Consider the following 54,928-nt stretch of genomic DNA (forward strand, 5'->3'; position numbering starts at 1 on the left):
TATGCCAAAAGTCTGCTACGGGTCACTGGCGCTGCTTGGAAGGTCGGCCGGTTGCTTCCGGTCTACCCAACGAGCCGACAACGGAGGACGCCGCCCGAACCTCGCCTTCGGGCCAAAAGGCCAATTACTCCGGTGATAAGCGCAGGGATTCCGGCCAGGCATTATATGCGCCGGGCCGCTTTGTTCTACGAGTTCTCACTTGAGAAGCATATTCCCGCCGATCACCTGCTCAGGTCGATCGACAGGTTTGTCGACTTTTCAAGAGATCAAGCGGGACCTGGCACCTTTCTACAGCAACATCGGTCGGCCTTCGATCGATCCGGAGCTGATGATCCGGATGCTGCTGATTGGTTACTGCTTCGGCATCCGGTCAGAGCGGCGCCTGTGCGATGAGGTTCACCTCAACGGAATCGGTCAGAAGCAGTAATGCTCTGGCCGACTAGAAGATTTCCGGTTGGCCCTCATGAACAGACACTCTTTAATGAATATACGGCCTACTGCTCAGCCAAAAGAAAGCCTGCGGCATCCCGCGGGCTCGATCCGAACTCTTCCGATGATGCTATTCTGCCGGTGTTTTGCCCGACGTGTCAAACGAACGATCCGACGGCATACTCGCCGCTCCGCAACCTTTACTCTGGTCAAAGCAACGGCCGTATCCACCGCGAAAACCACTCCTCAGCGTCACTATGCGGATTGCCTGGACCGTCCACTCCGAAGATCGGGGGTGGAATGACGTAGCTCGGCTCGTCGGCAAATAGACCGATTGGCTTGCTGGGTTGCGGTTGCGCGCTGCCAGTGGTCGGCACGGTCCAGTTGCCGAACCGCTCGTTGAATTCCGTGGAAGGCAGCAGATGCGGGACCGGCGCACTGCCGGACGTGAACACGCTGCCCGCGTTGGACTCATTGACGCGGGCGAGGCGCCGAACGTTTTCGGGCGCGACCGATCCGCCTGCAGGAGCGTCTGGTAATCTATCCACGTTTGCCGGCTCGGCAGGTGCAGTGCCGTCTGGCGTGCCGGCCCAGCTGCCAAAGCGATCTGCAAAAGTGCTAGCGCGAGTCTCTGGATCGATCGAGGAAGCTCCGCCCACCTGCCGCCCAAATGTCGATGAAGCCGAAGAGCCGCGGCCACTGGCCGCGCTGTCGACGTTAAGTCCATTGCCGATGATGTTGAGCGGCGACGCTCCTGTCGAGAACACTCCTCCGCCAGGAGTAGCCGCGCCCATCGTGCCGCCGGAACTACTCTCCTGCGCGTTGGCAGTTCGCGTGACCGCCAAGATGCCTCCAATACCGAACAGCCATGGGAGGATAGAAGGCGCCGCTAAGCCGAGGGCGGCCCCTCCGGCCAACAAAGGAAGAACATCACGCTCCGGAGATGCGCCTCCAGCCAACGGATTCTCGTAGTACGGATACGTCACTCCGGAGTGCGGATCGGACTGGAGCACAAGCGGATCTGATGGAGCGGCCGTTGTCGGAGGCAATTGACCGATCCGTTCATTGGGATCTAGCGTGGGAAACGGTGGCAGCGCACGTGTGAAGCGGGGATCACTTCGCGCAAACCCTTCCTGTTCGTTCAGACCGGCACGCGGAGGTGAGCTGTAGCCCGGCAGCGGCGGAAAGTCGCTCGGGTTGGCCGATGTTGAGCCGGGTACGCGAAAAGGGTCCGAAGAGGGATCCAACGCTTCGAACTTGGACCAATTCGTTCCGCGCAGGTCGCGATTGCCAGCGGTGATGTTGACGTCAGGATTGCGAGCAATTGCCTCATCTATCAGTTTCTGCCGCTCCGGATCGTCCAGGTAGAGCAGCCATTTGATCAGGTGGTCCTGACCGGCGTCCGCTCCCCTTCGCTCGACATCTCTGATGGTCCTCAATTGATCCGGGTATTGATCGCGGTAAGCCTTGGGGTCCGTCAAAACTTTCTCGACCCCTTGGTAGACTTCCTCTTGTGTTTTACCGATAGGCACATTGGTGTAGAGATGGCCGTTAAGGAAGCCAACGCGCATAGCATCGATAAGAGTCTTGATCTCCACAAGTCGCTCGGCCGGACTCCCGATCGTTGCGATCTCTTTGAGCCTCTTACAAATGAGGTCGCCATACGGCCCCACGTGTCTGCTCGGATGGGGCGACACCTCCAACTTTGCAGCGAGTTCCCGATTTGCTGGCAAATAGATTCGGTTTGCGGGCGCGTCGATATCGAACGTCTTCTTGTCGATACCGCGAAACGCGGGGTAGTCTCTAAAGCGCTCTGGAATGATGTGGTGATCGAAAAAAATCGACATGCACCCTCACAAAGGGGTTTCATTGAGTATGGGAGCTGGCAAGGTGAGTGGATTAGGCGCGCAAGCGCTGCCGCGGCGGGAACGCCCGCGCGTTCGTCAAACAAGGTTGCAATTTTCCTGAAGTACTATGGCGTGCAGGCGATCGCTCGATCAGACCGCCCGCAGTCGACGCCCATGGAGCGCGAATTGATTACCGGCCCCAAAGCGTGGGCTTTATTTCGTTCTATTTTATCGGGAAGAAGTACTGGCGCGCCCCGCCGCCATCCGCTCGCAGGCGCCAGCCTTGTCCGCTAGCAGAAATCGCTAAGTCTGAACTGGTCATCGTTGAAGCCAAGGCGGCCGGCGTTTCTCACCTGTTCCGAGTATGCACTGCCGCCCACCAGCGAACAGACTTCATTTCTCAGGATGGCGCGAATCAATATCGGCTTTTTGAGGGATCGCGAAACCGAATTCTCCTCAGCCCCGCCGACTTGCAAGCGTCCTTGAACTCTTGATCGCATATGACAGTCGCCTCGTCGTAGGCCATGCGGAAGATGTGCGCGTTACCGATCGCGGCCTCTCTGAAGACCAGTTTGTAGCCGGGAATGAACCCGTAGTATTTCTGACCGTGGTCTATGTAGCGAACATCGTCCCGGACACCGATGCGCAAGCAGGACTCCGTTTCGTCCAGCGCGTCGAGGACGCGAACAACATCGCAGAGCCAATAGTCCGGTCCATGATAGCGACCTTGCGGCACTCGCACGTCGCACCGCACAAACACAAATGCCTCCGGATCAACCCGCTCGAAGACAGCCTTTGTCCGGTCCGAAACGAGCCACCAGCGAAAGCAGACCTCCAGGTCATAGGGCAAACTGCCATCGGATTTATCAAACATGTAAGGCACGGGCGGTGTAGAAGCGGGCAGACGATATACTCTGTGGGGGGGAAGGACGCTCTCGTCCGCAACCCAAAAGCCCGGTCGCCCTCCGTTAAAATCGGGACCCATTTCGTAGAAGCGGCGTTTTCGCGCTCTGGGCCGCTTTGCAGCAGAAATTGCTTTATCGTCACTCATGACTTGAACCCATTGAAAAGCGTGCCCGCAATGACGCGCGGCGGAGACCACGATCGACTGCTCAACAAAAAAGCCCGCGGCTTCCCGCGAGCTATCGGACTCTTCCGATGATGCCATTCTGCATGTGTTTTGCCCGACGTGTCAAACCTTCGGTCTCGGGCAACGAATCTGGCGGCAAGTACCGATGGTAAGTCGCTCATCTACATCAGTGCTTGAACTCATCCACACAGTAAAACACCGGCAGCCCGCCAAACGCGTCGGAATTCCTGTGACGCACCTGGATCCGTTCGCTCGCACTTGCGCCGATCGTGTCGCCGTCCTTCACCACGCTGCCATGCTCGATCAGATACACGGCAAGCCCAGCCACCTTGTCGAACAACGCCGAAAGCGTGAGCTTGCCGGTCACGAACTCGATCTCACGACCGACGAAGGCGGACAGTCCCATCGTGACCGCGGCGATCTTCGCGCCTGTCCGGAACGGAAGAATGTCGACCCATAGCCTAAAGGGGTAATTAGGATATGGTGCGAATGAATCGCGAGACGTTTCGCGCCAGAGATCGGCAGGCCGCGCGACCCGGCCCGCCCAGACCACGCCGCAACACTCAGGCATCGTCGCAATCAACGCACCGATGACAGCGGTCGTGATGCGCGCGGCGACCAGCGGCTGTTCGCTCTTACCGAGCATCGATACGATCACATGACCTCGATGCCGGAGGGCCACCGCCTTGCTCTCCGGCCATGTCGTGGCGGCGCGCGCCCAAAGTCCCTCGTCGTCCGGGATGGGCGCCGGCATCGACATGACGGCGACGAGCTCGTTGCCGCAGCGAATGAGCGGCGAGTCTGCTTGAGCCTGCTGAGCACGCCCGTCGTCCATCGTCTCCGTTGCCAACTCCGGATGTCGGGCGTGAAGGACCTTTGCAACCGCTGACATGTCCGGCGTCACCGGATTATTCAATAAGACCAAAGCGAGAAGGGAGCTACTCATCGACGACCCGCGGAAATTTTTGGACGAGATGCGATCCTCTGCCTAGCTCGCCCAACAGTTGAAGTATTTTGAAATCTAGAACAAAACGGGAACGTTGTCAACCAGCGCTTCTGTGCTTCATATTGTGCGGGCGCAATCCGAGTGCCGACATAGCTCCCAAACGGTCCCCCATGTTCTCAATCCACCCCGACGATCTCACCTCTGAACCGACCCGCCGCCTGCTCGCGCTGCATCTCGCCGGCATGCATGCGAACTCGCCGCCGGGCCATGTGTTCGCGCTCGACCTGTCGGGGCTGCAGGTACCTGATGTCACCGTGTGGTCGGTGCGCGAGGGCGACGACGTCGTCGGGATCGGCGCGCTGAAAGAGCTGGGCGACGGCGGCGCCGAGGTGAAGTCGATGCGGACCCACCCCCATCATCTGCGCCGCGGCGTCGCGGCGCTGCTGCTGGACCACATCGTGCGCGAGGCCGAAGCGCGCGGGTTGACCCGGCTGAGCCTGGAGACCGGAAGCGGCCCGGCGTTCGAGCCGGCGCTGGCGCTGTACCGCAAGCGCGGCTTCGTCAACGGCGAGGCGTTCGCCGATTACCAGGCGAGCGCCTTCAACCAATTCCTGCACCTTGCGCTTCGCGCCTGAGCCCGCGCGCGGACGCCACGCCGCAACGCATCAGCCGGCTCCTTCGGAGGCGCTTCTTGAGACAAAGCCTTGAAACAAGCCTTGGTGGTGTCTTGCAACGACCCGAGGGGCGGCTTTGGTCCGAAAGTGAACCTGGGTTTCGTGTCGCACTCAAATTGAGTAAGTGGCTCAAGCGTCTGAATTTTCTCCCGAAAATTTAATTTGCGAGCGTACCAAATGATACAGACTCGGCGCCGACGGCGGCGTAGGGTCACTCATCATCGCGAGGCCCTTGGCATTTATCGGTGATGAGAACGCCAAGTCGCGCTCCCGCCTCCTCGAACAGGGAGAAGCGCCATGCTGACGCGCCGTCGTTTCAAACAGACCAAGACTCTCACCGAAAGACTCGCCGACGAAGCCACGCGCTGTCGCGAGGAAGCGCGCGCGCTCTCGCCGGGGCGCCGCCGCGAAATGCTGCTGCGCCGGGCCCGGCAGGACGAAACGGCCATGCAGATCGAGGCCTGGCTGCGCTCCCCCGGCCTGAGGGCACCGACATGATGCAGCAATATCGCGCTTATCTGATCGGCGAGAACGGAATCTTCCGCTCCGCCGAAGCGTTCGAGGCGCCGTCGGATTCCTCCGCCCTCAGCTTCGCGCGGCAGTTCACACGCCACGGCAAGGTCGAGGTATGGCAGCTTGGCCGGAAGATCGCCGTGCTGGATCCCGAAGAGTCGCTGCCGAGGTCGTTGACGCGTCAATGATCGCCTGATTGCGATCGCGATGCCGGAGTCTCGATCTCGAACCAGAATGTCAGCTGCATGACGGGGCCGCTGGCGTCGCGAACGTCGATCGCCATCGTCTGCCTGCCGCCCGTGGGCGGCGCCGAGAGGACGGCATCGCGTGCCATATCGGCAAGCGACTTGGCGGCCTCGGCCCGAACGGCGCGCGGGCTTGCCAATTCCAGCCCCTCCTCGTCGAGGGCAATTCCGTTGTCGTCGCGAAGGTCGAAGTAGTAACGCGGCATTGTTGCATCCTTTGCCGTATTAGGCCCGAGAACGGCAAAGGTTTCCAATAAGACGAAAATTCGCTGGGGATCAACGGGTTCCGGGAACACCGTCCAAGGAACGCTGGCAAGGATCGATCCGGCAAGACACGGACCATGCCTGCTTGCGCAGCGCCCTACTCTTCCGCAAGCTTGTGCTCGATATAGGCATCCACCGTCTCGGCGAACGAGCGCTGCACGCCGACCGCCACATCGTGCTGGTCGAGTGCGTCGCGCTGGAGCACGCGCAGGCCGCGGCCGCGGGCGCTGAGCAGCGCCGTGTTCAGATACTGATCGATGGCGCCTTTGGCGAGCGGGATGGACTTGGGATCGCCCCTGGCGATCAGTAGCCTGAGCAGGCTCTGGCATTCGGCCAAACCTGGCATGGGTTCAGCCTCTCACCTTTGCTGCGATTTCGGCTTCGGCCGCTTCGGCTGGGTGTGGGTGCCGAACAGCGCCAGCAGGAACGCGACTTCTTCCTTCGAACCGATCTGGATCATGATTGTCTCTCCTCTTCGCTCCGTTGGTCGGCACGAGCGGGCGCGGAGTTCAGGACGATCTGGTTTCAGCAATGTTTCAGCCGTGTTTCGTCGGGTCGGGGGCTCTCGGAGAGCGGTTCATATACAATCAGCCCGCGCGGATCGCTCCACGCGGGCTTTGCTTGACGCTTGCGCAACTTCACTCGCAAGAGGGGCCGTGGGCGCGCCAGGCACCCTCGGCATCAAGGTTCAGTGCATGTGGCCAATCAGATAAACGCCGCCACCGATCACGATCACGGCCGGGACGGCCCAAAGCAGAAGTACAGGCATCTGTCCTTCTCCTCAGTTCGACGTGCAGACCTTGACGGTCTTCATGCCGGCCTCGGCTTCAGTCCTGGTCTTGTACACGGTGTCGCCGCTGACGACGGTGGTTTCCGTGCTCGTCGGCTTCGCTTCGGTGATCGTGCACTTCTTGGTCTTGACGTCCTGCACCACGTAGAACGACTGCGCGAACGCGGGAGCCGCAAATGACGTCAACAGGGCAGCGGCAATGATGGTCTTGATGTTCATCGTGTCCTCCTCCAGCAGTCCGGTCATCCGGATCTGTCTTCTTCAAACCTACAAAATTACCACTTGTTCCCGCATTCGTCTGAACCAAGTCCCGCAGGCTGCGTTGACGCGGAAACGGAGGCTTCGATGCTGGATGTGAGACTTGTGACGACCTCGCTGGCCATGCTGGTCGCACTGCTGCCCGTGGCTTCGGCCGAGCCTGCCAGGGAGCAAGCCCGGCCCGCTGGTCAAGGCACCACTGAAGCGCGTCCGATCCGCGTCATCCTTCCCGCGCCTTGGGAGCCCGCCAGGACGCAAGCCGACGCACCATCGTCGAAGTGACGCGGCCGCTTTCCCAATGACTTCCGCGTGCCGTTGTTCGGCACGCGCGACGAGCCTGCGACAACGCGATGCTCGACCGTCTCGGAAGCAACCCTCGACAACTTCCAGCCGTCGGCGGACGGTACGGTCATCTCCTATCTTGCGCAGGGCGGCGTCGTGAGTGGATCCTGAGCTTCGACGCATCCGGGTAGATCGCCTCGCTCACATGCGGGCCTTCGAACCAGCCGTTTTCAACGGCTTGCGCCTCTGAATGACAAGCCGCAAGGCGATGCCGTGCTGCCAGGCACGCACCCTCACCGCCGCTTCGCTTCGATCGAGCTCGCTCGCAATCTCGTCCGGCCGCCGGCCTGCTGCGGCCAATGCCTTCAATCGCTCGTGGTCTTGCGCCGTCCATTTCTTCAACAGCGGGTAGCGGGATTGCATGATGGGAGCTGTCTCGCCTGTTCAATGATACCGGCGACAATGGACCGGCGCAGTTGAAGTTCCGAAATCGAAAACCAGCCGAGCAGCACGGGAGCGACCCCAGGCACCTCCGGGGCTGGACGTGGGGAGCGAAAATGCCGGGGCCGCCAGCGCGCCAACTCAACGCGCGCGCTCCGGCCATCATCCGCCCCTCGCGCCTTCGTGCCGTATCAATTGATGCGTCGGCTGGAATAAATCTGCCAACGGCATCCGCAAGGCGCGCATAAACGGGACAAACCGGCAGACGTTCCTAAACTGGTTCGATGCACCCGCGCGTTTTGGCGCGAGACAGGCTGCGGCACTCGGCAGCTTCAAACGTAAGCAACCAATTCGAATCTCACTTGTTGTCGCCGGCACATTCACCTGCTGGAGGACAAAAAAATGCGACGTCTCACTCTACTTGCCACGACCATGTTGCTGCTCGGAGCGGTACCCGCTGGCGCGCAGCCACAGCCTGCCCAGAGCGGGCCGGGCAACAACGCCGTCAACAGCTCGGACCAGAACAACTCGAACAAGCCGGTCGCCGGCCGCAACAGCTTCACCGAGGGACAGGCAAAATCGAAGATCGAAGAAGCGGGATATTCCAACGTCTCCGGCCTGCAAAAGGACAACGAGGGCGTCTGGCGCGGCAAGGCCGACAAGGCCGGCACCAAAACCGACGTCAGCCTGGACTTCCAGGGCAACGTGAACCCCACCAAGTAACAAGCAATCGCCAGGAGACCTCACAATGACCGTCACCATCTCACGTCTTTACGACAATTACTCCGATGCCGAACGCGCAGTGACCCGGCTCGAAGGCGCCGGCGTGGCGCATTCCGATATCAGCATCGTCGCCAACAATTCGGACAATTGGTACGGCTCGCGGTCCGGTAAGGTCGACCGCGATCGCGACGGCGTCGACGATCGCGCTGAAGGCGCCGGGACCGGAGCCGGCATCGGCGCCGGCCTCGGCGGCGCGGCGGGCCTGCTCGCAGGCCTCGGCCTGCTGGCGATCCCCGGCCTCGGACCGGTCGTCGCGGCGGGCTGGCTCGCCTCGACCGCCGTCGGCGCCGCTGCCGGCGCGGCCACCGGCGGCATCGTCGGCGCCCTGACGCAGGCCGGCGTCTCCAAGGAAGATGCCTCGCGTTATGCCGAGGGCATTCGCCGCGGCGGCACGCTGGTGTCCGCGAGGGTGCCCGACCAGGACCGCGCGCGCCTCGATGCGCTTCTCCACGAGAAGTCAGTGAACCTGCAGGATCGCAGCGCGGCCTGGCAGAAAGCCGGCTGGAGCGACTTCGATGCCGCAAGCCCGCCATTGTCTCCCGAGGACATCGGCCGCGAGCGCGAGCTCTACGGCGTGGGCACGCGGCGATAGGCCATCCCACACCCGCCACGACAAAGGCCCCGCGACGCGGGGCCTTTTTTGATGGGAATGCGCCGTCAGCGCAGCGCTATCACGTCCCGATTCTATCATCCTGCGGATGCTTTGCCCGACAGATCAAACTTTAACTCAAATGCAGCAAAGCGGATTTGGCGAAATGAAATCTCTTCGCGCCATGCTGGGACATGTGCTTGCGCGAATGCAATCGGGAAAGCGTCGGAGAGATTGCCATGTACTACGTCGCCGCTGCATTGCTGGTACTGTCGGGATTGTTCTACTCCGCGAGCCATCACGAGATCGGCTCGTTCGGCGTCACCATGTGCAGCTATGGCAGCGCATTCTGCGATAATCCGCTGATCGTCTTTTCCGGCGCCGCACTGGCCGCTGCCTGGGGCATGTTCGTTAGCGTCAAGTAGCGCGACGGACGTCCTTCATCCCCAACGTTCAAAGGCCCGCCGCCGGCGGCAAGCAGCCTCGCGGACTGACTTGAGCTTGCGAGAATTTGGGCTGCGGGAATTTTTGCGATGATGGCAATCTATACCTGTTTTGCCCGACAGTCAAGTCGATTTAGCATTATCAGAAATAGATAGGACGCCTGCGCGGCGAGGAACTTTCGTTCCCTGATTAGCATTTGCTGTGAAAGCATCTGCCCCGACGAGGACCCCGTTCATGAGCGACCGCGCTCTCACGCCGACGAAATCCGCGCCGACGTTGCTGCAAAGGCTGGGGCCGGGCCTCATCACCGGAGCTGCCGACGACGATCCCTCGGGCATCGCCACCTATTCGCAAGCCGGCGCGCAATTCGGCTACGGGCTGCTATGGACGGTATTTCTGACCACACCGTTCATGATCGCGATCCAGCTCGTCAGCGCGCAGATCGGCCGGGTCACCGGCAAGGGACTTGCCGCCAACGTCATGAAGCTCGCGCCGCGCTGGGCGGTGCTGAGCCTGGTCGCCATGCTCGTTGCCGCCAACACGTTCAACATCGCCGCCGACATCGCCGCGATGGCCGAGGCGCTCTCGCTCGTCATCGGCGGCCTCAACCACGAGCACGCGCTGATCTTCGCGGCGGGCTCGACCCTGCTCCAGGTGTTCCTGCCCTATCGCCGCTATTCGCCGGTGCTGAAATTCCTCACCTTGGCGCTGTTCGCCTATGTCGCGACCGCCTTCACCGTCAAGATCCCGTGGAGCACGGCGCTGCTCGCCGCGGTGTGGCCCAAGGCCGATGTCAGCGCCGATTATCTGATGATGGTCGTGGCCGTGCTCGGCACCACCATCAGCCCCTATCTGTTCTTCTGGCAGGCCTCGCAGGAGGTCGAGGAGATGAATCAGGGCGAGCGCGACAAGCCGTTGCGCGAGCTCAAGCGCGGAGGCACCCACGAGCTCGACCGCATCAAGATCGACACCTTGTCGGGCATGCTGCTGTCCAACGGCATCGCCTTCTTCATCATCCTCACCACCGCGTCGGTCCTGCATGCCAACGGCGTCACCAAGATCAATTCGGCAACGGAGGCGGCCGAAGCGCTGCGGCCGCTGGCCGGCGATTTCACCTTCGCGCTGTTCGCGATCGGCATCATCGGCACGGGCCTGCTCGCGATCCCGGTGCTGGCGGGCTCGGCCGCCTACGGCGTCGCGGAGATCTTCGGCTGGCGTGCCACGCTGGAGGCCAAGCCCGACGAAGCCGCCGGCTTCTACACCATCATCGCCGCGGCAACCATCATCGGCTTCGGCCTCGGCTTCACGGGCATCGACTCCATCCACATGCTGGTGTGGAGCGCAGTGCTGAACGGCATCGTCGCTGTGCCCATCATGGCGATGATGATGCTGATCGTTTCGAGCCGCGCGATCATGGGCCGCTTCAGGGCCCGGTCATGGCTGATCGCGCTGGGCTGGCTCGGCACCGCGCTGATGGCGCTGGCCGTGCTCGCCTTGCTCGGCTCGTCGGTGATCGGCTGAGGTTAGAGCGGCGACAACGCCGCCGAGATCTGCGAGGCGGCTCCACTCATCGTGAGCAGCGAAGCTACGGCGTCACGGGGTTGACGGTCGGCGACGTCTTGGGTCCCGGCCGTGACGGCTCGATCGGTGATTTCGGGTTGGTCGGGAGCACCGCGGCACCGGCGGCCCGTGCCGCTTCTCCCGTGGTCGCATACATCGCAATATGGGCCGGCTGGGTCTTGGCGCGGCTCCAGGGGCCGTGATCGACAATCAGCATTGCCGCAATCGTCACGCCAGCCACGATCAGCGCGATCACACCGGGATGGCGGAGGGCGGCAGAGATGGAGCTCGCGAAACGAGTGTTTGTCATCGAAAGATCCGCTGTTGTCCTCATGCAGGGTTAATTCAATGGCGCCCCTCCCGGTTCCCCGCCTCCTTCGGGACGGGCGGTTCCAGCCTGCAGAGGCCACGATCCTGCGGTCGGGAAATCGACCCGGCCCGGCACCGCATTGCCGAACCGAGTGAATAGCTTCAATACACGTGGCTGAGTGTGAAGCACCGCTGCAAGCGGCTCCGGTGTGGGCCAAATGAAAAGGGCCTCCAAATGGAGGCCCTCGATCTCGATAACGTTCGTCCTGTCAGTTGTAGTCCGAATATTTGAACTGCGGGAGCGCCTTCAACTGCTCCTTGTTCCCGCTCATGACGGCGTGATCGGGGACCCAATCGTTGGTGTTGCGGCTCGTGGCGTTGGTCGAAGCCGCGCCGGTCGTCGTCTCGCGGGAGGTGGTCGAAGTGCCGGTCGAGCTGGTCCGGACCGGCTCTTCGACGAACTTCAGCTTGTCCATCGAAACGGCGATATCGTGCTCGCCCATTCCCAGGAAGCCGCCGACGCCGATCACCACTGCGCTGATCTTGCCGCTCTTGTCGACGAGCAGTTCGTTGATGTCGCCGAGCTTCTCGTTGGCTTCGTTATAGACGTTCAGGCCCATGAGCTTCGAAGCGCGCCAATTGTCCTTCAGCATCATCTTATCGGCCGGCTGTGCGGCGGCCGCCGGAGCCGCTCGATCAGCAGGCGGGGTGGATTGCGCCAACGCAGCGCCGCTGATCAGAGTGCTGGTGATCAGAGCTGCGGCAAAAATAGTCTTCATCGATCGTCTCCTCCAGTGAACCAGCATCCAGATGGATGCCGCCCGCCAACGCGTGAATGTTCCACTTGTTCCCGGTTGGGCACTCGGGCGGCGGCTCACAGCGCCTGTTTCCTGCGGCTATCGCTATCGCCGCATCGCGCGCCCCGCCTACGCCTATTACGGCGGATCTTATCCGGTCGTTCGGCGCCACTGGCATCGGCACCACCGCCATTATGGGCGCGGCCTTTTCCTTTACATCACTTGCGAAGTTTTCCGCTCACCACCATCCGCCGGACAACGGGTCGTGCCGCTCGAAGGCAAGCCGTCGCTCGGATGCCCTTTTCGATGATTTGGCCGAGCGCTTCGGATGCGGACGGGCCTCTGCGGAGATTCGCGCGGGCGGTTCTTTCTTAATCTGGTCGAACGGTGCTGCAGGCATGGCGGCCATGGCTTCACGCATTTGCTGCCGAGGTTCTTCAGGAGTTGGATCTGCCTGGGCGATCTTCGGCACATCGGCGCTCAGACGCGTATCGAACACATCGGCGCTCAGACGCGTATCGAATACGATCTTCTCCGGTAATCTTCTTGCCGACGTGATCCGGATGATGGTTCTGTCAGGATCTGCCATCGCTGCAGGCTCGCCGGGAGCCGGCAAGTACCGGTCGGCAGCGAACAGCAAGGTCAGCAGGAGCCCGCCGACGAAGACGAAATATCGAATGATCGGCATGACCGCTCGCAAACAAGAATAAGAAACAAGAATAAGGGTGAGGTATTGGGCGGGGCCGGGCTGGCGGGAGGCGGGCCGCCTGCTCAGCGACCCGCCTCCCGGGACTTAGTCGATCTCTTGGACGACCGTGCGCGTCGACGGATCGACCAGCATCACGCGTTCGCCCGAGTAGACGTAACGGTACCTGGTGAGCGAGGGGCCCCAATCGGCGGGCACGGCCTCGAGCTCGACCTCGCGCGGCACCGGCTGGCCGACCACGATTTTCTCTCGGGTCTGCACCGGGCGCACCTTGTGTTCGGTCACGTAGGTACGAATCTTTGTGCGGTATTCCGGCTCGATCTGCACGGCGGCGGCATGGCCGGTGCCGGTGGTGGTGACGACGGTCGACTGCGCCAGCGCGCCGGTCGAGATCAGCGCAGCAGCCGCGCACGTCAGCATCAGCTTCTTCATGGGTATCTCCTCACCGCAGGATGCGGCTTGCGAGAACCCAGGGACCGATGACAAGGTTCCAAAGATGTTGCCACTTTTTCCCGACGTCGCAGGACCCAATTTGGCCGAAGGGCCCGCGCGGCGTTCGCTAAGGTCGCGGTGTCGGCTGCGGCGGCGCAGCGGGTTGCTGCGAAGGTGCGGCGGGCGGCTTGGGCTGCTCCGCCGGCGCAACAGAATCTCCCCCGCCGTGTGGCACACAGGTGCCCACGTTGCTCAGCAGTTTTTTCGCCTCGAGATCGCGGGCCTTCCTGTAGTCGCTACGCCGGTCGATTCTTGCGGCGGCCACACGGTCCCAGGCATCGAACGCATCGGAGTAGTGCTGTCGCATTTGCGCTTCGGCGGACAGGCAGTCACTGAACTTGTCGAATACGAGATCGGTATTGACGGGGGCGACGCCACCCACGAGGACCACAAGCATCCATTTCATGGTGTCCGCCTACGTTCGCGCCCGCACATCGGGAACGGTGTTATGTCGGCAAAGTTCCGGCCGGGTCACCAGCCGATCTCTCTGACGAACATACTGAAGCGCCCCGAACGAGAGAGACCTGCGTGCACCATCGATATCCAATCTGCCGGAGCAGAAAAAAGGCCCCAGCTCGCGGGGATATCGGGGGCGTTCGAGCTGAGGCCATACGGGGTCGCCCTTGGGGAAGGGCATCGGGAAAACTTGGCAACCGTGGGAATGTTCCTGCCTAATTTTGAAGGCGACGGCATCACTCGCCCGGAGCGATCGCGTTGCTCGGCGTCGGTCGGTCGGTGATCTGCTGGCCGAACAGGCTGCCGATCAGTTCGACCGCCGTGCGCGCGGTCCGGCCGCGCTCGTCCAGGAACGGATTGAGTTCGACGATGTCGACCGATCCCACCACGCCGGAATCGTGCAACAGCTCCATGATCAGGTGTGCCTCGCGATAGGTCGCTCCACCCGGCACCGTGGTGCCGACGCCCGGCGCCACGCACGGGTCGAGGAAATCGACGTCGAAGCTGACATGCAGCACGCCGTTGCTCGCCTTGACCCGCTCGATGACGCGCCGGATCAAGACGGCGACGCCGAACTCGTCGATCTGACGCATGTCGACGACCCTGATCCGGCGCGCGCGCATCAATTCGTTCTCGAGCTTGTCGATCGAGCGCGCACCGAACAAATCGAGCCTGTCAGGGGTGATCGAAGCGCGCGGATCGTCGCCGAGCAGGCCCTCGAGGCCGGGCTCACCACACAGGAACGCGGCCGACATGCCGTGCATGTTCGCCGTGATCGTCGTCTGCGGCGTGTTGTAGTCGGCATGGGCATCGAGCCAGAGCACGAACAGCTCGCGTCCACGCTCCTGCCAATGACGCGCCATGGCATTGACCGAACCCATGGACAGTGTGTGATCGCCGCCGAGAAAGATCGGCAGCGCGCCGGTTCTCGCGATCTCATGGCCTCGTTGGCTCAGAACGCGCGTCCAGCGCTGGATCTCGCGGTAGTGATTGGCCCTTTCCGGCGGCCTGTCGGTGAGGTCCCCGACTTCGGCCACGGAAAGATCGCCGTAGTCGACGACCTCGAAATCCAGGCTTTCGAGCAGTGTCGCAAGGCCTGCGGTGCGCAGCGCCGCGGGGCCCATCAAGGTGCCGCGCTGCGAAGCCCCCATGTCGATGGGAGCGCCGAGCAAGGCGATGCGCCGGCCTCGATCCGTCACGGTCCGATCGGTCACGGCTGTCTCCTGACATCAACGAGCCACCGCCAGCCTAACAGAGATTCGCACCCGTCGTTTCCCGGGGTAGGTCCGCCGTGGACGTCCTATCGTTCGGAACAAAATCCCGCGCGCTGAATTGCCCATCCAAGGCCGGCACCCGCCGTAAACCACGGCGCCTGTCGCGGATAGCCAAAGGTCATCAAGACCCGCTGTTCAGAACGAGCGCTCGCGCGGATAGCCAAAGGTGCCGGCCCATCGTCAGGTCTGGAGGTCGCGCAGTTGAGCACGGAGATACCGGAATCCACCTCGCAACCCGGCATGGCCGAACGTGCCATCGATACCGCGGCGGACGTCTCCCGCACGGTGGGTGAAGTCGCCGGAGGCCTGCACGCAGCGGTCGATCGTCTGACCTCCGCAGTCGAGGAATCGCGCAAGCCCGGCGGGGCACTCGCGACGGTCGCAGCGATCACGCGCGAGGCGCCGCTTGCGAGCCTGTTCGTCGCTTTCCTCTTCGGGGTCGCGGTCGCGCGGCGGCGATAGAAGCCGCCTGCTCAGGCAGCGCTGGCCGCGTCGAGTTCGGTTGCCAGGAATTGCTTTTCGAACGCCTCGGCCGGCATCGGACGGCCGAAGAAATAACCCTGTCCCTCCGCGCATCCCATGCTGACCAGGAAGTCGGCAGTCGCGCGGTTCTCGATGCCTTCCGCCACGACCGTGAGGCCGAGCTGCTTGCTGAGGCCGATGGTCGAACCGACGATCGCGGCATCGTCGGAATCGGCGAGCAGATCGAGCACGAACGAGCGGTCGATCTTGAGCCCGTCGAGCGGAAACTTCTTCAGATAGCTGAGGCTCGCATAACCGGTGCCGAAATCGTCGAACAGGACGCGCACCCCGAGCTCCTGAATTCGCTTGAACATGTCGAGCACGCGGCGTTCGTCCTGGATCAGGATGTCTTCGGTCACCTCGATTTCGAGCAGTGACGGGGTAAGCCCCGTCGCTTCGAGCAACGCCGCAACCGAATGCGCGAGATCGCCGGAGTGAAGCTGCGAGGGCGACAGGTTGATCGCAACACGCACGCCGTTGCCGGATATTTCCCAGTCACGCGCCTGACGGCAGGCGGTCTCCATCACCCAGTTCGCGATCCGCTCTGACAGTGCCGAGGTGTTGACCACCGGCATGAATTCTCCGGGCGAGACGTAGCCACGCACCGGATGCCGCCAACGGATCAGCGCTTCGGCCCCGATAAGGCTGCCGTCGATCAGACGAACCTGGGGCTGGTAGAACAGTTCGAACTCGCCGCGATCCACCGCAAGCGCCAACTCGCTCTCCAGCGTCAGCCGGTTCTCCAGCTCCTGCCTGATCGCAGCCTCGAAGATCACATGGCTGCCGCGCCGCGTCATCTTGGCCTTGCTCAACGCCAGATGAGCATTGCTGAGGAGTTCGTCGGCGCTCTGTCCGCCTTCGCCGTAGACCGCGACGCCGATGCTGATCCTGACACGATGCTGGCGCGTGCCCGTCGCAAGCGGCGTTTCGAATGCACGCGCGATCCGCTCGGCGAACTTCACGATCGGCTCACCGCCATCTGCGGCTTCGCGCACAATGGCGAATTCATCTCCGCCGAGCCGGGCGACGATCGCCCGATCTCCGGCCTGACCCTCCAGGCGAATGGCGACCGCCTGCAGCACCAGATCTCCCGCCGAATGCCCCAACGTATCGTTGATGCCCTGGAAGCCGTCGAGCCCGATGACGAGCAACGCGACTTCGCGAGGCCGTCGCTCTGCATTCGCAATCATGCCGGCCAGTCCGGCATGCAGCGTGTTGCGATTGGCAAGACCGGTCAGCGCGTCGTGTTCGGCAAGATATTTGACGCGTTCGGCTTCCCGCTTGCGGACCGAGATGTCGCGCAGGATCGCGCCGTACTGAAAGCCGTCCGTTCCCTGCCAGCCCGAGAAGCTCGCCTCGACGGCGAAGGTTTCGCCATTCTTGCGCCGGCCCTCGAACTCGACGACGACCGCCCCGCCCGGAACCAGCAGCGCCTGGCGCGCGGCGTCGTGCATGGATGGCCTTGCATCGCCGTCCACCGGAACGGCGCATAGCGTTTCGAACGGACGGCCGATCATCTCCGCCGGCGCGTAGCCGAAGATCGTGCTCGCGCCGGGATTCCAGACCGTGATCCGGTGATCCTCGTCGGTGCAGACGAGACCATCGCCAAGCGACATCGCGATGCGGTGAAAGCGGCTCTCGGCGATGCGTCCCAGGAGACTACGGAAATCGATTTCGTCCAGCGCAATCGCGGCCAGATAGGCGACGATCGCGATGTGAAATAGCGATGTGTCGATGACGAGGGGCCATCTTGCCTGCACGAGGGCCGCGACCAGCTCGATAGCCACCCCGGAGGCGATCAGGACCGCGACGCGAATTCCTGGCGCGAGGCGACGCCACGCATACATCATCAGCAGGCAGATCACGCCCAGACCCAGGATCATGCCGATATCGGATGTCCAGTGCAGCATCCGGCCCTGGAGGATCGATTCTGCGGCCAGCGCCTGGAGGACCGGCCCCGAGACGATCCTGCCGTTGGGAACGCTGAACCGGTCACCGAGCTCGAGCGCAGTGGCGCCGACGATGATCTTCTTGCCTCTCACCTTGTCGAGAGCCGCGGCATCGCCGCGCAGCGCGTCGACATAGGAGACGCTCGGAATGGAGGTTGCACGAAGGCTGAAGTCGATCAGGAAGGGCGGCCGCCGGTTGGCATCCTGCCCGGCCAGCACGACGGCCATCGACGGCATCAAGGCATCGCCGAGCTTCTCGCCGAACGGATAACGACGAACGAGCCCGTCGGGTTCGACCGCGACGTTGACGACGGCCGGCCACGACTGGTTGCTGAAACCCTTCAGGGGGCGATTGATGTGCGCCGTGCCGCCATTCGGCGTCGGCTGCTTGAAGGACGGCAGGATCGTCGAGCCGCCGACATCGCGGAGCGCCTTGACGAAGGCCTCGTCGGACGCCGGATCGGACGGCGTACTGAAATCGACGTCGAACGCGATGTCCCCCGCGCCCGCCGCCTCGAGCCTGCGCAACAGCTCCGCGTGGAGCCGGCGCGGCCACGGCCACACCCCGATCTGATCGATGGACGGTGCGTCGATGGCCACCACGACGACATTGCCGCTGGCCGCACGCGATTGCCAGCTGAACCGCAGATCGGTGAGCGCGTTGCGAAGCGCACCATGCCATCCCGTGGACAGCACGATCGCAAGCGCGATCACGACGAGAATATGCGGCCGATAACGTTTCACCCGATCCTCCCGCGCACCCGCTTCAACGGATGCGCCCCCTCATCCCCTGGGAAACCGCCTCAGCGCCTGTTGTGGCCGTAGGCATTGCCATGGCCGTTGCCGCCGCCGTTCCCACTGCCGTTGCCGTTGTTGCCCCTGCCGTTGCCGGTGGCACCATGGTTGCCGTTGCCGTTGTTCCCGCTATTTCCGTTGCCGTTGTTGCCGGAATTGCCGTTGCCGCCGGAGTTTGCGTTGTTGGCGCCGGGGCTGTCGCTGGATGCACCGGCTGCCGCTGCCGCGATCGCCGCACTCGCAGCCGAGGCGCTGCTGCCAGCAGCTGCCGCACCGCTCGTCGTTGCCGCAGTCTGGACGGAGCTGTTGGATGCCGGCGTATTGGATTTGCCGTCGCTCCACACCGTGTCAGGACCGGCGCTGGCGTTCGCGTTGCGCACCTGTCCGGGAGCAACCGCGTCGTGGGCGAGCCCATTCGTGACCTTGTGGACATTCAGCCTGACCTCGCCGAGCGAGCTCGAGATGCGCACGACGCCGGCCTTGGAAACATGACCTCCAGCCGCCTGATGCGACGGCTTCGGCACGCCAGCCGCCTTGGCCCCCTTGTCGATCGGACCGAGCGCATGGATCGCATGGCCGCTCGCGGCATTGCGCGGCGCCGACAGGCCCGATTTCGGGACGGGGACACGCTCGATCGTCGAGGCGCGCGGCTTGCCATGCTCGATCGGATTGAACGTCCCTGCGCCGCTCAAGCTGAGACCAGGCTTGCCGTGCTCAAACACGGTGGCCGCTTGTCCCGGCATGACCTGGGCAATCTGTCCCGTCTTGAAGTCGGAGACTTCGACCTGGCCGCGGAGCACGCCGACCTTGGTGCTGCCAGCTCCCACCGTGACGCTGAACTGCGTTCCCTTGACCACGGCGGCGAGATAGGGCGTCTCGACCTCGAAATGCTTGACGTTGCGCTTCTCGACCTCGAGCAGGATCGATCCCGCCCGCTGGATGATGGTGGTCGAGAGCCCCTCCTTCTTCTCCGAGGGCAAGCCGACCACGGAGTTGGGAGAGATCAGAATGGTCTCCTCGCCGCGGACGAGCAGCACCCGGCCGTTGCGTCCGGTGCGGATGGTATTGCCAGGCTTGAGCGTCGCTTCCTGGTTCAGCGAGACCTGTTGCGCGCCGTCGGTCGCGACCCACACCTCGCCGGTGGCCTTGCTGACCGACCAGACGCCATCCTCCGCGGCGAACGCAGCGGAAGCCGTTCCAAGGGTCAGCGCCGCCACGAGGGCACACCGCATTCCAATTCTGCCAAGCATCACGATCCTCAGTCCGCGTTACAGCCGGAGCTGAGGGGTATCCGGAAATCACTCAAGAGAGGATTAGCGGGAAGCGGCCCGTGCAGTGGCAGCATTAACCAATCATTGACCATAAAAAACTATGAAAAATCATGCGGATAACGAACCCTTACCGCCCCATCGCAAAGTCTCCGTCAAACTACGGAGAGAGATTCGCGACGTGCGTTGAGCAGCGGCATCTCATTACCGCGCTGGTGATGGTGGTACCGATCTTTGCGGGAATTTCCCAGGCGTTCGCACAACAGGCGAACCAGCCGGGTTTCGATCCGCGCCAGCCCGAGAAATATTTCGATAACCAAACCGAGCGGGAATCGCTGAGCCAGCCTCCGGTCCGGCTTCCGAGTGTCGGACAGCCCAACACCGGCGGCGATACCAAACCGCAATTCGTGCTGCGCGGCGTCAACGTCAGCGGCGCACACACCGTATCCCAAGATCGGATCGCCGCGATCTATCAGCCCTATCTCGGCAAGCAGGTCTCGCAGGCGGATCTCGCCGCGATCGCCGGCGCGATCAGCGATCTCTACCGCGCCGAGGGGTTCCATCTGAGCCGGGCCATCGTGCCGCCGCAGGACATTGCCGACGGCCGGGTACGGATCCAGGTGATCGAAGGCGCCATCGTACAGGCCGAGCTGAAAGGCGACGGCGCCGAGCAGTTCGGCGTAAGGCCGATGCTCGGGCCGGTTCTGGCCGAGCAGCCGTCGCGCCTTGCAACACTCGAACGCCAGCTCTTCCTCATCAACGGCAGGCCGGGCGTCCGAATCACCGATACCGCGCTGGAGGAGATCGGTGGCACGACCGGCCGCTTCCGTCTCACAGTCGTTTTGAAGACCTGGCACGCCTTCTCCTCGTTCGGTCTGGACAATCTCGGATCATCTTCCGTTGGCCCGTGGCAGAGCTACGCCACCGGCGCGTTCAACTCCTACCTCACGCCCGGCGACACGCTGGCAGTCAACCTGTCGACGATTGCCAACGATCCTCGCCAGCTCGGCTTTGCGCGGCTGTCCTACGACACGCCCGTCGGCGTCGACGGCGTGCGCCTCGGCGCTTCCGCCCTGTACAGCGCGGTCCGGCCGGGCGATGCCCGCCGCCTCGACAGCGATATCACGACGACCGAGGCGTTCGAGCTGCGCGCCAGCGTCGTCCCGCTGCAATCGCAATCCTCCACGCTCACGCTGACTGCGGCGACGACCTTCAGCAATGTGTCCGAGCACGACCGTTATGGTCCCTGGTACAACGACCATATCAGGACCGCGAGCCTGACCGCCGACTACCGGCTGCAGGATCGCTTCGGTGGCACCAATCTTGCGACGCTGACCTACCGCCAGGGCCTCGACATCTTCGGCGCCTCGCATTTCGACGACGACCTGTTGTCGCGCGACGGCGCATCTTCGAACTTCTCGGTGCTGAACCTCTGGTTCACGCGCTACCAGACGCTCAACGATACCTGGTCGCTCAGGCTCTCCGCGGCGAGCCAGACCGCATCGCGGCCACTGTTCACCTCGCAGCAATTCTATCTCGGCGGCGTGGCCTTCGGCCGGGGCTATGGCGCAGCCGAGATCAGCGGCGACAACGGCCTTGCCGGCTCGCTCGAACTGCGCTTCGACCAGAAGCTCAATTTCCGCTACTGGACCGGCTATCAGCTCTACGCCTTTGGCGACGCCGGCGCCGTCTGGAACGACGGTTACCGCCTGAGTGACGGCCTGTCGCTCGCATCGGCCGGGGCCGGTGTGCGCTTCTTCCTGCCAGAGGATATCCAGGCCGATCTCGGCGTAGCGGTGCCCTTGAGCTACCGGGCACCGGACAACGAGCGCCGCAGCCCCCGCTTCCTGTTCACCCTGTCGAGCGCGTTCCGGCTCTGCCCCGAACGCGGCAAGTCCGGCTGTTCGTAGCCACCCCGCGGTCCTTTTTGCGGGCTTGCTCACAGACTTGCCTAAATTTAATCCCGTAAGCTGCTCACGATCGCTCGATCCGGGAGTTCCCAATGACCATGTTCAGTCAAATGTGATTTGAGATGAAACCATGAAGAGGGTGTTTGCAATCCTGGCGTTTCTCTGCGTCCTCGGCGTCGGGGAATATTTCGTCGTTAGTCGGTTCGCGATCCGCCATGAGACTTTGGCGCTGTTCGACGCCTCGCGGCAGCGGCCGATCTCGGTCGACGTGGCGGTGCGGCGCGATTACGAGACCAAGGCGAATCTCGGCCTCTGGAAACTCCCGCTCGCCATCATCAGCAACGGCAACACCGTCAAGGCCACCGAATACTCCTTCCTTGCCAACGTGCTTGCCGCGCGCGGCTATCTGGTTGCCAGCATCCAGCAGGACCTGCCGAGCGATCCGCCGCTGATGACCCATGTCGGTCAGCAATATGTCGGCCGGCGCGAGGTCTATATCCGCTGCGAAGCCAACATTCTGTTCGCGCTGGACAAGCTGAAGAAGCAGCACGAAAACGTCGATTACGACCACATCACCCTCGTCGGTCACTCCAACGGCGGCGATGTCTCCATGTATGTTGCCCATCAGCACCCGGAGCTGGTGTCGAAGGTGATCACGCTCGACAATCTGCGGGTGCCCTTCGTGGTCAGCGACGGCATGAAGATCCTGTCGTTCCGGTCAAAGGATCCGCATTTCCTGACCGATCCCGGCGTGCTGCCGACGCCGGAAGAAGCCAAGGCGCGCGGTATCGACATCGTCCACACTGGCGCGCAGCACACGGAAATGAGCGATCGCGGTCCCAACTCGGTCAAGGAGAAGATCCAGGAAACGCTCGACCGTTTCCTGCGCGACAGCGCCAGCAGCGCGCTTGCGCCGGCTGATACGAAAACCCCGATGATCATGAATCCGGGCGACTATTAGCCCGGAACGCTTTGCGGCAGATCAAGGCGGCTCCGAGGCGCCGGGATAAAAGGGCGATATAGCCTCGGAGAGACACGTGTCGCACTACATTGAAAGTCTGGATACGAGAAATCTCGATACGAGAAGTCTCACGAGAAGTCTTGGCCTGCCCGCGGCGAGGATGCCGGCTTTCCTACGGCATCTCTATCGTTCGGCCCGCAAGCTGCTGCGGTCGATCATCGCCCGGATTGATCTCTCGCAATTTCCGGGATCGTGCTGCGGATAAGCATGGCGGCCGCTAATCGATGTATGAAAGTTACCCTATGCACCAGCATTTGAGACGAATTTGCCTGCTGCTTGCCGTAACCTCGAGCTTCGGCACATCGTCGGGTCTCGCGGCCAATGCCGAACACGGTGCGGACCTCGCCAAACGCTGGTGCGCAAGCTGCCATGTCGTCGCGAACGGCCAAACCCAGGCGAGCGCTGACGTCCCCTCCTTTGCCTCCGTCGCGCGCAGGCCGGACTTCAGTCCGGAGAGGCTCGCCTTCTTCCTGCTTGATCCCCACCCGAAGATGCCGAATTTTCCCCTGAGCCGAACCGAAGCCGGCGACATCGCGGCCTACATCGCTTCGCTGCGCTAGTGGCACGCCGAGCACGACGCTCGCCACACATGCAAATCCCCGCCGGAGGACCGGCAGGGATCAGCAGAAGGACGACAGACGGCGAATGTGGTCATTCGGTGGCCCGTCATAGATCTGAGCCGGCATCGAGGTTCGGATCGCCGCGCCGCGCAAGTTCTATTGTGGGCATGCTGCGCGCGCAGAGAATCAGGACTTCCCTTTGCCCTGTTGCATGAGACTGCCGGTCATCTGGCGCATGTGATCTCCGGCGCTGGTGAATTGGCTGCGCAGGAAATCGGACTGGATTCGCATCGCTTCCTGAAGGTCGGTGGCATGAACCAGCTTGCGCGCATGCTCGAAGGCCGACTTCATGTTCTGCTCAGTGAAAACCAGCGCCTGCTTCGACACCTCCGTCCCCGGTCCTGGAACGGACGACATCGATTTGGTGGCGGCGTCGAAAAACATGCCGAATGCCTTCTCCGCCTGATCAATTGTCTTCTCGGCCAGGTCGCGCAGTTCGGCCGGAACTTCGAGCTTCGGTTCGATCATGGTCGCACTCCTCCCGTTTTCCCAATTGAATACCACACTTGCCGGATCGCCTTCCAGCGGCCAGCCCGCGTGGAAACGTCGCCGGCGGTCCGGCTCCGGCGGGAAAACGAACGGGAAAACGAGAGAGACGGCGTAAGGCCGGCGCTCGGCCGGGCTCAGGACAAGGGGTGCTCGGGCAGAATTTCTTCGGTGGCGAGGTCTTCGACCAGCTTGATGACCTCGAAACGCTGTCGAGGCGCGAGCTTCAGGAACGCGCGGAGCAGGCGCAGGCTTTCGACCGTGCCGCTCGCCGGCGCGCCGAGCTTGAGGTGCAGTTCAGCCGCGAAATTGAGGTTTTTCATCTCGCACCTATGACAAGCATCGGCTTGGTGACCCGCTCAAGAACCGAACGCCATAACAAGACGCCATACAGGACCCATGGCGACGAACTCTCGGCCGGGTGGCCCCGGCGGGTTGGCACGCCGAATGACATGTCCAAACGACCGGCTCAACCATTTGGTTGCAATTATGTCAAGGAACAACCCGTCCGGCAAGCCCAACAGTGCCTAAAGCGATGCTTCGTCTGCATCGCACCACGGCAATTCCGGATAACAGGTATATCGACCGCCGTCACCCACCTGCGTCAAGAAGCGTCATCAATCACGCACGCAGCTCCAATCGCCGTCGATCGGCACAACGTTTCTGCTTGTTTCCGATATGAACGGACATTCGGCTGCGAATGAGCCCTTCTCAGTGCCTACACGTAATTGTTGAGTGCGACCTCGGCGGTTGTATTAACGGCAGAATAACGATCGATCTCGCAAGCCGGATATGTTTCCGCCGGTGAACCGTTGTCCATGAACGAACGACCAAGCCGTTGCGACACGGCCACGCAGACAACGGGCGCCATGGCTGAAAACTCTTCGATTCGGGCGCGCCTCAGCACCAAAGGACGACGGCATGCTTTCTCGCTGCGATCTCATCAAGGGCGCCGCGGTCGCGCTTTTCACCCTCTCGATACAAGGCGCATGGGCGCAGGAGACCAAGATGAACCTGTTCAAGATCGTCACCATCAAGGACGAGATCGTCGTCGGGTTGTCGGCGGAGGAGCTTCAGGCGCTCGGCGGCAATGATGCGAGCGCGGTTGCGCACGCGCTGGCGCAGAAGGGCGATCTCACGGTCTGGCAATATAACGTGCATCGCGGCCCGAACGGTGAATTGCAGCAGGCGCCGACCGCCAGGATCGGGCTTTTGGCCAACGCCTCGCTCCGCGTCGAACCCTATTCGACGCCCTACCAGATCGTCCCGCATCCGTGAGCGGCAAACTGGCGCGCCCGCGGCCCAAGCCGCAGGCGTGCCGTTGTCATCTGCGCCGCCCTGCCTGCCGTGTCCCCGTTTCCGTCGCAAAACCGTAGATCAGCGCCAGCCGGTCGAGGCACTCGCGAAAGCGTCGCGCAAAATAGTCGTTCCAGCGCTGCGTACGGACAGCACGACGCTGCCCGATCTGATCCATGGTCAGGCCCAGCACCAGCACGTCGTGCACCAGCGCAGCGCCGTCGGTCCCGAGTTCGCGCTCGACCTGGTTCAGCCGCAGCACCGCCTGGCGCTGGCTCTCGGTGACCGGCTCGCGCGTGCGCGCGCCATCGACATATTCGCGGGTCGGGTCCATCGCCTGAGGGCCCCGCTCCGCTCTCTCCCAATCGTTCTGGAAGGCGCGCCCGCCGAGAAATTGCGCCTCATCGATCTGGTGGTGTGCATGCAGCCGTCCCAGCGGATCGCCACGGATCGACCGGATCGCCACGATCTTCTCACCAGCATCGAGCGCCAGCGGATTGTCGACCTCGACCTCCGCCACTTCGGCATTGAATGGCACGTCGCGGGACCGCCGGTCGTGGATCTGCGCCAATTTGTAGGACTTGTTGCGTCGGACACGAGCCACTTGGATACTCCTTGCGAAATCGACGATGAAACGGGTGAGAGTTCAGGCCGCGAAGACCAGCTTCAGCACGACGGGACCGGGGACACGGGCGGACGCAGCCCCGGAGCGACGCGTCAGGCCCGCATGCGGGGCGCAATAGCTGGAGCCCGGCTGGCGCGGATGGCCGCAGAAGGCGATCTCCTCCCCGTCCTTGTCGCCGCCATAGGGATAGCGGCAGTCGGCCGGATCGAGGTCCACCAGTTGGATCAGGCGCGGCTGAACGCCGACGCAGCGCAGCTTCACCCGCACCGCAGGCTTCATTGCGGACTTCGGCGGCACGTTCAGATTCGGTAGCACCGCGCGGCGCGGCGAAACCGGGGCCTCACCCGGCAAATATGGCGCGACCGATGGGCTCACGATCCATTCCGGCATGACGAGCCCGAGCCGCTTGGCGCGGCCGATCACCGCATTGCGCGTGTAAGCCGTTCCAAACCTTGCGTTAATCTGCCTTCCGATTTCCGCATAAGACATGCCTTTGAGAAAATAGTCGCGAAGCGCGTCGGAGTGCTCCGACGGCCAATGGCCCGGTTCCATGCTGCTGTCCTGTGATGCGTCTCCTCCGATCGCACGACCGGGGCGAAACAGACATTCCGGTATTCCGAAGCACAAGTCAAGCGATAATTCTGATATTCATAATTGCAATAATTCCGAATTTCGGATTACAAGAGCGAGACGATGGGTAATCGAGGGAATCACCATGTTGGACGTTGCAATGATCGAGCGGGGCCTGGAAAAGACAGGCAAGAGCAAGGGCGGCCTCGCGGCGGCCATGGGCGTGCGGCCCGGCGCGGTCTCGGAGATCCTCGGCGGCGAACGCCTGGTGAAGGCCTCGGAAATCATTCCGATCATGGAATATCTCGAGCTCAATCTCGCGCCGATCATGGGCCGCGTCGGTGCCGGCGCCGTGATCGAGCCCGATTACGAGCAGGTCCCCCCGGAGGGTCTCGGCGACATCGCGCTGCCCTTCCCGATCATGGAAGAGACTGTCGCCTTCGAGATCGTGGGTGATTCGATGCTGCCCAAATACGAGAGCGGCGACGTGATCGTGGTCTACAAGGATCAGCGCCATCCGCTGTCGAGCTTCTACGGCGAGGAGGCCGTGGTCCGGCTCAAGACCGGCGAGCGTTATTTGAAAACGATCGAGCGGGGGAAAAGCCCGTCCGTCGTCAATCTCACCAGCTTCAACGCCAAGCCGATCGTCGGCGTGAAGCTCGATTGGGTGGGTGAGATCTGCCTGTCCATGCCCAAGGGCCAACTCGAGCGGCTGCGCGCCAAGTCGGCGCGCCCCCGCAAGAAGGGCAAGTAGGGTATCGGCACGGCCGCCGATTTCGCTTTTTCGAAATCGGCCTTGACTTGATTCTGTTTTTCGGAAATAATCTGCCGCGCGCCCGCAATGGGGGGCGCGGCAGAGTCGTTTTGATGCAATATTTCGTCGTGATGATCGACTATGGACGGCGGGGCCGCGAGGCGGTCGTCGACCCCGAAATCACAAGGCGTGAGGTCATCTCCCGCATCGCCTCGGGCGAATACCGGAATGTCTCGTTCATACACGAGATCGCCGGGAGTTCGGTCGAGGACGTCACCGAGGCGATCCTGACCGAGGCCGCCCTGCCCCGGATCCCGCCCGAAGACGTCGACCTCCAAGCAATTCACCTCGATCACGCCCGCGATGTGCGCAAGCATGAACGGACGTGACGCAGGCCCGGACATCACACCAGAAGGACGGTCGATCCCGTGGTCTTGCGTGCGGCGAGATCGGCATGCGCCTTGGCGGCGTCCTTCAACGGATAGGTCTGGTGCACCTCGATCTTGACCGCACCGGACTTGACGACGTCGAACAGCTCGTTCGCCATCGCGACCAGATTTTCGCGCTTGGCGGCGTAGGTGAACAATGTCGGCCGCGTGACGTAGAGCGAGCCCTTCTGGGCCAGCAGGCCGAGATTGAGCGGCTCGACCGCGCCGGAGGACTGACCGAACAGCGCGGCGACGCCGAGCGGCGCGAGGCAATCCAGCGATTTCAGGAATGTGTCCTTGCCGACGGAGTCATAAACCACCGGGACCTTCTTGCCGCCCGTGATCTCGTCGACCCGCTTCACGAAATCCTCGCGGGTGTAGATGATGACGTGGTCGCAGCCATGCGCCTTCGCGAGCTTGGCCTTCTCGTCGTTGCTAACGGTGCCGATCACGGTCGCGCCGAGGTGCTTGGCCCACTGGCTCAGGATCAGACCGACGCCACCGGCCGCGGCATGCAGCAGGATTGTATCGCCCGCCTTCACCCGATAGGTCTGCCGGATCAGATATTGCGTGGTGAGACCCTTCAGCATCATCGCCGCCGCGGTCCTGTCGTCGACCCCCTCAGGCAGCTTCAGCAGGCGGTCCGCGGGGATCAGCCGCGCCTCGGAATAGGCGCCGAGCGGCGAGGCGCCATAAGCGACACGGTCGCCCGGCTTTAGATCGGTGACACCGGGCCCGACCTCCTCGACGACACCGGCGGCCTCGCTGCCGAGCCCGCTCGGCAGTTGCGCCGGATACAGGCCGGAGCGGTTGTAGATGTCGACGAAATTGAGGCCGACGGCGGTGTGGCGGATGCGCGCTTCGCCCGGTCCGGGCTTGCCGACGCTGACCTCCTCCCAGACCAGGACTTCCGGACCGCCGGTCTTGTGAAAACGAATGGCATGCGTCATGGGCGTTACTCCCTTATCGTTGGTTGAGGCTCCGAAAACCGGATCGGCCGCAGAAATAGGCATTCAGTCCGCCCGTTACAGTACAGACACGTAACAAGAATGTCACAGCGCGCGACAAACGTCCGCCGTTCCATCTCCGTTCGATAGAGTTGATGACGTGCCTGGGGCGACCGGCAGTAGCTTCTGCGCGGGGTTTGGTTGTCGCCTGCGAAGGAGAGCCGAGATGCCAGCTTATGTACAGCATCATCAGGACATCGAGATCGCGCCTGTGAATTGCCCGGCATGCATGGGGTTCCTGCCGATGTATGTGCGCGAGGTCGAGCCGCATTGGAGCCTTGCCAAGATCGACTTTGTCTATGAATGCGCCGATTGCGGCGCCGAGGTCAGACAGACGATCCGCAAGCCGGAGCTGCTGCGGCACTGATCGCGCGAACGGCGAGCCGCGCAAATATCCGCGCCGACACGTATTTGCGTCGAGCGGAAAAAGCGCCGTCCGTGCGGGTCTGATGCCTCCCAAACGAGGCTTGTTCTTTGCCGGGAACGCAGGCAGAACAAGCCTCAAGCAAGACCTTTGGGAGCGCCCTTTCGTGGCTGATCAGAAGGCCTCGACCTCGATCGAGGCAGTGGAGAGCGGCCTCGCCGCGCAGGGCTACATCGCGAGCCGGCAGATCGCGACCGCCGTCTATTTGTCGCAGCAGATCGAGAAGCCGATCCTCGTCGAGGGCCCCGCGGGCGTCGGCAAGACCGAGCTTGCCAAGGCGATCGCGGCCTGGCGCGGCATGAAGATGATCCGCCTGCAATGCTACGAGGGTCTTGACGAGGCCAAGGCGCTCTACGAGTGGAAATACGCCAAGCAGCTCCTCTATACGCAGATCCTCAAGGACAAGCTCGGCGAAGTCCTCGGCGGCGCGCAGACGCTGCACGCCGCGCTCGACCAGTTGCACGATTTCGGCGACGTGTTCTTCTCCAAGGAATTCGTCGAGCCGCGCCCCTTGCTCCAGGCGCTGGAGCAGCCGGGCGGCTGCGTGCTCCTGATCGACGAGATCGACAAGTCGGACGCCGAATTCGAATCGCTGCTGCTGGAGATCCTGTCCGATTTCCAGGTCACGATCCCCGAGCTCGGCACCGTCTCGGCGATCACGCCGCCGACGGTGATCCTCACCTCCAACAGCGAGCGTGACCTCGGCGACGCCCTGAAGCGGCGCTGCCTGCATCTGCATATCGGCTTCCCCGAGCAGCGGCTCGAGGAGCGCATCGTCGAAAGCCGGGTGCCCGGCATCTCGCAGGCACTGCGCCGGCAGATGGTCGGCTTCATTCACGAGATCCGCTCGCTGGATCTGAAGAAGCTGCCCTCGGTCAGCGAGACCATCGACTGGGCGCGCGTGCTGGTGCTGCTCCAGGCCACGGAGCTCGATACCGAGCTCGTCAAGGACACGCTCAACGTGCTCTTGAAGTACGAAGCCGACATCGAGGCAGCAGCGCCGCAGGTGACGACCTTCATTGCCAAGGCGGCACGGTCCAACGTCTTCGGTTGACGCCGATGCGCGAGAACCTCGATCGCTTCTTTCGGGCAGCACGCGGCGTCGGCGTTCATGTCTCGCCTGCCGAGAGCATCGATGCGATGCGCGCGGTCGCGCAGGTCGGCCTCTCCGATCGAACCATCCTGCGCGACGCGCTGCTTCTGACGCTCGCCAAATCGCAGGACGAGAAGCTCGCGCTCGGCGACTGCTTTGATCTGTTCTTCAGCCAGCCGGAGCCGCGACAGCATCAGACCGAAGCGGGCAGCGAGGAGAACGCCTCGCAGGATCCGGATCAGTCGCCCTCCTCCGGCTCGGCCAGCGAAGCGGGCGAGGGACAACCTCCCGAGGGCTTGGGCCCGCTCGCACAGATGCTGCTGTCGCAGGACCGCAACACGATCGCAGCGGCGATTGCCAGCGCTTCCGGCGCGGCCTCCCTGTCGGATATCCGCTATTCCACCCAGCGCGGGATCTTTTCCAGCCGCATCCTCGATGCCATGGGCCTCCAGCGCCTGCGCGACGATCTCGACGCGCTGACCGCGACCAACCCGGCACTGGCCGAGCGTCTGCGCGCCGCGCTCGACGCCTTGCGCGAAGCGGTGCGCGACACCGTCTCGCAGGGGCTTGCGCTCTACGCCCGCGAGGAGGCCGAAAATCTCCGCAACGAGATCCTTCGCAATGCGCCGCTCGCCCGCATCGAGCGGCGCCAGGTCGCGGAGATGCGCGCCCTCATCCGCCAGATCGCGCGCCGCCTGCGCGAGCGCTATTCGAAGCCGCGCAAGCGCCAGCGCCGCGGTCATCTCGACGTCCGCCGCACACTCCGCCGCAATGCGGCCTGGGGCGGCGTGCCCTTCCTCACCGCATGGAAGCGCAAGCATCGCGACCGGCCGAAGATCGTGGCGCTCTGCGACGTCTCCGGATCGGTCGCGCAAGTCTCCGATTTCTTCCTGCTCCTGATCCACTCGCTGCACGAGGTGGTCGACGACGTCCGCTCCTTTGCCTTCTCCTCGCACATGATCGAGGTCAGCGAGATCCTGGAAAAGAAATCGCCGGAAGAGGCGATGGCCGAGATCATGTCCAAGGTCGGCTTCGGCTCGTCCGATTACGGCTCTTCGCTGGTCGATTTCGAGAAGGACTTCATGAGCACGCTGACGCCGCAGACCACGGTGATCGTGCTCGGCGATGCCCGCAGCAACAACCTCGACCCGCGTGCCGACATCCTGCGCCGCATCTCCGAACGCTCGAAGCGGCTGGTCTGGCTCAATCCCGAAGGACGGCTCGCCTGGGGCTTTGGCGATTCCGAGATGCCGCGCTACGCGACCTTCTGTACGGTCGTGCGCCAATGCGCCACCGCGCAGCAGCTTGAGCGCGCGGTGTCAGATATCGTGGCGACTTATCAGTAGGTCTTGCTCGCGGCCAGCGTCAGTTCCGTGCAAGCTCCGCCTGGCCGATATTGCACTCCCGGAAGTGATAGGCAATTTCGTCGAGCGCGCGCTGCTCCCATTCCTCGGCTTGCGCGAGCCAGAAAACCCGGCGATCGAAATCGAGCGCGGCGCGCTCCCGGCACAGGGATTCCTGACTGCGAATTTTGACCAGCCTGTTCATGCACTCCACTCCTGCAGCGTGAAGTCATTCCCCGGGGATCACCGTAACAGAATCCTCAACCTTTCGCTTCACGATTTCTGTGCCTATTGCGACGCAGAATGGGACAGCAGCGCTTCCCGTGCACCGCGACAACTTGCAGTGCAGCATCAAACCGAATTCATCAATATGTGATCGAAGCTCGGGACAATATTCGCCAACGAGCGATCTTTACTCTTGTGGCGCAATGAAGTGCGGCAATTCGTGAAGAGACGTTCTAAACAGCGCACCGAATTCCCGACTCATTGTCGTCGCATGGTCTTCATGCAGCCCCGCTAACAGAGGCGCGCGAATGGTACTATCGCTTGAGGCAACATGAGCAACGACGTCGACTTCGATCTCTCGCCGGACCAGTGGGAAGCCCTGCGCACACTTCGCAACCCGGTGTCGGGCGGTCGCCTCTCGAAGGCCTATCTTATCGAAAGTCTCGTCAAGTTCGGTCTCGTTGTCGTCAATGACGGCATACCTGTGATGACGCCCACGGGACGCAAGGCGCTCGTGCGCGGATCGTGCCGGTTGCTGGATCTTGCGGCATGAGGTTGCCTTTCGTTTCGGCGTAGGCATAACGGCTGACGGGTCCCGCGGCTTCCTCCCCACGCGACTGTTCGGCGAGATAGCGAAGGCGGCGGAGTGATGGGTTCCGCGCCCCCGACACAGCGCTCCTGAAGCGTTGCGTCGCGCCGCCCGGGATAACAGGGCGACCTCCAGGCCGCTTTCCGGAAATACCGCGACAATCTGGCACGGTTGTTGCTCCTTTTTGACGTCCAAGTCGCGTCAAACCGGGGGAATCCACCATGTCGACCATCACCGCGGCGCCCGTCGCCGAGCCGAAGCCGCTCTACACCTCGCTGTTCGTCCAGGTCCTGGCCGCGCTGGTGCTTGGCGTCATCCTGGGCATGGCCGTCCCGGACTTCGCGATCGGGCTCAAGATCCTCAGCGACGCTTTCCTGAAGCTGATCTCGATGATCGTGGCGCCGATCGTGTTCTGCGTCGTCGTGCACGGGATTGCCGGCGCTGGCGACCTCAAGAAGGTCGGGCGCGTCGGCGTCAAGGCGCTGGTCTATTTCGAGATCATGACGACCGTCGCGCTCGTCGTCGGCCTGTTGCTTGCTTACCTCTTCGGGCCCGGCCACGGCATGAACATCGATCCCTCGACGCTGGATGCCAAAGCGCTCAACACCTACGCCGACAACGCCCACAAGCTGTCAGGCGGCGGCATCGGCGCCTTCCTGATGAACGTGATCCCGACCACCTCCTTCGATGCGCTGTCACGCAACGACGTGCTCCAGGTGCTGTTCTTCGCGGTCCTGTTCGGCGTCGGGCTCGCGCTCGTCGGCGGCGAAAAGGGCAAGCTCGTCACCAGCATGATCGATGCCGCCTCCACCGTGCTGTTCCGCGTCATGGGCCTGATTGTCCGCGTTGCCCCGCTCGGCGTGCTCGGCGCGGTCGCCTACACCGTCGGCAAATACGGGGTCGGCTCGCTCAAGCAGCTCGTGTCGCTGGTGATGCTGTTCTACATCTCGGTCGGCATCTTCGTGCTGGGCGTGCTCGGCGGCGTGATGGCGCTCGCCGGACTCAACATCCTCAAATTCCTCGCCTACCTGCGCGAAGAGCTGACCATCGTGCTCGCGACCGCCTCCTCCGATGCCGTGCTGCCGCAGATCATGAAGAAGCTGGAGCGGATGGGCGTGAAGGATTCCGTGGTCGGTCTCGTGATTCCGACCGGCTATTCCTTCAACCTCGACGCCTTCTCGATCTATCTGACGCTCGCCGTCGTCTTCATCGCGCAGGCGACCAACACGCCGCTGTCCTTCGGCGATCTCCTGCTGGTTCTCGGCGTCTCCCTGATCACCTCGAAGGGCGCGCATGGCGTGCCGGGTTCGGCCATCGTGATCCTGGCGGCGACGCTCAATGCGGTGCCGAGCATTCCCGCAATCGGGCTCGTGCTGGTATTGTCGGTCGACTGGTTCATCGGCATGGCCCGCGCGCTCGGCAACCTCGTCGGCAACTGCGTCGCGACGGTCGTGGTCGCGGCCTGGGAAGGCGATCTCGACCGCGCCAAGGCGGCCAAGGTGCTGGAGGGCGGTGAGCTGGTGGACGTGACGGCGGGATAGCGCCCCGCTGGATCAGTCATTCCATTGCAGGAGCGGCGTTCCATACGCCCTCCTCCAGACCGACAGGAAGCGCGGAAACCAGGAATGGGCCACGGCGCCCTTGTAGGCCCAGGTGCGATACTTCAGCCCCTGTTCCGAGATCAGCTCCTGATATCCGCCGTGCACTTCGGTCGCGGTGCGAATGTCCTTCAATATCCCTTGCGCGCAGGCCCGGTAGTGATCGCCGCCGGAGACCTCGTCGTAGTCGAGCATCCGGTCCGCGAACTCGACGTTGAACGTCGGCCAGGACGAGCGCCCTTGATAGGCGGGAGCCGCAATCTTGTGGATCATCTTGTTCCGCGGATTATCCGCGGACACCAGGAAGTGGAACGTAGAGGGTATGCGAAAGCGCGGCTCCGCGATGATCAGATCCGCCGTCGCCGCGAACAGCGCCCGCTCGCTCGCATCGTTCATATCCCAGAAGCCGCGATGCACGCTGACGAAATCCAGCGCGACCGAGGACACCGCCAATCCCTTCGGACCATCCAGCGAATGCCTGATGTAGCCGTCCCTGCCGAACAGACGGAGCAGGGCCTTCTTGTACTGCGCAAGGCCGCGTCCGAGCAGCCGCTTCAGCTCGTTCTCGTCCACGATGCCGAGCTGCACGCTCCACAGGAAGGTCGTGTAGACGCAGGCATTGGTGACAAAGCGCCTGCGTTCCGCACGGGTATCCGTTGCAGCGGAGCGAGGGCCACGGGCATCGCACAGCAAATACCTGGTGCCGTCATCGTCGAACGGCTCGAGCTCGCTTGCGAGCTGCAGGACCGCACGCTTCAGGTCACCGCCATATTCGGCCAGCAGCAGCCGGCCGGCATGCGCGCATTGTGCCATCGCCAGATAGGACGGCGCCCTCTGATCGGCCGAGATCATCTGCTGCAGGCCGGCCAGAATGCCGAGCAGCGTATCCGAGGGGCGCGAAAAATAGTTCACGCCGAGGTACCGACCGCGTCCCGCCGGGACGATGGTGGTCGTGACGACATCGGCGCGAACCGCCTCGAGCAACAGACGGATGCTCTTGTCGAGCAGCCGGGCCCGCCGCACCGCGTCCTGCGCATCCATGATGGTCTCGGGGTCGAGGACATCAGGATAGAACCAGGCGAAGTCACGGGGATAATAGGCGGATGCGTGCGGCGCGCCGGTGACGAGGAAGGCCTCGGTCACCGAAAAGGCGCTGTCCATCGAGTGCCGGTAAAGGTCCTCGATGGCCGACAACGAATGGTGCGACTTTCTCAGGAATCGATCACCGAGAAAATTGACCGCCTGGAGGGCGTTGGCGAAAAAGGTTGCGGCCACGCCTTGGTAAAATCGGTTTCCGCGATCTGAGGGCAACGAGATATCGCTATTCATATGTGGCTAGGGTAACTCCGACGGTGCGGCCACCACCCAAAGCATGGCTGATTCGTATTTCGTCCAGATGACGCACCGGCTTCCAGCGGGGCTCCTTCAGCCTACCCTTCCCGGGGCCTGAAATTCTCGATCACCCGCAGCAGCACCCGCGCACCGGCGTCGGCATCGGCGAGCTCCACATGCTCGTCCGGGTGGTGGCTGATGCCGCCGCGGCAGCGGACGAAGACCATGCCGACATCGGCGATGTCGATCATGGCCATGCCGTCATGCCCTGCTCCGCTCGGCAGCTCGAACACGGAGAACCCCTCCGCTCCGATCGCCTGCGCGATCTGCTCCTTGAGCCACGGCGCGCAAGGCGCGGTGCGGTTCTCGTGGGTGACGTCGAGCTGGAGGGCCAAGTGCCGGCGCTTGGCGATCGCCTCGATCTGGCGGACGACGTCAGCCACCGCGCGCTTGCGGTGCATATCGGTCGGCGCGCGCATGTCGATGGTGAAGGACACCTCGCCCGGAATGACATTGGTCGCGCCGGGCCTCGCCTGGATGTAGCCGACGGTGCCGACCAGCCCACTCTCGTCGGTGCGGCAAAATTGCTCGATCGCCCCGATGCATTCGGCCGCGCCGGCGAGCGCGTCGCGCCGAAACGCCATCGGCACGGTACCGGCGTGCCCTGCCATGCCGGTCAGCCGCGCGGCAAGGCGCGTCGCACCGGCGATCGCGGTGACGACACCGACAGGCAGGTCCTGCGCTTCCAGCACCGGCCCCTGCTCGATGTGCAATTCGAGATAGGCAAGCAGCTCGCGCCGCGCCCGCGCGGCCGCTCCGATATGATCGGGATTGAGGCCGAACTGCACGAGCGCATCGCGCATCGACACACCGTCGCGGTCGCGCACATTCAAGACACTCTCGTCAAAGGTGCCGGCCACCGCACGGCTGCCGAGCAAGGTCGAAGCGAAGCGCACGCCCTCCTCGTCGGCGAAGCCGACGATCTCGATCGCGAACGGCAGGCGCTTGCCACGGCGATTGAGATCGGCAACGCAGGCAATGGCCGTGATCACGCCCAACGGCCCGTCCCATTTGCCGGCATCGCGTACGGTGTCGTAGTGCGAGCCGAGCATCAGGCAGGGCGCACCCGGCCGCTCGCCTTCGTAGCGGCCGCAGACATTGCCGATCGCGTCAAGACGCGCGCTCATGCCGGCCTCGCGCATCCAGCTCAGCAGGAGGTCCGCCGCCTTGCGCAACTCCTTGGTGAGATAGATGCGGGTGAGGTTGTCGCCTGCTTCCGAGATCGCAGCCAGATCGTTGATCCCTCGCACGATCTCTTCGCCGAGCGATGCATTTTGAACGGCGTTGACGGCACTCATCTCGACGAGCTTTCTCTTCTCTGGACCGCGGCAGCGGCTGTCTGGCGACCATCGGTACACGTTCGGCGGCCAGTCACGCACCGGCGCCCGTCCCGACCTGCGCGTGGTTAGCATGAATGCGCGTACGCGGCAGGCTGCGTCACGCCGGTCATGCACAGGCGCACCAATAGTTTCACCTTTATCAGGACCCGAACGGCCCGCATAATCAATATTTTCAATCGGTTATCCGGAAGGTACCGTCAATGAACCCAGCCGGCTGGTGGAGATGTTCCACGGCGAATTCGTGTATGAAGGACGGGCCAGCGAAGCTGGTCATGCGACGATCGGCCGGCGCATGGCGGGGCACTGACGGCGGAGGATCGATGGCCAACGCATCCGAGCGTGACGAGCATTTTCTGCGTTTGTCCTTCGCGGTCGCCCGCCGCTCCCTCACCCATGGCAACCACCCGTTCGGCTGCATCGTCGTCGATGCGGACGGCAAGGTGCTGATCGAGACCGAGAACGGCTACATGCCGGATCATGACGGCACCGCGCATGCCGAACGTCTCGCGGCCACCCAGGCCTGCCGCACACTCGGCCGCGAGGTGCTGGCGACAGCGACGCTCTATTCCTCGGCAGAGCCCTGCGCGATGTGCGCCGGCGCGATCTACTGGGCCGGCATCGGCCGCGTCGTCTACGGCCTCAGCGAGCATCGCCTGCGCGGCGTCACCGGCAACCATCCGGAGAACCCGACCCTCGACCTGCCGTGCCGCGAGGTCTTTGCCAGCGGCCAGCGGCTGACCGAAGTCGTTGGTCCGCTGCTCGAGGACGAAGCCGCAGCGCTGCACGATGGCGTGTGGACGAAGTAGACACAAACTCCGATCAGTAGGGTGCCGATCAGAACTTCACGGTGATGCCGGAGTAGAGCGAGGATTCGGTGCACGATCCCGTGCTCACCGTCCGGCCACCGACCGCCGTGGTACAGCCGACGGCAAGGTTGTGATCGAGACCGAACTTGTTCTGCCAGTAGCGGTAAGCCACCCAGACGTCCACGAAGTGCGAATACTTGTCACCCCAGGCGGCCTTCGAGGCATCGAAGGTCAGGCGGATGGGCTCCGAATTCAACTCGACCGCCGTGTTGTAGACGCCGTTCGCCGGGCTGTAGGGAAGCGGCTGGGTGTCGGTGCCCTTCTTGCCGTACCAGCCGGCGCGGCCGCTGATCGAGAAATATTGCATGTTCGGCGGCAGGAAGCCGAGATCCATGTAGTAATTGACCTCGACGGCCCAGGTCGGCTTGAACGAGGTATTGCCGTCTGCAAGACAGGTCACGCCGGGAACGCCGGCACCGAACAGTCCGCACTGGCTGAACGAGTTGTGGTTGGCGAACTCCCAGTACACCAGCGGTGCGACGTTGATGTAACCCTTGTAGGGCAGATCGAACGCAAACTGCAGACCGCCGACGACGTCGCGCTTGGCGGCGCCGAAATACCGGTTCTCCGTGTTGGCATCCATGCCAACCTCGAACGAGATGTTGTGAAGCGGCCCCGCGGTGAAGGCCTTGGTGTCGAAGAGTTCATTCCAGCCGAACGTCGAGCGGAACAGCCCGTAGATCTCCGTTGCACCGGCGCAAATTGCCGGCGCGCCGAAGATCGTGCCCGCGTTGGTGCAGGGCCCAGCCGGGTCGTTGTGATCGGACTTGAACATCGAGATGGTGAAGAAGTTCGTGCCGTATGCCCAGAGATCGAAATGCGTGAACGAGTAGACCTGCTTGGTGGTCTTGCTGTCGATCGATCCATCCGGCCGGAACGACCATGCACCGGGCTGCGAGGCGTTGAAGATGTAGGAGAAGGTGACGCGGTTATCGATCACCAGGAAGAACGGGAGATCCGCCGCCTTCTTGGCAGCCTTGACCGGCAGATCCGCCGCGAAAGCCAAGCCACCGGTGGCGAGCGTAGCAAGTGACAGCGCCGCTGCTGCAATTGCCCTGAAACGAAACGACATCCTGAATACCCCCAAGTGTGGACACGTCAATGAACGCCCTTGGGTGCGAGACTTGCGCCGATCTCCCGGAGGGAGAAGCCTCAACTTTTTTCAAGGCATGCCGCTTGTTTCGGCAAGGGGCGGCGTCTCTTCGTAGGATTTAGCAGGCTTTCTGCAGCCGGCATGCGGCCGGCGACGCCGGCTGTTGCCGGACATTCCCGTTTGATTTCGCTCTTCTTTCATGCCGAGCGGATATTGCAGGCGCGATGGTCGGGAGCCAATGTTGCGTCGATCCGCATTGCATAAGCGCGATGGCGCAACTTTGCTCACTGCGACGTCAGGTCTGCATAGCGGGTTCCGATTTGGCTTGGACCGTCACAAATCTGCAACAGGCGCCGGCGACAGCCAAGCCGGCATGGCCGAGCGTGGGCGTTTGAGCAGGGGGGCTTCGTCTCGGCCGGCGCAGGCGCACCGACACAAGGTGCCTGCCACAGCGTTGAGCAAGGGATGACGCATTTTCACACCTTACGCCGGGGCTCAAACTGGCCCACTATCGCGGCATTTCACCATGCAAGCGCATCAGCGAATGTTGGATTCGACACCTGACGACCTGAATTCCGGCGAGCCCCCGCTGCTGCGGACGATCGGACTCACCAAACGCTATGGCGATTTCCTCGCCAACGATTCCATCGACATCGATATTTGGCCCGGCGAAATCCACGCGCTGCTCGGCGAGAACGGTGCCGGCAAGTCGACGCTGGTCAAGGCGATCTACGGGCTGATCCAGCCCAGCGCCGGCGAGATTCGCTGGCAGGGCCAACAGGTCGTGCTGTCCGGTCCCTCCGAAGCCCGCAGCCGCGGCATCGGCATGGTGTTCCAGCACTTCTCGCTGTTCGACAATCTCACCGTCGCCGAGAACGTCGCGCTCGGCCTCGACGGACGGGAGTCCTTCAGGGACATGTCGGCGCGACTGGAGCAGATGTCGAAGACTTACGGCCTTCCGCTCGATCCCAAACGCGAGGTCTGGCAATTGTCGGTCGGCGAGCGCCAGCGCATCGAGATCGTCCGCGCGCTGATGCAGGATCCGAAATTCCTGATCCTGGACGAGCCCACCGCCGTCCTGACGCCGCAGGAAGCCGATCAACTGTTCGTCGTGCTGGAGCGGCTCAAGGCCGAAGGCCGCGCCATCCTCTACATCAGCCACAAGCTCGAGGAGGTGAAGCGGCTCTGCGACACCGCCACGATCCTGCGCGGCGGCAGGAAGGTCGAGACCTGCGATCCCCGGCGCGAGACCGCGGCCTCGCTCGCCCGCATGATGGTCGGCGGCGAGATCAAGCAACTGAAGGCGGCATCCGGCCGGAAGACCACCGTTCCGCGGCTCGTCGTCAACGATCTTTCGCTCGCACCAGGCGAAGCGCACGGCGTACGGCTCGAGCACATCTCGTTCGAGCTGAAGGGCGGCGAGATCCTCGGCATCGCGGGCGTCGCCGGCAACGGCCAGGACGAACTGTTCGCCGCGCTGTCCGGCGAGCGCCTGTCGAAGGACCCGGGCACGGTGGTGATCGAAGGCATTGCCGCCGGCCATCTCTCCATCACGCAGCGGCGCAAGCTGGGTGCTGCGTTCGTTCCCGAGGAGCGGCTCGGTCATGGCACCGCACCGCGCATGAAGCTCTCGGAGAACGCGCTGCTCACCGGACACGCCGCCAGCGGCATGGTCCATCGCGGCTTCATCAATACGGCGGCCACGCTGAAGACCGTCGACCGTGCGACCGAGACGTTCGACGTCCGCAAGGCCAAGCGCGATCCGGAAGCCGCATCCCTCTCCGGCGGCAATTTGCAGAAGTTCATCGTGGGACGCGAAATCCTGCGCAACCCCGCGGTGCTGGTGGTGAGCCAGCCGACCTGGGGCGTCGATGCCGGCGCCGCCGCCGTCATTCGCCAGGCGCTGCTGGATCTGGCAACCGCGGGCGCCGCCGTTCTCGTGACCAGCCAGGATCTCGACGAGCTCGCTGAGATCGCCGACCGCATCGCCGTGATGTTCCACGGCAAGCTGTCAGCACCGCTCGCGACCCGCGAGGCGACGCGCGAAAAGCTCGGCCTTCTCATGGGCGGCAGCAGCCTCGAGCCAAGGGAGGCCGCGCATGCAATTGGTGCTTGAGAAGCGCGCCGAACGCTCGGGCACGATCGCGCTGGTCTCGCCGCTGATCGCGATCGGCCTGACGGTCGTCACCATGGTCATCCTGTTCGCGATCCTCGGCAAGAATCCGCTGCTCGCCTTGCACGCCTATTTCATTGCGCCCTTGACCGACGGCTATTCGCTCCAGGAGATCGCGGTGAAGGCGACGCCGCTGGTGATGATCGCGATCGGGCTGTCGCTCTGCTATCTCGCCAATGCCTGGAACATCGGCGCAGAGGGCCAATTCCTGATCGGCGCAGTTGCCGGAAGCTGGATCGCGGTGAAGACGCAGGGCACCGATGCCGGCGCCTGGGTGCTGCCGGCGATGCTCGTGCTCGCAGCCGCCGCGGGCGCGCTCTATGCGCTGATCCCGGCGATCTGCAAGGTGAAGTTCGGCGCCAGCGAGATCCTGACCAGCCTGATGCTGGTCTATGTCGCCGACCTCTTTCTCGACTATCTCGTGCGCGGGCCCTGGCGCGACCCCAACGGCTTCAACTTCCCGACCACGGCCGAGTTCGATCCGGTGGCGACTGTCCCGTTGCTGATCGAGGGCGGGCGGCTGCATCTCGGCTCGATCATTGCGCTTCTTGTCGTCGCGGCGGCCGCAATCCTGCTCGGGCGAACCATCAAGGGTTTCGAGATCCGCGTCGTGGGCGCAGCCCCCCGTGCCGCGCGGTTCGGCGGCTTCAACGCCAATCAGCTGATCATCCTGACCTTCGCGGTATCAGGCGCGCTCGCAGGTCTCGCCGGCATCATCGAGGTCGCAGGTCCAATCGGACATCTCCAGCCTGGCATCTCCCCGGGCTACGGTTTTACTGCGATCATCGTCGCCTTCCTCGGCCGGCTGAATCCGCTTGGAATATTAATTGCAGGCCTGTTCCTTGCACTGACCTTTATCGGCGGCGAGCAGGCGCAGATCGCGATGAAGATTCCATTGGATGTCACCAAGGTCTTTCAGGGCATTCTGCTGTTCTACGTGCTCGCCTGCGATTCCCTGATCCTCTACCGCTTCAAGTTGAGCTTCCCGAACCGTCAGGTGGCCCGTGGAACTCATTGAAGCCATCATCCTCTCGGTGCTCGCCGCGTCAACGCCGCTGCTGATCGCCGCGACCGGAGAGCTCGTGACCGAGCGCTCCGGCGTGCTCAATCTCGGCGTCGAGGGCATGATGATCGTTGGCGCGGCCTGCGGCTTTGCCGGCGCATGGCTCACCGGATCGATCTTCATTGGCGCGCTGTTCGGCATCATCGCGGGAACGATGATGTCGCTGATCTTCGCATTGATGGCCCTCGGGTTCGCCGTCAACCAGGTCGCGACGGGTCTTGCGCTCACCATCCTCGGCGTCGGGCTGTCCGGGCTGATCGGCGCCGGCTTCGTCGGCGAGCGCATCACGCCGGCAGTCCATCTCGCCATTCCGGGCCTCACTGACATCCCGCTGGTCGGGCGCGTGCTGTTCGGCGAGGACGGCTTCGTCTACTTCTCGATTGCACTCGTCGTCGGCGTCTGGTGGTTCCTGTACCGCACGCGGGCGGGATTGATCCTGCGCGCCTGCGGCGACAACCACGCCTCTGCGCACGCCCTCGGCTATCCCGTGCTGCGCATCCGCACCTTCGCCGTGATGTTTGGCGGTGCCTGCGCAGGCCTTGCCGGCTCTTATCTGCCGCTCGCCTATACGCCGTTCTTCATACCCGGCATGACCGCGGGCCGCGGCTGGATCGCGCTGGCGCTGGTGGTGTTCTCGTCCTGGCGGCCGGGCCGGCTCGTGGTCGGCGCCTATCTCTTCGGGGCAGTGACGATCCTGCAATTGCACGCGCAAGGCTGGGGCATCGGCATTCCCTCGCAATTCATGTCGGCGCTGCCTTATCTTGCGACCGTCATCGTGCTGGTCCTGCTCTCCCGCGCGCGCAGCGGCGGCTCGACCGCCCCGGCCGCGCTCGGCACCGTGTTCGTACCTGACCGCTGAATTTCATTTCCGCGGCGCGCGCGATGGGGCGCGCGCGTTGCGCATCGTGGCTTTCCCCTGATGTTTGGAGATCGATGATGAGGAAATCCCTTCTTGCGCTGGCTGCCGGGCTTTTGCTGGCCGGAAGCGTCAGTGCAACCTCCGCCGCCGACAAGCTCAAGGTCGGCTTCATCTATCTGGGTCCGATCGGAGATTTGGGCTGGACCTATCAGCACGATCTCGCCCGGCAGGCGCTGGTCAAGGAGCTGGGCGACCAGATCGAGACCACCTATCTGGAGAACGTGCCTGAAGGCCCCGACGCCGAGCGCTCCATCGAGCAGCTCGTCCGCGCCGGCAACAAGCTGATCTTCACGACGTCGTTCGGCTACATGGATCCGACGCTGAAGGTCGCGAAAAAATATCCGAACGTGCATTTCGAGCACGCCACCGGCTACAAGCGCAACCCGAACATGTCGACCTATTCGGCCAGATGGTGGCAGGGCCGCTACATCCAGGGCTTGATCGCGGCCAAGATGACGAAGTCCGGCGTGCTCGGCTATATCGGCTCGTTCCCGATTCCGGAGGTCGTCTCCGGCATCAACGCGACGATGCTGGCCGCGCAGACCATCAAGCCTGACATCAAGGTCAAGATCATCTGGGCCAACACCTGGTTCGACCCGGGCAAGGAGGCCGACGCCGCCAAGGCGCTGATCGACCAGGGCGCCGACGTGATCATGCAGCACACGGATTCGCCCGCCGCGATGCAGATCGCCAGCGAACGCGGCAAGCTCGCCTTCGGCCAGGATTCCGAGATGATCAAGTTCGGGCCCAAGACCCAGCTGACCTCGATCCTCGACACCTGGGGCCCCTACTACATCGAGCGGGTCAAGGCCGAGCTTGCCGGCACCTGGAAGTCCCAGGACAGCTGGGGCGGCCTCGACAGTCACATGTTCGCGATGGCGCCCTATACCAACATGCCTGACGACGTGAAAAAATTGGCTGAGGATGCCCAAGCCGCGATCACTGCAAGCAAGCTGCATCCGTTCAAATGCCCGATCGTTGGGCAGGACGGCAAGCCGGTCGAGTGCAAGGGCGGCGATCACCTCGACGACGGCCAGATCCTCGGCATGAATTTCTACGTCAAGGGCATCGACGACAAGCTGCCGGGCAAGTAGCACGCTTCTTGCTTAGGCTAGATCACCTGCTCCTCCCGGAGGAGGTTCGGAGGGGGTGGCCAGAAGCACCCGGCACTTGTGGTCGCCCCCTCTTTCTATCCTGCCTTGGCGTTATCCGGCCCGCATGGCCTGCGCCGCCGAACTGTGGCGGCTGATGAGGTCTGCCACGTCGAGGCCCGGGATCGCACCGTCGATCACGGCCCATTTTCCCGCCACCATCACCCGGTCGGCCCGATGCGCTCCGCACAGCACCAATGCGGCCAAGGGGTCGCCATGACCGGAGAAGCGCAATTCGTCGAGCCTGAACAGCCCGAGGTCCGCAGCCTTGCCGACGGCGATCTCGCCGAGTTCCGGCCGGCCGACGCAGGCTGCCGACCCCTTGGTCGCCCAGCGCAACGCATCCTTGTGGCTGACCTTGGACACCCCGTAACGCGCCCGTTGCAGCAGGAAGGCGGCGCGGACCTCCTGCATCAGGTTGGAGCCGTCGTTCGAGGCTGAGCCGTCGACACCTATCCCGATGCCGACGCCGGCCTCCTCCATCTCGCAGACAGGACAGCAGCCGGACGCCAGCAGCTGATTGCTGCACGCGCAATGGCTGATGGTCGTCTTCGCCTTGCCGAGCCGCTTCATCTCATCGGCGTTGAAAAATATGCCGTGGGCGAGCCAGGTCCGCGCATTGAGCCAGCCGCATTGCTCGAGATAATCGAGCGGACGGCAGCCATACATCTGCTGGCAGAATCTGTTTTCGTCCTCGGTTTCGGCGAGATGGGTGTGCAGGCGCACGTCGAGCTTATCAGCGAGATCGGAGGTGGCGCGCATCAGCGACGTCGTCACCGAGAACGGCGAGCACGGCGCCAGCGCGATCTGCACCATCGCGTCCAGGCCGCGCTGGTGGTGCTTGGCAACCACGCGCGCGCTGTCTGCGAGAATCGTGTCCTCGTCCTGCACCACGCTGTCAGGCGGCAGGCCGCCGTCGCGCTGCGACAGGTTCATCGAGCCGCGCGTCAGCAGCACCCGCACGCCGAGACGCTTCGCCACGGCGACCTCGATATCGACGGCATCTTCGAGGCCCGCGGGGAAGACGTAGTGATGATCGGTCGTGGTGGTGCAGCCCGACAGCAGCAGCTCGGACATCGCCACGGTGACGCCGAGCTCGAGCGCCTCGGGCGTCAGCCTCGCCCACACCGGGTAAAGCGCCTGGAGCCAGGGGAACAGCTCCCGATCCATCGCCGCCGGCAGCGCCCGGGTCAGCGTCTGGTAAAAATGATGATGGGTGTTGATCAGGCCCGGCAGCACGACATGTTCGCTCGCATCGAACACCACGACATCAGCGGTCGCTGGCGCGGCGCCAGCCGGCACGAGCTCGACGATGCGGCCGTCCTTTACCACGATCCCGCGCTCGGCACCGTCGGCGAGGATGGCCAGGGGATCCCTGATCCAGATCGGCTTTGCGTCGCTCATGATCCCGCTTCTCCTTTACATCCGCTGACAGGCCAGCCAGGTAAACGCTGGCCCAGCCACCTTCGCGCCAGGACTTGTTTTATTGCGACTTGTTTGTTGCCACTTGGCTCCGGTCTTGCAAGACTCATCGGCACGATTCACCGGCGGAAGCTTTGGCGCAGCCATGGATTTGAACACCATCACGACGGTCGCCCATCCGCAAACGCGCGCGCAGCTGCCCGCCTGGACGGCAGGCGACGCCTGGCTCGCGGGCGGCACGTGGTTGTTCTCGGAGCCGCAGGTGCATCTGAAGCGGCTGATCGATCTGACCGACCTGAAATGGCCGGCGCTGACGATCACGGACAGCCATCTCTCCATTGCCGCCACGTGCACGGTCGCGCAGCTCGACGGACTTGCCTGCCCGTCCGATTGGCTCGCCGCGCCGCTGATCAACCAGTGCTGCCGCGCCTTCCTTGCGTCGTTCAAGATCTGGAAGACCGCGACCGTCGGCGGCAATCTCTGCATGTCGCTGCCGGCGGGACCGATGATCTCCCTTACTGCAGCGCTGGGCGGCGTCTGCACCATCTGGAAGGCTGGCGGCGGCGAGCAGAGGATTCCTGTCGTCGACTTCGTCACCGGCAACCAGCGAAATCGCCTGACACCGGGCGACCTGCTTCGCCAGATCGATATTGGGATTGCCGCGCTGAAACGCCGCACGGCATATCGCCAGATCTCGCTGGCGCCGGTCGGCCGCTCGGCGGCGCTCCTGATCGGCAGCCTCGATGCCGACGGCACGCTGACGCTCACGGTCACCGCGTCGACGGTGCGGCCGATCCAGCTGTCCTTTCGCCGGGCCCCGGACGCGAGCGCGCTGGGCGACGCGATCGCCCAGCAGATCACGGACGATCTGTACCACACCGACATCCACGGCCGGCCGCTCTGGCGCAAGCACATGACATTGCGGCTCGCCGAAGAGGTTCGCCGCGAGCTGCTGGGGGCAATGCCTTCATGAGCTTCGAGGTCAACGGCAAACCGTTTGCGCAGGAGCCGCGCGCCGGCCAGTGCCTGCGCACGTTCCTGCGCGAGCTAGGCCATTTCGGCGTGAAGAAGGGCTGCGACGCCGGTGACTGCGGCGCCTGCACCGTGCTGCTCGACGGCGAGCCGGTGCACAGCTGCCTGATCCCGGCGTTCCGCGTCGAGGGACGCAGTGTGACCACGATCGAAGGTCTGGGCGGAGACCACGGCACGCATCCGATGCAGCAGGCTTTCCTTGACGCGCAGGGCTTTCAATGCGGCTTCTGCACCGCCGGCATGATCCTGACCTGCGCCTCGCTGAATCAGGCCCAGCGGACCGATCTCGGCGCGGCGCTGAAGGGCAATATCTGCCGCTGCACCGGCTATCGCGCGATCGAGGATGCATTGCTCGGCAAGACCAATGTCGAGGCGAGCGTCGAGCCCGGAGCCGCGTTTGGCCGCAGCCTGCCGGCGCCGGCAGGCCCCGACATCGTGCGCGGCGACGCGCGCTACACCTTCGACACCGCCATCGAGGGCCTGCTTCACGTCAAGCTGGTGCGTTCGCCTCATGCCCACGCCAGGATCGTCGCAATCGACAAGTCGGAAGCGCTGAAGGTTCCCGGCGTACGCGCGGTGCTGACACATGAAGACGCACCTTCGATGCTGATCTCGACCGCGCGGCACGAGATGGACTGGATGGACCCCGAGGACACCCGCGTTCTCGACGACGTCGTCCGCTTCATTGGCCAGAGGGTTGCCGCCATCGTTGCCGAAAGCGAAACCGCCGCCGAGGAGGCCTGCCGCCGGCTGAAGCTCGATTATGAGATTTTGCCTGCGCTGATCGATCCGGAGCAGGCGATGGCGCCCGGTGCGCCCGTCATTCATCCCGACCGCACCACCGCGAACCGCATCGCCGACGCTCAGCGCAACCTCGCTGCGGAGACGCATGGCGAGTTCGGCAACGTCGCGGCGGCGCTCGCGATAGCTGCCGTCACCTTCGAGGGCACCTTCCACAGTCATCGCGTGCAGCACGCGGCACTGGAGACCCATGGCGGCCTCGCCTGGCTCGATGCCTCGGGCGTGCTCAATGTCCGCACCTCGACCCAGGTGCCGTTCCTGACCCGGCGCGCGCTGTCCGACATCTTCAAGCTTCCTCCCGACAAGGTCCGCGTGTTCTGCGAGCGCGTTGGCGGCGGCTTTGGCGGCAAGCAGGAGATGTTCGTCGAGGACATTCTGGCGCTCGCTGCGCTCAAGACGGGACGTCCGGTGAAGCTGGAGCTCACCCGCGAGGAGCAGTTCATCGCGACCTCGACGCGGCACCCGATGCGGGTCCACATCAAGGCCGGAGCGGATGCCGGCGGCAAGCTCACCGCGCTCAAGCTCGACGTGCTCTCCAACACCGGCGCTTACGGCAATCACGCCGGCCCGGTGATGTTCCATTCGCTGTCGGAGTCCATCGCGGTCTACAATTGCCCGAACAAGCGGGTCGACGGTCATGCCGTCTACACCAACACGGTGCCGGCGGGCGCGTTTCGCGGCTATGGCCTGCCGCAGACGCTGATCGCGATCGAGGCCGCGATCGACGAGCTGGGCCGGCAGCTCGGCATCGACCCCTACGAGATGCGCCGGCGCAACATCGTGAGGGATGGCGATCCCATGCTGTCGCCGCCGCCGTCCGAATTTCACGACGTGCTCTACGGCTCCTACGGGCTCGACCAGTGCCTCGACCTCGTCGAGCGCGCGATGCAGGCCGACGGCCCGCAGCCGGACCTGTCGCCGGACTGGCTGAGCGGCGACGGCGTCGCGCTGACCATGATCGACACCGCGCCGCCGGCGGGCCACCTCGCCGACGCGACGATTACGCTCAACGATGACGGCGGTTTCGATCTCACCGTCGGCACCGCCGAATTCGGCAACGGCACCAGCACCGTGCACCGGCAGATCGCCGCGACCACGCTCGCGACCACTGTCGACAGAATCCGACTGCGCCAGTCCGACACCGCCCATGGAGGCCACGACACCGGCGCCTATGGCAGCGCCGGCATGTTCGTCGCCGGCAAGGCGACCCATGCGGCTTCTCTGCAGCTCGCGACCGAATTGAAGGCGGCCGCCGCCGGCGCCTGGCTGTGTGACGTCGGGAGCTGCGTGCTCGAGGACAACGCCATCGTCAGCGGCGTCCGGCGCATGCCTTTTGCGGAACTGGTGAAGCTCGCGCGCGAGCGCGGGCAGCCGTTCGCAGGCAGCGGCAATTCCGAGGGAACACCGCGTTCGGTCGGCTTCAACGTCCAGGGTTTTCGTATCGCCGTGAACAAGGCCACCGGCGAGCTCAGGATTCTCAGGAGCGTGCACGCCGCGGACGCCGGAGTGGTCGCCAATCCCATGCAGTGCCGCGGTCAGGTCGAAGGCGGCGTGGCGCAGGCGCTCGGCGCCGCGCTCTACGAGGAGATGGTGATCGACGCCGAGGGGCGCGTCACCAACCCGAAATTCCGCGACTACCACCTGCCCTCCTTCGCGGACGTGCCCCGCACCGAGGTGTTCTTCGCCGAGACGTCCGACACGATCGGACCGTTAGGGGCGAAGTCGATGAGCGAAAGTCCGTACAATCCGGTCGCGGCCGCACTCGGCAACGCGATCGCGAACGCCACCGGCATCCGCTTCACCGCGCCGCCGTTCAAGCCGGACCGGCTGTTTCCGGCGCTGCACGCGAAGTTCGGCAACTCCACTGGGACGCGATAGCTCGACCACGGCGACGCTGTTCTCCCTCGCCCCGCTTGCGGGGAGAGGGTTGGGGTGAGGGGGAGTCTCCGCAAGGACGGTGACAGTTGGACGCGTCGAGAGTCCCCCTCACCCGAATTCGATCTACGATCGAATTCGACCTCTCCCCGCACGCGGGGCGAGGTGAAGAGCGCGCCTTGCATTCAGCTGCCGCGATAGGTCGAATAGCTCCAGGGCGTGACCAACAGCGGCACGTGATAGTGCCCCTCTGGCTCGCTGACGGCGAAGCGCAGCGGGATCTCGTCGAGGAACGGCGGATCCGACAGCGGTACGTTGCGCTCGGCGTAGTATCTGGCAACGCTGAATTTGAGCTCATAGCGGCCGATCGGCAGCGGGCGACCGCCGATCAACGGCTGATCGGTGCGACCGTCCGCATTGGTCACCGCGCGCGCGATCACACGGCTCTCGCCGAGGCTTGCGAGCTCCACGAGCTCGACCGGGATGCCGGACGCGGGCTTGCCGGCGTGGTTGTCCAGCACATGGGTCGAGAGCCGGCCGTGCACCTTCAGCCTGTCGTCGGCCATGACGAGCTGATCCAGCCGCAGCGCGGAGATCCGGCCGATCTCCTCCATCGCGCGCCGCGTCTCGGTCTTGGCGATATTGCGTAACCGCGTCTCGAAGTCGCGCAGCACGGAATCCCGGGTGTGGCGGCGCACGCAGACGATATAGGGGAAGCCGAACTTGTCCCGATAGGCGCTGTTGACGCGCTCGAACGCCGCGTATTCGGCATCCGACAACCTATCGAGGCCGGCGCTGTTCTGCTCGTCGGTCGATTCCACTGTCAGCCCCGCCGCGCGCTGGGTCTTGCTGGCGAGATCCGGATGCGCCCGGATCAACGCCAATTGCACGTCGGGCTCGGCGCTCTGGATCGCCGCCATCAGCGCCGTGTGCAACTGATTGATGCCGGCAAACGGTCGCTTGTCGGCGAGCTGCTCGGCGATCCACGGCGAATATTCGACGACATTGGCGAGCGCCGCGACGAAGTCGGCCTTGCTTGCGGCATTGAGGTCGGACAGCGATATCTGCGACATCGTCCTCAACCGATCTCGAACGCAGTGGCCGCGAGATGCGCATGCTTGTCGTGCCAGTGCTGGGCGATCTGCAATCGCGTCGGCACCCAGACGCGTTCGTGCTTGCCGATATAATCGAGGAAGCGCATCAGCCCCGCAGCGCGTCCGGGCCGGCCTGCGAGGCGGCAATGAAGGCCAACCGACATCATCTTCGGCGCAGTTTCGCCTTCCGCATAGAGCACGTCGAAGGCGTCCTTCAGATAGGTGAAGAACTGCTCGCCCTCGGCAAAGCCTTGCGGGTTGATGAAGCGCATGTCGTTGGCGTCTAGCGTATAGGGAATGACGAGCTGCTTGCCGCCCGCGCTCTTGACCCAATAGGGCAGATCGTCGGCATAGGAGTCGCAGAGATAGAGGAAGCCGCCCTCCTCCATCAGCAGACGGTTGGTGTTGATCGAGGAGCGCCCGGTGTACCAGCCGAGCGGCCGCGATCCGGTGGCCTCAGTGTGGACGCGGATCGCTTCCGCGATCTCGGCGCGCTCCTGTGCCTCGGTCATGTCCTTGTGTTCGATCCATTTCAGGCTGTGGCTGGCGATATCCCAGCCCGCCTCCTTCATGGCGGCGACGATCTCGGGGTTGCGCTTCAGCGCGGTGGCGACGCCGAACACGGTGGTCGGCCAGTTGCGCGCGGTGAACATCCGCCACAGCCGCCAGAAGCCGGCCCGCGAGCCATATTCGAACATCGATTCGATATTGGCGTGGCGCTGGCCCGGCCAGGGCTGCGCGCCGAGCACGTCGGACAGGAACGCTTCCGAGGCGCGATCGCCGTGCAGGATGTTGTTTTCGCCGCCTTCTTCGAAATTGACGACGAACTGCACCGCGACCCGCGCGTTGCCGGGCCACTCGGGGTGCGGCGGGTTGCGGCCGTAACCGCGGAGATCGCGCGGGTAGCGTGTGTCAGCCACTCAGACTTCCTCGAAGCGGATCGGCAGCGCGCCCTTCCACAGCACGCTCTTGCCCAGCGTCGCCAGATTCTCCAGGCCCGAGGTCAGCGTGATGAAGTGGTTGCCGGCGAGCTGGCCCATCTTGCTGGCGAAGTGAACGCCGCCATAGGCCAGCAGGATCTCGGTCTCGCTGATGCCGCCGGGATAGAGGATGATCTGGCCCGGCGCGGGATAGCTGGTGTGGTTCTCGTAGCCGACGCCGAAATCGAGATCGCCGAGCGGCATCCACACGCCCTCGCCGCTCCAGCGCACATGGATGATGTGGCTTTCGAACGGCAATGCCTTGCGGAAGGCGGCGACGGTCTTGGGTGCCAGCTGCTCCTCGAAGCGGGCATCGAAGGTGAAGTCGCCGGCACGGATAACGAGTTTGCTCATCTCATCTCTCTGGATCGGGGCCGGTGGCCCCACGGATAATTTTCAAGCAAAGAGCACTCCCGACAGTTTCGCGCAAGGGGCGCGGACGCGTCACCTGCGGTCGTAGGACCAGCCGAAAATGCCGCTCCGCCGCGTCTCCGGTTCCGGCTCGGCGGCCGGCGGAGGGGCTTCCTTCAGTTCCGCCCGCGGCGGCGGGGGCGGTGCCGGCAGGATCTCGCATGTCATGGAGTAGACCAGCTTGCCGTCGGCGGTACGCCCGATCGGGACACAGGGATCGGGATGTCCGGCCGCGGTCTTCGGCGCCAACTTGACTTGCGCGGCCGCCGGTGACGCCAACAGCAGCAGGACCAGCAGATATCTCGACATCGTTGTCGCCTGAAAGCTCGATTGGCCCATTGAACTGGATTGCCGCGGGCAAGTCCATCGGCACCGGAGGGCGCGATTGCCGAATATTTAGCCGGGCTGGGCCGGGCGACTTCGCAAGGGACTGCCGGCGCGCAAAGACGGGGCAAGCTCCATCGCTTCCCTCTCGTGTCCCGGACGCGATGCAGCGCGAAGCGCTGCTTCGCAGAGCCGGGACCCAGAAGGCGATAGGGCGCGATGCGGATGGATGTGCCCCGGCTCTGCAGCGCACCGCTTCCGGACGATGCTTCGCATCGCCGGGGACGCTGCGCTGCGTCCGGGGCACGAGAGCGGAGTGTGGCGCAGGCTGTGTCCACATGTCATTGCGACTCCAGTGCACATCCCAGCGGCGCTGCCGTAGGGTGGGCAAAGGCGCATAGCGCCGTGCCCACGATCTCCGTCCATAAGCAACAAGGCGTGGGCACGCTGCGCTTTGCCCACCCTACGAGATCGAGTTTGTGGCACGTAGCTCAGCTCGCAGACACGCCTCTTCGGCCTCGCGGCGGATTTCGCCCGAGCTTTGCCTGGTCTCGCCACCCTCCAATCCAAGAGGGCGCAGGGAAGGCCGGGTGCCAGCTCGCACCCGCGGTCCGCTGCGCGAAAAGCACACGCAGAAAGAACCGCACAGCAGCATACAGGTGGTGCCGATCACTCGGCCTTCCCTGCGCGATGGTCGGACGGCTTATGCCGTGATCTCCCGGGAGCCGACCATTCCTTCTGGCCTCCCTCGCCGTTCGAATTGACGATGCCGTCCACCCGGTTGGGCTCGCGCGCATCTTCGAACAGCTTGACCGTAGCAACGACGGCCAGGACCACACAGTTTTGCCGTACGCACGGCCCGCCATTTCGCCGCAGTTTTTCCAGCCCTGTCGACGAAGCCGGAAACATACAGACGAGACGAACCTAACAGCGCCGCTCGTCCGCACGAAGCCTCGGGCTCGCAGGGACTACCCGCCCTGCCCGCACCTCTCGTGCCGACGCTGCCGCGTCCACCGCAAGCCCGGCTCGCGACAGTGACGACCACATAGTCGCCCCTCTTGGGTGAGCCGGGATGGGCGACACATACGCCGAAACCGAATTTCGGTAAAGTGGAATATTTTTAGCGAAGTGGATTGACAGAGGGCGACACAGGCTCGGTCCCGCAGCCCGGATGGCGCCAACGGGTCGGCGCGAAGCGCCGCCCGATGACAGGCTCCGCGCAATCCGGGACGGTGCGAGACGCCGGGCGAGCGGCCCCGGATTACGCTTTCGCTCCACCCGGGCTACAAGGATACCGACGCATCAAAAAAAGGGCGGCGCAAAGCGCCACCCTTTTCGCGCAACCCATTCCGGGCCGCGTTGAAAACAGCCGCTCAGTAGCCCGGATCGTAATAGAACGGACTGCCGCCGCCGTAATAGCCCTGACCGCCATAATAGCCCTGACCGCCATAGTAGGGACGCGACCCATAATAATAGCGGTTCTCGTAGTAGTCGCGGCGCCGCTGCTCGGCGATCACCCCGCCGATGATACCCGCCGCGGCGCCCATGAAGGCGAGGCCTGCGGCGTTCGACCCGCGCCGATAATAGTGGCGACGCCGGGCTGCGCTGAAATCGGTGACGTCGGAGGAGCCCTGCCCTGCCGTGACGGGCTTCGCTGACACCGCCCCGGGGGACGCCGCAGCCGAGGGCGATGCGGAGGTTGCGACCAATGCCAGGCTTGCGAACGCGGCCAGCACCATGTTGCGGCCGGCTGCGGAAATCATGGGTCTCACAGTCATTTTGACCTTCCTATAATCTTGCCGATGCTCTTGCCAAACGTAGGGATCTGCAAACCGGATTCAATGCGCAAACCGTTGAGATGGTTTCATGTTCGCGGCAATCTGCCACGCTTTGAACGATTGTAAACCGAACGACCAACTCGCAGCTTGAACCATCGAACCTGAGCGGATAATGAACAGCCGCGCCGTTTTTCGGTCGCCGTAAGCGTTTCACGTGAACCAACGCATCAACCGACGCCGTCGGGATCGATGCCATTTGCAGGGTTCAACGTGACCGACGCGTCCTTTTCCAAGAGAAATCAGATGATTGTGGTTCGCAAACTGCCGGCGCGCTATGCGCCGATCGTGATGCCGTTCGTGCTGTCCATCCTCATGACGGCCGTGGTGTCGGTCATTTCGACGCTCCGGAGCTTGGGGGCGACGCCGGCGTTCCTCGCGACCTGGCCGGGCGCCTGGGCGCTGTCCTGGCTGGTCGCCTTTCCGACGCTGCTGGTGGTGCTGCCGATGGTGCGGCGGATCGTGACGCTCCTGGTCGCGGCCCCGCCTCAACCCGGTCGATAGAAGGCGCCTACGACAGCGCGCCCAGCACACCCCTCGTCGCCTTGTCGATCTCCTCGACATAGCGGCGGCGGGCGAAGTTTTCGGTGAGGAAGCCGACCACCTTGCGGCTGTCGGTGGAATCCACCACCGCCAGCATCTCGGCTTCGGCCTCGTCGAACACCGCCATCGCCGACTTCACGTTCATTTCCGGGATCAGCACAATGTCGATCAGGCGGGCGAGCTCGATCACCTGAATGTCGTCGGCGATGGTGTCGAGGTCGCTGGAGAACAGGTCCGGCAGCAGGACCAAGCCTACATATTCGTCGGAATTGTTGACGATGACGATACCGGGCCGCGATCCCAGCGCGAACTCGCGGCGGACGGCGGCGATCGTCGTGGTCGAGGGCACCTTGCCGACGTCGGAGCGCATGAGCCGCTCGACGGTGAGATTGCGCAGCCAGCCGACGTCATTGGCGCTGCGGATGGTCTCGCCGCGCAGATGCAGGCGCCAGGTCGAGAAGGAGTGGCCGAACATGAAGCGAACGCAGATCGAGGTGACGATGCAGCCGGCGAGCACCACGGCGGTGACGTCGACATTGCGGGTCATCTCGAGCACCAGGAACGACATGGTCAGGGGGCCGCCGACGATGGCGACACCGAGCGTCGCCATGCCCGTCAGCATCGCAACCAATGGATCGATGGCGAAGTTCGGGCTGATCAAGAGCAGCACCGCGGCAAAGAACTTTCCGATCAGGCTGCCGACGAACAGCGAGGCGAAGAACAGACCGCCGCGGAAGCCCGAGGCGAGCGAGACCAGGCAGGCTGTCACCTTTAGGGCGATGATCAGCGCGATCAGGCCGATCGTCATGTCGTGAAAGAGATCGAGCACCATGGCGCCATGGCCGGCCGCCAGCACCTGCGGCGTCACGATGGCGAAGCCGCCGACGATGAGGCCGCCGATC

General features: G+C 63.7%; 59 protein-coding genes and 1 pseudogene (1 of these 60 running past the window's edge). 29 read left to right on the forward strand and 31 right to left on the reverse strand.

The window, feature by feature from the left end; translation table 11 throughout:
• Positions 1 to 165: 165 nt before the first annotated feature.
• Positions 166 to 406, forward strand: a pseudogene (locus XH81_RS01465) (transposase); the annotation flags it as partial.
• A gap of 232 nt (positions 407 to 638) precedes the next feature.
• On the opposite strand, the gene XH81_RS01470 reads toward XH81_RS01465, so the two are convergent.
• From XH81_RS01470 to XH81_RS01480, 3 genes are all read right to left on the reverse strand, one after another.
• Positions 639 to 2,276: an AHH domain-containing protein gene (locus XH81_RS01470; protein ID WP_028142613.1), complete on the reverse strand. Its 1,638-nt coding sequence runs from the start codon at positions 2,274 to 2,276 to the stop codon at positions 639 to 641.
• A gap of 415 nt (positions 2,277 to 2,691) precedes the next feature.
• Positions 2,692 to 3,444, reverse strand: a complete 753-nt coding sequence (locus XH81_RS01475) for an imm11 family protein (protein ID WP_081494332.1) — start codon at positions 3,442 to 3,444, stop codon at positions 2,692 to 2,694.
• 88 nt (positions 3,445 to 3,532) lie between these two features.
• Positions 3,533 to 4,312, reverse strand: coding sequence for a DUF4261 domain-containing protein (locus tag XH81_RS01480; protein ID WP_028142614.1), 780 nt, complete (start codon positions 4,310 to 4,312; stop codon positions 3,533 to 3,535).
• Between the two features lie 170 nt (positions 4,313 to 4,482).
• On the opposite strand from XH81_RS01480, the gene XH81_RS01485 reads away from it, so the two are divergent.
• From XH81_RS01485 to XH81_RS01495, 3 genes are all read left to right on the forward strand, one after another.
• Positions 4,483 to 4,947, forward strand: a complete 465-nt coding sequence (locus XH81_RS01485; protein WP_028142615.1) for a GNAT family N-acetyltransferase — start codon at positions 4,483 to 4,485, stop codon at positions 4,945 to 4,947.
• Between the two features lie 336 nt (positions 4,948 to 5,283).
• The gene (locus XH81_RS01490) at positions 5,284 to 5,484 is read left to right on the forward strand and encodes a hypothetical protein (protein ID WP_028142616.1); all 201 of its coding nucleotides are present in this window, start codon (positions 5,284 to 5,286) and stop codon (positions 5,482 to 5,484) included.
• Positions 5,481 to 5,687 (forward strand): hypothetical protein, encoded by a 207-nt coding sequence (locus XH81_RS01495; protein WP_028142617.1) that lies wholly within the window; start codon positions 5,481 to 5,483, stop codon positions 5,685 to 5,687. Before XH81_RS01490 ends, XH81_RS01495 begins: the two co-directional genes overlap by 4 nt.
• Here the strand turns inward: XH81_RS01495 and XH81_RS01500 are convergent.
• The 3 genes from XH81_RS01500 to XH81_RS01510 form a co-directional block, all read right to left on the reverse strand.
• A complete protein-coding gene (locus tag XH81_RS01500; RefSeq protein ID WP_028142618.1) occupies positions 5,681 to 5,950 on the reverse strand; it encodes a DUF6894 family protein in 270 nt (89 codons plus the stop codon). The genes XH81_RS01495 and XH81_RS01500 overlap by 7 nt on opposite strands.
• A 155-nt stretch (positions 5,951 to 6,105) precedes the next feature.
• Positions 6,106 to 6,354, reverse strand: coding sequence for a hypothetical protein (locus XH81_RS01505; RefSeq protein ID WP_271595646.1), 249 nt, complete (start codon positions 6,352 to 6,354; stop codon positions 6,106 to 6,108).
• A gap of 435 nt (positions 6,355 to 6,789) precedes the next feature.
• Positions 6,790 to 7,017, reverse strand: coding sequence for a hypothetical protein (locus tag XH81_RS01510; protein ID WP_028142620.1), 228 nt, complete (start codon positions 7,015 to 7,017; stop codon positions 6,790 to 6,792).
• Positions 7,018 to 7,143: 126 nt separating this feature from the next.
• Between XH81_RS01510 and XH81_RS01515 the strand changes: the two genes are divergently transcribed.
• On the forward strand, positions 7,144 to 7,338 hold the full coding sequence (locus XH81_RS01515) for a hypothetical protein (RefSeq protein ID WP_131233116.1): 195 nt from the start codon (positions 7,144 to 7,146) through the stop codon (positions 7,336 to 7,338).
• A gap of 201 nt (positions 7,339 to 7,539) precedes the next feature.
• Here the strand turns inward: XH81_RS01515 and XH81_RS01520 are convergent, their stop codons facing one another.
• Entirely contained in the window at positions 7,540 to 7,761 is a 222-nt protein-coding gene (locus XH81_RS01520; protein WP_028142621.1) for a hypothetical protein, read from the reverse strand.
• Positions 7,762 to 8,181: 420 nt separating this feature from the next.
• On the opposite strand from XH81_RS01520, the gene XH81_RS01525 reads away from it, so the two are divergent.
• The 4 genes from XH81_RS01525 (at position 8,182) to XH81_RS01540 (ending at position 11,116) form a co-directional block, all read left to right on the forward strand.
• Entirely contained in the window at positions 8,182 to 8,502 is a 321-nt protein-coding gene (locus tag XH81_RS01525; RefSeq protein ID WP_028142622.1) for a hypothetical protein, read from the forward strand.
• Between the two features lie 25 nt (positions 8,503 to 8,527).
• Positions 8,528 to 9,154 carry a hypothetical protein gene (locus XH81_RS01530; protein ID WP_028142623.1) on the forward strand — a complete coding sequence of 209 codons (627 nt, stop codon included), beginning with the start codon at positions 8,528 to 8,530 and terminating at the stop codon, positions 9,152 to 9,154.
• 236 nt (positions 9,155 to 9,390) lie between these two features.
• Positions 9,391 to 9,576 carry a hypothetical protein gene (locus XH81_RS01535; protein ID WP_028142624.1) on the forward strand — a complete coding sequence of 62 codons (186 nt, stop codon included), beginning with the start codon at positions 9,391 to 9,393 and terminating at the stop codon, positions 9,574 to 9,576.
• 253 nt (positions 9,577 to 9,829) lie between these two features.
• Positions 9,830 to 11,116, forward strand: a complete 1,287-nt coding sequence (locus XH81_RS01540; RefSeq protein ID WP_028142625.1) for an NRAMP family divalent metal transporter — start codon at positions 9,830 to 9,832, stop codon at positions 11,114 to 11,116.
• A 64-nt stretch (positions 11,117 to 11,180) separates the two neighbouring features.
• Here XH81_RS01540 and XH81_RS01545 read toward each other — a convergent pair whose 3' ends face one another.
• The 6 genes from XH81_RS01545 to rocF form a co-directional block, all read right to left on the reverse strand.
• On the reverse strand, positions 11,181 to 11,465 hold the full coding sequence (locus XH81_RS01545; protein ID WP_028142626.1) for a hypothetical protein: 285 nt from the start codon (positions 11,463 to 11,465) through the stop codon (positions 11,181 to 11,183).
• 268 nt (positions 11,466 to 11,733) lie between these two features.
• Positions 11,734 to 12,243 carry a PRC-barrel domain-containing protein gene (locus tag XH81_RS01550; RefSeq protein ID WP_097668452.1) on the reverse strand — a complete coding sequence of 170 codons (510 nt, stop codon included), beginning with the start codon at positions 12,241 to 12,243 and terminating at the stop codon, positions 11,734 to 11,736.
• 256 nt (positions 12,244 to 12,499) lie between these two features.
• Positions 12,500 to 12,949, reverse strand: coding sequence for a hypothetical protein (locus XH81_RS01555; protein ID WP_097668450.1), 450 nt, complete (start codon positions 12,947 to 12,949; stop codon positions 12,500 to 12,502).
• 105 nt (positions 12,950 to 13,054) lie between these two features.
• Positions 13,055 to 13,399 (reverse strand): DUF1236 domain-containing protein, encoded by a 345-nt coding sequence (locus XH81_RS01560; protein WP_018319180.1) that lies wholly within the window; start codon positions 13,397 to 13,399, stop codon positions 13,055 to 13,057.
• A gap of 127 nt (positions 13,400 to 13,526) precedes the next feature.
• Positions 13,527 to 13,865: a hypothetical protein gene (locus XH81_RS01565; RefSeq protein WP_028142629.1), complete on the reverse strand. Its 339-nt coding sequence runs from the start codon at positions 13,863 to 13,865 to the stop codon at positions 13,527 to 13,529.
• 286 nt (positions 13,866 to 14,151) lie between these two features.
• Complete coding sequence (gene rocF, locus XH81_RS01570) at positions 14,152 to 15,129, reverse strand: arginase (protein WP_028142630.1); 978 nt, start codon at positions 15,127 to 15,129, stop codon at positions 14,152 to 14,154.
• A 261-nt stretch (positions 15,130 to 15,390) separates the two neighbouring features.
• Here rocF and XH81_RS01575 point away from each other — a divergent pair, with 261 nt between their 5' ends.
• Entirely contained in the window at positions 15,391 to 15,651 is a 261-nt protein-coding gene (locus tag XH81_RS01575) for a hypothetical protein (RefSeq protein WP_028142631.1), read from the forward strand.
• Positions 15,652 to 15,662: 11 nt separating this feature from the next.
• On the opposite strand, the gene XH81_RS01580 is transcribed toward XH81_RS01575, so the two are convergent.
• Positions 15,663 to 18,404: an EAL domain-containing protein gene (locus XH81_RS01580; RefSeq protein ID WP_028142632.1), complete on the reverse strand. Its 2,742-nt coding sequence runs from the start codon at positions 18,402 to 18,404 to the stop codon at positions 15,663 to 15,665.
• Positions 18,405 to 18,463: 59 nt separating this feature from the next.
• Entirely contained in the window at positions 18,464 to 19,705 is a 1,242-nt protein-coding gene (locus XH81_RS01585) for a FecR family protein (protein ID WP_028142633.1), read from the reverse strand.
• A gap of 131 nt (positions 19,706 to 19,836) precedes the next feature.
• On the opposite strand from XH81_RS01585, the gene XH81_RS01590 reads away from it, so the two are divergent.
• The 3 genes from XH81_RS01590 (at position 19,837) to XH81_RS01600 (ending at position 23,214) form a co-directional block, all read left to right on the forward strand.
• Positions 19,837 to 21,633: a ShlB/FhaC/HecB family hemolysin secretion/activation protein gene (locus XH81_RS01590; protein WP_028142634.1), complete on the forward strand. Its 1,797-nt coding sequence runs from the start codon at positions 19,837 to 19,839 to the stop codon at positions 21,631 to 21,633.
• Positions 21,634 to 21,763: 130 nt separating this feature from the next.
• Positions 21,764 to 22,594, forward strand: a complete 831-nt coding sequence (locus tag XH81_RS01595) for an alpha/beta fold hydrolase (protein ID WP_028142635.1) — start codon at positions 21,764 to 21,766, stop codon at positions 22,592 to 22,594.
• 302 nt (positions 22,595 to 22,896) lie between these two features.
• Complete coding sequence (locus tag XH81_RS01600) at positions 22,897 to 23,214, forward strand: c-type cytochrome (protein WP_028142636.1); 318 nt, start codon at positions 22,897 to 22,899, stop codon at positions 23,212 to 23,214.
• A 186-nt stretch (positions 23,215 to 23,400) separates the two neighbouring features.
• Here XH81_RS01600 and XH81_RS01605 read toward each other — a convergent pair whose 3' ends face one another.
• Entirely contained in the window at positions 23,401 to 23,742 is a 342-nt protein-coding gene (locus XH81_RS01605) for a phasin (RefSeq protein ID WP_028142637.1), read from the reverse strand.
• A gap of 155 nt (positions 23,743 to 23,897) precedes the next feature.
• On the reverse strand, positions 23,898 to 24,083 hold the full coding sequence (locus XH81_RS01610; RefSeq protein ID WP_028142638.1) for a hypothetical protein: 186 nt from the start codon (positions 24,081 to 24,083) through the stop codon (positions 23,898 to 23,900).
• A gap of 598 nt (positions 24,084 to 24,681) precedes the next feature.
• Between XH81_RS01610 and XH81_RS01615 the strand changes: the two genes are divergently transcribed.
• Positions 24,682 to 25,038, forward strand: a complete 357-nt coding sequence (locus tag XH81_RS01615) for a hypothetical protein (RefSeq protein WP_028142639.1) — start codon at positions 24,682 to 24,684, stop codon at positions 25,036 to 25,038.
• 46 nt (positions 25,039 to 25,084) lie between these two features.
• Here the strand turns inward: XH81_RS01615 and XH81_RS01620 are convergent, their stop codons facing one another.
• Both XH81_RS01620 and XH81_RS01625 read right to left on the reverse strand, forming a co-directional pair.
• Positions 25,085 to 25,660 carry a hypothetical protein gene (locus tag XH81_RS01620; RefSeq protein ID WP_028142640.1) on the reverse strand — a complete coding sequence of 192 codons (576 nt, stop codon included), beginning with the start codon at positions 25,658 to 25,660 and terminating at the stop codon, positions 25,085 to 25,087.
• Between the two features lie 42 nt (positions 25,661 to 25,702).
• Complete coding sequence (locus tag XH81_RS01625; protein ID WP_028142641.1) at positions 25,703 to 26,233, reverse strand: GcrA family cell cycle regulator; 531 nt, start codon at positions 26,231 to 26,233, stop codon at positions 25,703 to 25,705.
• A gap of 163 nt (positions 26,234 to 26,396) precedes the next feature.
• Here XH81_RS01625 and XH81_RS01630 point away from each other — a divergent pair, with 163 nt between their 5' ends.
• Entirely contained in the window at positions 26,397 to 27,005 is a 609-nt protein-coding gene (locus XH81_RS01630; protein WP_018644790.1) for a S24 family peptidase, read from the forward strand.
• Positions 27,006 to 27,118: 113 nt separating this feature from the next.
• Positions 27,119 to 27,394, forward strand: a complete 276-nt coding sequence (locus XH81_RS01635; protein ID WP_028142642.1) for a hypothetical protein — start codon at positions 27,119 to 27,121, stop codon at positions 27,392 to 27,394.
• Between the two features lie 14 nt (positions 27,395 to 27,408).
• Here the strand turns inward: XH81_RS01635 and XH81_RS01640 are convergent, their stop codons facing one another.
• Entirely contained in the window at positions 27,409 to 28,383 is a 975-nt protein-coding gene (locus tag XH81_RS01640) for a quinone oxidoreductase family protein (RefSeq protein WP_028142643.1), read from the reverse strand.
• A 223-nt stretch (positions 28,384 to 28,606) separates the two neighbouring features.
• Between XH81_RS01640 and XH81_RS01645 the strand changes: the two genes are divergently transcribed.
• The 3 genes from XH81_RS01645 (at position 28,607) to XH81_RS01655 (ending at position 31,303) form a co-directional block, all read left to right on the forward strand.
• Positions 28,607 to 28,807 (forward strand): hypothetical protein, encoded by a 201-nt coding sequence (locus XH81_RS01645; RefSeq protein ID WP_028142644.1) that lies wholly within the window; start codon positions 28,607 to 28,609, stop codon positions 28,805 to 28,807.
• A gap of 163 nt (positions 28,808 to 28,970) precedes the next feature.
• Positions 28,971 to 29,918, forward strand: a complete 948-nt coding sequence (locus XH81_RS01650; RefSeq protein ID WP_028142645.1) for an AAA family ATPase — start codon at positions 28,971 to 28,973, stop codon at positions 29,916 to 29,918.
• A 5-nt stretch (positions 29,919 to 29,923) separates the two neighbouring features.
• A complete protein-coding gene (locus XH81_RS01655; protein ID WP_271595647.1) occupies positions 29,924 to 31,303 on the forward strand; it encodes a vWA domain-containing protein in 1,380 nt (459 codons plus the stop codon).
• 19 nt (positions 31,304 to 31,322) lie between these two features.
• Here the strand turns inward: XH81_RS01655 and XH81_RS01660 are convergent, their stop codons facing one another.
• Positions 31,323 to 31,505 carry a hypothetical protein gene (locus tag XH81_RS01660; RefSeq protein WP_028142647.1) on the reverse strand — a complete coding sequence of 61 codons (183 nt, stop codon included), beginning with the start codon at positions 31,503 to 31,505 and terminating at the stop codon, positions 31,323 to 31,325.
• 351 nt (positions 31,506 to 31,856) lie between these two features.
• On the opposite strand from XH81_RS01660, the gene XH81_RS01665 reads away from it, so the two are divergent.
• Positions 31,857 to 32,078: a hypothetical protein gene (locus XH81_RS01665; protein ID WP_028142648.1), complete on the forward strand. Its 222-nt coding sequence runs from the start codon at positions 31,857 to 31,859 to the stop codon at positions 32,076 to 32,078.
• 257 nt (positions 32,079 to 32,335) lie between these two features.
• A complete protein-coding gene (locus XH81_RS01670) occupies positions 32,336 to 33,655 on the forward strand; it encodes a dicarboxylate/amino acid:cation symporter (protein ID WP_028142649.1) in 1,320 nt (439 codons plus the stop codon).
• Positions 33,656 to 33,667: 12 nt separating this feature from the next.
• Here XH81_RS01670 and XH81_RS01675 read toward each other — a convergent pair whose 3' ends face one another.
• Positions 33,668 to 35,041 (reverse strand): hypothetical protein, encoded by a 1,374-nt coding sequence (locus XH81_RS01675; RefSeq protein ID WP_028142650.1) that lies wholly within the window; start codon positions 35,039 to 35,041, stop codon positions 33,668 to 33,670.
• Positions 35,042 to 35,142: 101 nt separating this feature from the next.
• On the reverse strand, positions 35,143 to 36,402 hold the full coding sequence (locus XH81_RS01680) for an allantoate amidohydrolase (protein ID WP_028142651.1): 1,260 nt from the start codon (positions 36,400 to 36,402) through the stop codon (positions 35,143 to 35,145).
• 362 nt (positions 36,403 to 36,764) lie between these two features.
• On the opposite strand from XH81_RS01680, the gene XH81_RS01685 reads away from it, so the two are divergent.
• The gene (locus XH81_RS01685) at positions 36,765 to 37,250 is read left to right on the forward strand and encodes a nucleoside deaminase (protein WP_028142652.1); all 486 of its coding nucleotides are present in this window, start codon (positions 36,765 to 36,767) and stop codon (positions 37,248 to 37,250) included.
• Positions 37,251 to 37,278: 28 nt separating this feature from the next.
• On the opposite strand, the gene XH81_RS01690 is transcribed toward XH81_RS01685, so the two are convergent.
• Positions 37,279 to 38,382, reverse strand: coding sequence for a hypothetical protein (locus XH81_RS01690; RefSeq protein WP_028142653.1), 1,104 nt, complete (start codon positions 38,380 to 38,382; stop codon positions 37,279 to 37,281).
• Positions 38,383 to 38,947: 565 nt separating this feature from the next.
• On the opposite strand from XH81_RS01690, the gene XH81_RS01695 reads away from it, so the two are divergent.
• The 4 genes from XH81_RS01695 (at position 38,948) to XH81_RS01710 (ending at position 43,652) form a co-directional block, all read left to right on the forward strand.
• On the forward strand, positions 38,948 to 40,519 hold the full coding sequence (locus XH81_RS01695; protein WP_028142654.1) for an ABC transporter ATP-binding protein: 1,572 nt from the start codon (positions 38,948 to 38,950) through the stop codon (positions 40,517 to 40,519).
• Positions 40,503 to 41,594: an ABC transporter permease gene (locus tag XH81_RS01700; RefSeq protein ID WP_028142655.1), complete on the forward strand. Its 1,092-nt coding sequence runs from the start codon at positions 40,503 to 40,505 to the stop codon at positions 41,592 to 41,594. The genes XH81_RS01695 and XH81_RS01700 overlap by 17 nt, the downstream gene beginning before the upstream one ends.
• Complete coding sequence (locus XH81_RS01705; protein WP_028142656.1) at positions 41,581 to 42,498, forward strand: ABC transporter permease; 918 nt, start codon at positions 41,581 to 41,583, stop codon at positions 42,496 to 42,498. The genes XH81_RS01700 and XH81_RS01705 overlap by 14 nt, the downstream gene beginning before the upstream one ends.
• A 77-nt stretch (positions 42,499 to 42,575) precedes the next feature.
• Positions 42,576 to 43,652: a BMP family ABC transporter substrate-binding protein gene (locus tag XH81_RS01710; RefSeq protein ID WP_028142657.1), complete on the forward strand. Its 1,077-nt coding sequence runs from the start codon at positions 42,576 to 42,578 to the stop codon at positions 43,650 to 43,652.
• A 111-nt stretch (positions 43,653 to 43,763) separates the two neighbouring features.
• On the opposite strand, the gene XH81_RS01715 is transcribed toward XH81_RS01710, so the two are convergent.
• Positions 43,764 to 45,113 (reverse strand): 8-oxoguanine deaminase, encoded by a 1,350-nt coding sequence (locus tag XH81_RS01715; RefSeq protein WP_028142658.1) that lies wholly within the window; start codon positions 45,111 to 45,113, stop codon positions 43,764 to 43,766.
• A gap of 163 nt (positions 45,114 to 45,276) precedes the next feature.
• On the opposite strand from XH81_RS01715, the gene XH81_RS01720 reads away from it, so the two are divergent.
• Both XH81_RS01720 and XH81_RS01725 read left to right on the forward strand, forming a co-directional pair.
• Positions 45,277 to 46,104, forward strand: coding sequence for an FAD binding domain-containing protein (locus tag XH81_RS01720; RefSeq protein ID WP_097668448.1), 828 nt, complete (start codon positions 45,277 to 45,279; stop codon positions 46,102 to 46,104).
• Positions 46,101 to 48,842: a molybdopterin-dependent oxidoreductase gene (locus tag XH81_RS01725; RefSeq protein WP_028142660.1), complete on the forward strand. Its 2,742-nt coding sequence runs from the start codon at positions 46,101 to 46,103 to the stop codon at positions 48,840 to 48,842. Before XH81_RS01720 ends, XH81_RS01725 begins: the two co-directional genes overlap by 4 nt.
• 182 nt (positions 48,843 to 49,024) lie before the next feature.
• On the opposite strand, the gene uraD is transcribed toward XH81_RS01725, so the two are convergent.
• The 5 genes from uraD to XH81_RS01750 all read right to left on the reverse strand — a co-directional run bounded on the left by uraD (position 49,025) and on the right by XH81_RS01750 (position 53,426).
• The gene (gene uraD, locus XH81_RS01730) at positions 49,025 to 49,912 is read right to left on the reverse strand and encodes a 2-oxo-4-hydroxy-4-carboxy-5-ureidoimidazoline decarboxylase (RefSeq protein ID WP_028142661.1); all 888 of its coding nucleotides are present in this window, start codon (positions 49,910 to 49,912) and stop codon (positions 49,025 to 49,027) included.
• Between the two features lie 5 nt (positions 49,913 to 49,917).
• The gene (gene puuE, locus XH81_RS01735) at positions 49,918 to 50,853 is read right to left on the reverse strand and encodes an allantoinase PuuE (RefSeq protein WP_028142662.1); all 936 of its coding nucleotides are present in this window, start codon (positions 50,851 to 50,853) and stop codon (positions 49,918 to 49,920) included.
• On the reverse strand, positions 50,854 to 51,267 hold the full coding sequence (locus XH81_RS01740) for a DUF3830 family protein (protein WP_014493672.1): 414 nt from the start codon (positions 51,265 to 51,267) through the stop codon (positions 50,854 to 50,856). It abuts the gene before it with no gap.
• Positions 51,268 to 51,357: 90 nt separating this feature from the next.
• Entirely contained in the window at positions 51,358 to 51,633 is a 276-nt protein-coding gene (locus XH81_RS01745) for a hypothetical protein (protein WP_028142663.1), read from the reverse strand.
• A gap of 1,388 nt (positions 51,634 to 53,021) precedes the next feature.
• Positions 53,022 to 53,426 carry a hypothetical protein gene (locus XH81_RS01750; protein WP_028142664.1) on the reverse strand — a complete coding sequence of 135 codons (405 nt, stop codon included), beginning with the start codon at positions 53,424 to 53,426 and terminating at the stop codon, positions 53,022 to 53,024.
• A 303-nt stretch (positions 53,427 to 53,729) separates the two neighbouring features.
• Here XH81_RS01750 and XH81_RS01755 point away from each other — a divergent pair, with 303 nt between their 5' ends.
• The gene (locus XH81_RS01755) at positions 53,730 to 53,987 is read left to right on the forward strand and encodes a DUF2798 domain-containing protein (protein WP_026202400.1); all 258 of its coding nucleotides are present in this window, start codon (positions 53,730 to 53,732) and stop codon (positions 53,985 to 53,987) included.
• Between the two features lie 7 nt (positions 53,988 to 53,994).
• Here the strand turns inward: XH81_RS01755 and XH81_RS01760 are convergent, their stop codons facing one another.
• A protein-coding gene (locus tag XH81_RS01760) for a chloride channel protein (protein WP_028142665.1) crosses the window boundary here: on the reverse strand, positions 53,995 to 54,928 show its 3' portion. 854 nt of this gene lie beyond the right edge of the window; only the last 934 of its 1,788 coding nucleotides appear in the window; its start codon lies beyond the right edge, outside the window; the stop codon is at positions 53,995 to 53,997.

The organism is Bradyrhizobium sp. CCBAU 25360 (genome assembly GCF_028128695.1).
Lineage (GTDB): Bacteria > Pseudomonadota > Alphaproteobacteria > Rhizobiales > Xanthobacteraceae > Bradyrhizobium > Bradyrhizobium ottawaense.

Coding starts and splice junctions, on each gene's coding strand:
- XH81_RS01630 (WP_018644790.1), top strand. CDS start 26,397: ATGTTGGACGTTGCAATGATCGAGCGGGGCCTGGAAAAGACAGGCAAG.
- XH81_RS01645 (WP_028142644.1), top strand. CDS start 28,607: ATGCCAGCTTATGTACAGCATCATCAGGACATCGAGATCGCGCCTGTG.
- XH81_RS01615 (WP_028142639.1), top strand. CDS start 24,682: ATGCTTTCTCGCTGCGATCTCATCAAGGGCGCCGCGGTCGCGCTTTTC.
- XH81_RS01515 (WP_131233116.1), top strand. CDS start 7,144: ATGCTGGATGTGAGACTTGTGACGACCTCGCTGGCCATGCTGGTCGCA.
- XH81_RS01495 (WP_028142617.1), top strand. CDS start 5,481: ATGATGCAGCAATATCGCGCTTATCTGATCGGCGAGAACGGAATCTTC.
- XH81_RS01510 (WP_028142620.1), bottom strand. CDS start 7,017: ATGAACATCAAGACCATCATTGCCGCTGCCCTGTTGACGTCATTTGCG.
- XH81_RS01595 (WP_028142635.1), top strand. CDS start 21,764: ATGAAGAGGGTGTTTGCAATCCTGGCGTTTCTCTGCGTCCTCGGCGTC.
- XH81_RS01520 (WP_028142621.1), bottom strand. CDS start 7,761: ATGCAATCCCGCTACCCGCTGTTGAAGAAATGGACGGCGCAAGACCAC.
- XH81_RS01715 (WP_028142658.1), bottom strand. CDS start 45,113: ATGAGCGACGCAAAGCCGATCTGGATCAGGGATCCCCTGGCCATCCTC.
- XH81_RS01545 (WP_028142626.1), bottom strand. CDS start 11,465: ATGACAAACACTCGTTTCGCGAGCTCCATCTCTGCCGCCCTCCGCCAT.
- XH81_RS01685 (WP_028142652.1), top strand. CDS start 36,765: ATGGCCAACGCATCCGAGCGTGACGAGCATTTTCTGCGTTTGTCCTTC.
- XH81_RS01475 (WP_081494332.1), bottom strand. CDS start 3,444: ATGGCATCATCGGAAGAGTCCGATAGCTCGCGGGAAGCCGCGGGCTTT.
- XH81_RS01755 (WP_026202400.1), top strand. CDS start 53,730: ATGATTGTGGTTCGCAAACTGCCGGCGCGCTATGCGCCGATCGTGATG.
- XH81_RS01555 (WP_097668450.1), bottom strand. CDS start 12,949: ATGCCGATCATTCGATATTTCGTCTTCGTCGGCGGGCTCCTGCTGACC.
- XH81_RS01505 (WP_271595646.1), bottom strand. CDS start 6,354: ATGCCAGGTTTGGCCGAATGCCAGAGCCTGCTCAGGCTACTGATCGCC.
- XH81_RS01750 (WP_028142664.1), bottom strand. CDS start 53,426: ATGACTGTGAGACCCATGATTTCCGCAGCCGGCCGCAACATGGTGCTG.
- XH81_RS01500 (WP_028142618.1), bottom strand. CDS start 5,950: ATGCCGCGTTACTACTTCGACCTTCGCGACGACAACGGAATTGCCCTC.
- XH81_RS01600 (WP_028142636.1), top strand. CDS start 22,897: ATGCACCAGCATTTGAGACGAATTTGCCTGCTGCTTGCCGTAACCTCG.
- XH81_RS01525 (WP_028142622.1), top strand. CDS start 8,182: ATGCGACGTCTCACTCTACTTGCCACGACCATGTTGCTGCTCGGAGCG.
- XH81_RS01690 (WP_028142653.1), bottom strand. CDS start 38,382: ATGTCGTTTCGTTTCAGGGCAATTGCAGCAGCGGCGCTGTCACTTGCT.
- XH81_RS01660 (WP_028142647.1), bottom strand. CDS start 31,505: ATGAACAGGCTGGTCAAAATTCGCAGTCAGGAATCCCTGTGCCGGGAG.
- XH81_RS01480 (WP_028142614.1), bottom strand. CDS start 4,312: ATGAGTAGCTCCCTTCTCGCTTTGGTCTTATTGAATAATCCGGTGACG.
- XH81_RS01590 (WP_028142634.1), top strand. CDS start 19,837: ATGCGGATAACGAACCCTTACCGCCCCATCGCAAAGTCTCCGTCAAAC.
- XH81_RS01550 (WP_097668452.1), bottom strand. CDS start 12,243: ATGAAGACTATTTTTGCCGCAGCTCTGATCACCAGCACTCTGATCAGC.
- XH81_RS01740 (WP_014493672.1), bottom strand. CDS start 51,267: ATGAGCAAACTCGTTATCCGTGCCGGCGACTTCACCTTCGATGCCCGC.
- XH81_RS01640 (WP_028142643.1), bottom strand. CDS start 28,383: ATGACGCATGCCATTCGTTTTCACAAGACCGGCGGTCCGGAAGTCCTG.
- XH81_RS01610 (WP_028142638.1), bottom strand. CDS start 24,083: ATGAAAAACCTCAATTTCGCGGCTGAACTGCACCTCAAGCTCGGCGCG.
- XH81_RS01625 (WP_028142641.1), bottom strand. CDS start 26,233: ATGGAACCGGGCCATTGGCCGTCGGAGCACTCCGACGCGCTTCGCGAC.
- XH81_RS01670 (WP_028142649.1), top strand. CDS start 32,336: ATGTCGACCATCACCGCGGCGCCCGTCGCCGAGCCGAAGCCGCTCTAC.
- XH81_RS01725 (WP_028142660.1), top strand. CDS start 46,101: ATGAGCTTCGAGGTCAACGGCAAACCGTTTGCGCAGGAGCCGCGCGCC.
- XH81_RS01665 (WP_028142648.1), top strand. CDS start 31,857: ATGAGCAACGACGTCGACTTCGATCTCTCGCCGGACCAGTGGGAAGCC.
- uraD (WP_028142661.1), bottom strand. CDS start 49,912: ATGTCGCAGATATCGCTGTCCGACCTCAATGCCGCAAGCAAGGCCGAC.
- XH81_RS01745 (WP_028142663.1), bottom strand. CDS start 51,633: ATGTCGAGATATCTGCTGGTCCTGCTGCTGTTGGCGTCACCGGCGGCC.
- XH81_RS01655 (WP_271595647.1), top strand. CDS start 29,924: ATGCGCGAGAACCTCGATCGCTTCTTTCGGGCAGCACGCGGCGTCGGC.
- XH81_RS01720 (WP_097668448.1), top strand. CDS start 45,277: ATGGATTTGAACACCATCACGACGGTCGCCCATCCGCAAACGCGCGCG.
- XH81_RS01680 (WP_028142651.1), bottom strand. CDS start 36,402: ATGAGTGCCGTCAACGCCGTTCAAAATGCATCGCTCGGCGAAGAGATC.
- XH81_RS01470 (WP_028142613.1), bottom strand. CDS start 2,276: ATGTCGATTTTTTTCGATCACCACATCATTCCAGAGCGCTTTAGAGAC.
- XH81_RS01700 (WP_028142655.1), top strand. CDS start 40,503: ATGCAATTGGTGCTTGAGAAGCGCGCCGAACGCTCGGGCACGATCGCG.
- XH81_RS01485 (WP_028142615.1), top strand. CDS start 4,483: ATGTTCTCAATCCACCCCGACGATCTCACCTCTGAACCGACCCGCCGC.
- XH81_RS01585 (WP_028142633.1), bottom strand. CDS start 19,705: ATGCTTGGCAGAATTGGAATGCGGTGTGCCCTCGTGGCGGCGCTGACC.
- XH81_RS01695 (WP_028142654.1), top strand. CDS start 38,948: ATGTTGGATTCGACACCTGACGACCTGAATTCCGGCGAGCCCCCGCTG.
- XH81_RS01565 (WP_028142629.1), bottom strand. CDS start 13,865: ATGAAATGGATGCTTGTGGTCCTCGTGGGTGGCGTCGCCCCCGTCAAT.
- XH81_RS01530 (WP_028142623.1), top strand. CDS start 8,528: ATGACCGTCACCATCTCACGTCTTTACGACAATTACTCCGATGCCGAA.
- XH81_RS01635 (WP_028142642.1), top strand. CDS start 27,119: ATGCAATATTTCGTCGTGATGATCGACTATGGACGGCGGGGCCGCGAG.
- XH81_RS01490 (WP_028142616.1), top strand. CDS start 5,284: ATGCTGACGCGCCGTCGTTTCAAACAGACCAAGACTCTCACCGAAAGA.
- XH81_RS01535 (WP_028142624.1), top strand. CDS start 9,391: ATGTACTACGTCGCCGCTGCATTGCTGGTACTGTCGGGATTGTTCTAC.
- XH81_RS01560 (WP_018319180.1), bottom strand. CDS start 13,399: ATGAAGAAGCTGATGCTGACGTGCGCGGCTGCTGCGCTGATCTCGACC.
- XH81_RS01540 (WP_028142625.1), top strand. CDS start 9,830: ATGAGCGACCGCGCTCTCACGCCGACGAAATCCGCGCCGACGTTGCTG.
- XH81_RS01605 (WP_028142637.1), bottom strand. CDS start 23,742: ATGATCGAACCGAAGCTCGAAGTTCCGGCCGAACTGCGCGACCTGGCC.
- XH81_RS01675 (WP_028142650.1), bottom strand. CDS start 35,041: ATGAATAGCGATATCTCGTTGCCCTCAGATCGCGGAAACCGATTTTAC.
- XH81_RS01710 (WP_028142657.1), top strand. CDS start 42,576: ATGAGGAAATCCCTTCTTGCGCTGGCTGCCGGGCTTTTGCTGGCCGGA.